The organism is Actinospineispora spinosispora DSM 44797, from assembly GCF_000429025.1.
Classification (GTDB): domain Bacteria; phylum Actinomycetota; class Actinomycetes; order Mycobacteriales; family Pseudonocardiaceae; genus Pseudonocardia; species Pseudonocardia spinosispora.
The window spans coordinates 565,750-623,420 of sequence record NZ_AUBB01000006.1; the positions used below are offsets into that span (position 1 = coordinate 565,750).

General features: G+C 70.0%; 53 protein-coding genes (2 of these 53 only partly in view). 23 read left to right on the forward strand and 30 right to left on the reverse strand.

The window, feature by feature from the left end:
• Together G406_RS0102835 and G406_RS44260 are read right to left on the reverse strand one after the other, a co-directional pair.
• A protein-coding gene (locus tag G406_RS0102835) for an AAA family ATPase (RefSeq protein ID WP_028932626.1) crosses the window boundary here: on the reverse strand, positions 1-2,590 show its 5' portion. Its footprint begins 122 nt before the window's first position; the window shows 2,590 of its 2,712 coding nt (coding positions 1-2,590); the start codon lies at positions 2,588-2,590; the stop codon falls past the left edge of the window.
• Positions 2,591-2,697: 107 nt separating this feature from the next.
• A complete protein-coding gene (locus G406_RS44260) occupies positions 2,698-3,984 on the reverse strand; it encodes an MFS transporter (RefSeq protein WP_051341368.1) in 1,287 nt (428 codons plus the stop codon).
• A 79-nt stretch (positions 3,985-4,063) separates the two neighbouring features.
• Here G406_RS44260 and G406_RS0102845 point away from each other — a divergent pair, with 79 nt between their 5' ends.
• The 4 genes from G406_RS0102845 to G406_RS0102860 all read left to right on the forward strand — a co-directional run bounded on the left by G406_RS0102845 (position 4,064) and on the right by G406_RS0102860 (position 8,820).
• Positions 4,064-6,370: a molybdopterin-dependent oxidoreductase gene (locus G406_RS0102845; protein WP_028932627.1), complete on the forward strand. Its 2,307-nt coding sequence runs from the start codon at positions 4,064-4,066 to the stop codon at positions 6,368-6,370.
• Positions 6,371-6,408: 38 nt separating this feature from the next.
• Positions 6,409-7,404 (forward strand): sigma-70 family RNA polymerase sigma factor, encoded by a 996-nt coding sequence (locus tag G406_RS0102850; protein WP_342666180.1) that lies wholly within the window; start codon positions 6,409-6,411, stop codon positions 7,402-7,404.
• A 21-nt stretch (positions 7,405-7,425) separates the two neighbouring features.
• Complete coding sequence (locus G406_RS0102855; protein WP_028932629.1) at positions 7,426-8,007, forward strand: TetR/AcrR family transcriptional regulator; 582 nt, start codon at positions 7,426-7,428, stop codon at positions 8,005-8,007.
• A 78-nt stretch (positions 8,008-8,085) separates the two neighbouring features.
• The gene (locus G406_RS0102860; protein WP_028932630.1) at positions 8,086-8,820 is read left to right on the forward strand and encodes a hypothetical protein; all 735 of its coding nucleotides are present in this window, start codon (positions 8,086-8,088) and stop codon (positions 8,818-8,820) included.
• A gap of 102 nt (positions 8,821-8,922) precedes the next feature.
• Here the strand turns inward: G406_RS0102860 and G406_RS44265 are convergent, their stop codons facing one another.
• The 15 genes from G406_RS44265 to G406_RS0102930 all read right to left on the reverse strand — a co-directional run bounded on the left by G406_RS44265 (position 8,923) and on the right by G406_RS0102930 (position 22,285).
• Positions 8,923-9,174 carry a hypothetical protein gene (locus G406_RS44265; RefSeq protein WP_037074693.1) on the reverse strand — a complete coding sequence of 84 codons (252 nt, stop codon included), beginning with the start codon at positions 9,172-9,174 and terminating at the stop codon, positions 8,923-8,925.
• Entirely contained in the window at positions 9,171-9,770 is a 600-nt protein-coding gene (locus G406_RS0102870; protein ID WP_028932631.1) for a hypothetical protein, read from the reverse strand. Before G406_RS0102870 ends, G406_RS44265 begins: the two co-directional genes overlap by 4 nt.
• On the reverse strand, positions 9,760-11,193 hold the full coding sequence (locus G406_RS0102875) for an APC family permease (protein WP_211241015.1): 1,434 nt from the start codon (positions 11,191-11,193) through the stop codon (positions 9,760-9,762). Before G406_RS0102875 ends, G406_RS0102870 begins: the two co-directional genes overlap by 11 nt.
• Positions 11,190-11,366: a hypothetical protein gene (locus G406_RS56480; protein WP_156934641.1), complete on the reverse strand. Its 177-nt coding sequence runs from the start codon at positions 11,364-11,366 to the stop codon at positions 11,190-11,192. Before G406_RS56480 ends, G406_RS0102875 begins: the two co-directional genes overlap by 4 nt.
• Positions 11,363-11,782 carry a hypothetical protein gene (locus G406_RS0102885; protein WP_028932634.1) on the reverse strand — a complete coding sequence of 140 codons (420 nt, stop codon included), beginning with the start codon at positions 11,780-11,782 and terminating at the stop codon, positions 11,363-11,365. The genes G406_RS56480 and G406_RS0102885 overlap by 4 nt, the downstream gene beginning before the upstream one ends.
• Positions 11,783-11,784: 2 nt before the next feature.
• Positions 11,785-12,078 (reverse strand): hypothetical protein, encoded by a 294-nt coding sequence (locus tag G406_RS0102890; RefSeq protein WP_156934642.1) that lies wholly within the window; start codon positions 12,076-12,078, stop codon positions 11,785-11,787.
• A 190-nt stretch (positions 12,079-12,268) separates the two neighbouring features.
• Positions 12,269-13,183, reverse strand: coding sequence for a formyltetrahydrofolate deformylase (gene purU / locus G406_RS0102895; RefSeq protein ID WP_051341372.1), 915 nt, complete (start codon positions 13,181-13,183; stop codon positions 12,269-12,271).
• Entirely contained in the window at positions 13,180-13,758 is a 579-nt protein-coding gene (locus G406_RS53575) for a sarcosine oxidase subunit gamma (RefSeq protein ID WP_028932637.1), read from the reverse strand. The genes purU and G406_RS53575 overlap by 4 nt, the downstream gene beginning before the upstream one ends.
• A 7-nt stretch (positions 13,759-13,765) precedes the next feature.
• Complete coding sequence (locus G406_RS0102905) at positions 13,766-16,621, reverse strand: 2Fe-2S iron-sulfur cluster-binding protein (RefSeq protein ID WP_037074694.1); 2,856 nt, start codon at positions 16,619-16,621, stop codon at positions 13,766-13,768.
• The gene (locus tag G406_RS59635) at positions 16,618-16,869 is read right to left on the reverse strand and encodes a sarcosine oxidase subunit delta (protein ID WP_084215715.1); all 252 of its coding nucleotides are present in this window, start codon (positions 16,867-16,869) and stop codon (positions 16,618-16,620) included. The genes G406_RS0102905 and G406_RS59635 overlap by 4 nt, the downstream gene beginning before the upstream one ends.
• 68 nt (positions 16,870-16,937) lie before the next feature.
• Entirely contained in the window at positions 16,938-18,149 is a 1,212-nt protein-coding gene (locus G406_RS0102910; protein ID WP_028932639.1) for an FAD-dependent oxidoreductase, read from the reverse strand.
• A 60-nt stretch (positions 18,150-18,209) separates the two neighbouring features.
• Positions 18,210-19,565 carry a type III glutamate--ammonia ligase gene (gene glnT, locus G406_RS0102915; protein ID WP_028932640.1) on the reverse strand — a complete coding sequence of 452 codons (1,356 nt, stop codon included), beginning with the start codon at positions 19,563-19,565 and terminating at the stop codon, positions 18,210-18,212.
• Positions 19,566-19,592: 27 nt separating this feature from the next.
• A complete protein-coding gene (locus tag G406_RS0102920) occupies positions 19,593-20,915 on the reverse strand; it encodes an FMN-binding glutamate synthase family protein (RefSeq protein ID WP_028932641.1) in 1,323 nt (440 codons plus the stop codon).
• A 9-nt stretch (positions 20,916-20,924) separates the two neighbouring features.
• Entirely contained in the window at positions 20,925-21,617 is a 693-nt protein-coding gene (locus G406_RS0102925) for a glutamate synthase (protein ID WP_028932642.1), read from the reverse strand.
• The gene (locus G406_RS0102930) at positions 21,605-22,285 is read right to left on the reverse strand and encodes a class II glutamine amidotransferase domain-containing protein (protein ID WP_028932643.1); all 681 of its coding nucleotides are present in this window, start codon (positions 22,283-22,285) and stop codon (positions 21,605-21,607) included. Before G406_RS0102930 ends, G406_RS0102925 begins: the two co-directional genes overlap by 13 nt.
• A 129-nt stretch (positions 22,286-22,414) precedes the next feature.
• Here G406_RS0102930 and G406_RS44275 point away from each other — a divergent pair, with 129 nt between their 5' ends.
• The gene (locus tag G406_RS44275) at positions 22,415-23,122 is read left to right on the forward strand and encodes a FadR/GntR family transcriptional regulator (protein ID WP_084215716.1); all 708 of its coding nucleotides are present in this window, start codon (positions 22,415-22,417) and stop codon (positions 23,120-23,122) included.
• Between the two features lie 14 nt (positions 23,123-23,136).
• Here the strand turns inward: G406_RS44275 and G406_RS44280 are convergent, their stop codons facing one another.
• From G406_RS44280 to G406_RS44285, 6 genes are all read right to left on the reverse strand, one after another.
• Complete coding sequence (locus tag G406_RS44280) at positions 23,137-24,234, reverse strand: aromatic ring-hydroxylating oxygenase subunit alpha (RefSeq protein WP_037074700.1); 1,098 nt, start codon at positions 24,232-24,234, stop codon at positions 23,137-23,139.
• Positions 24,235-24,282: 48 nt separating this feature from the next.
• The gene (locus tag G406_RS0102945) at positions 24,283-25,065 is read right to left on the reverse strand and encodes a PaaX family transcriptional regulator C-terminal domain-containing protein (RefSeq protein ID WP_028932644.1); all 783 of its coding nucleotides are present in this window, start codon (positions 25,063-25,065) and stop codon (positions 24,283-24,285) included.
• Between the two features lie 14 nt (positions 25,066-25,079).
• Positions 25,080-26,087 carry an aldo/keto reductase gene (locus tag G406_RS0102950; protein ID WP_028932645.1) on the reverse strand — a complete coding sequence of 336 codons (1,008 nt, stop codon included), beginning with the start codon at positions 26,085-26,087 and terminating at the stop codon, positions 25,080-25,082.
• 47 nt (positions 26,088-26,134) lie between these two features.
• Positions 26,135-26,581, reverse strand: coding sequence for a MerR family transcriptional regulator (locus tag G406_RS0102955; RefSeq protein ID WP_028932646.1), 447 nt, complete (start codon positions 26,579-26,581; stop codon positions 26,135-26,137).
• A gap of 101 nt (positions 26,582-26,682) precedes the next feature.
• A complete protein-coding gene (locus G406_RS0102960; RefSeq protein ID WP_037074702.1) occupies positions 26,683-27,930 on the reverse strand; it encodes a cytochrome P450 in 1,248 nt (415 codons plus the stop codon).
• A 252-nt stretch (positions 27,931-28,182) separates the two neighbouring features.
• The gene (locus G406_RS44285; RefSeq protein WP_051341378.1) at positions 28,183-29,841 is read right to left on the reverse strand and encodes a linalool dehydratase/isomerase domain-containing protein; all 1,659 of its coding nucleotides are present in this window, start codon (positions 29,839-29,841) and stop codon (positions 28,183-28,185) included.
• Positions 29,842-29,898: 57 nt separating this feature from the next.
• On the opposite strand from G406_RS44285, the gene G406_RS53580 reads away from it, so the two are divergent.
• The gene (locus tag G406_RS53580; RefSeq protein ID WP_051341380.1) at positions 29,899-30,486 is read left to right on the forward strand and encodes a winged helix-turn-helix transcriptional regulator; all 588 of its coding nucleotides are present in this window, start codon (positions 29,899-29,901) and stop codon (positions 30,484-30,486) included.
• On the opposite strand, the gene G406_RS53585 is transcribed toward G406_RS53580, so the two are convergent.
• Complete coding sequence (locus G406_RS53585) at positions 30,478-31,860, reverse strand: cytochrome P450 (protein ID WP_051341382.1); 1,383 nt, start codon at positions 31,858-31,860, stop codon at positions 30,478-30,480. The two genes, G406_RS53580 and G406_RS53585, sit on opposite strands and share 9 nt — an antisense overlap.
• 120 nt (positions 31,861-31,980) lie before the next feature.
• On the opposite strand from G406_RS53585, the gene G406_RS44300 reads away from it, so the two are divergent.
• Both G406_RS44300 and G406_RS44305 read left to right on the forward strand, forming a co-directional pair.
• On the forward strand, positions 31,981-32,511 hold the full coding sequence (locus G406_RS44300; RefSeq protein ID WP_156934643.1) for a DUF6817 domain-containing protein: 531 nt from the start codon (positions 31,981-31,983) through the stop codon (positions 32,509-32,511).
• A gap of 92 nt (positions 32,512-32,603) precedes the next feature.
• Positions 32,604-33,488 (forward strand): polysaccharide lyase, encoded by an 885-nt coding sequence (locus G406_RS44305; protein ID WP_051341384.1) that lies wholly within the window; start codon positions 32,604-32,606, stop codon positions 33,486-33,488.
• A gap of 5 nt (positions 33,489-33,493) precedes the next feature.
• Here G406_RS44305 and G406_RS0102990 read toward each other — a convergent pair whose 3' ends face one another.
• Together G406_RS0102990 and G406_RS44310 are read right to left on the reverse strand one after the other, a co-directional pair.
• Entirely contained in the window at positions 33,494-34,159 is a 666-nt protein-coding gene (locus G406_RS0102990; RefSeq protein ID WP_028932648.1) for a YoaK family protein, read from the reverse strand.
• A gap of 72 nt (positions 34,160-34,231) precedes the next feature.
• Positions 34,232-34,594 (reverse strand): hypothetical protein, encoded by a 363-nt coding sequence (locus G406_RS44310; protein ID WP_051341386.1) that lies wholly within the window; start codon positions 34,592-34,594, stop codon positions 34,232-34,234.
• Between the two features lie 315 nt (positions 34,595-34,909).
• Here G406_RS44310 and G406_RS53590 point away from each other — a divergent pair, with 315 nt between their 5' ends.
• Positions 34,910-36,511 (forward strand): HNH endonuclease signature motif containing protein, encoded by a 1,602-nt coding sequence (locus tag G406_RS53590; RefSeq protein WP_169736574.1) that lies wholly within the window; start codon positions 34,910-34,912, stop codon positions 36,509-36,511.
• 10 nt (positions 36,512-36,521) lie between these two features.
• Here G406_RS53590 and G406_RS0103005 read toward each other — a convergent pair whose 3' ends face one another.
• Positions 36,522-37,571, reverse strand: coding sequence for a zinc-dependent alcohol dehydrogenase (locus tag G406_RS0103005; protein WP_211241016.1), 1,050 nt, complete (start codon positions 37,569-37,571; stop codon positions 36,522-36,524).
• Between the two features lie 66 nt (positions 37,572-37,637).
• Between G406_RS0103005 and G406_RS0103010 the strand changes: the two genes are divergently transcribed.
• Both G406_RS0103010 and G406_RS0103015 read left to right on the forward strand, forming a co-directional pair.
• Positions 37,638-38,213, forward strand: a complete 576-nt coding sequence (locus G406_RS0103010; RefSeq protein WP_028932651.1) for a TetR/AcrR family transcriptional regulator — start codon at positions 37,638-37,640, stop codon at positions 38,211-38,213.
• A gap of 261 nt (positions 38,214-38,474) precedes the next feature.
• Positions 38,475-40,709: an ATP-binding protein gene (locus tag G406_RS0103015; protein WP_028932652.1), complete on the forward strand. Its 2,235-nt coding sequence runs from the start codon at positions 38,475-38,477 to the stop codon at positions 40,707-40,709.
• Between the two features lie 22 nt (positions 40,710-40,731).
• On the opposite strand, the gene G406_RS0103020 is transcribed toward G406_RS0103015, so the two are convergent.
• Positions 40,732-41,976 (reverse strand): cytochrome P450, encoded by a 1,245-nt coding sequence (locus G406_RS0103020; protein ID WP_028932653.1) that lies wholly within the window; start codon positions 41,974-41,976, stop codon positions 40,732-40,734.
• A 178-nt stretch (positions 41,977-42,154) separates the two neighbouring features.
• Between G406_RS0103020 and G406_RS53595 the strand changes: the two genes are divergently transcribed.
• From G406_RS53595 to G406_RS53600, 9 genes are all read left to right on the forward strand, one after another.
• Positions 42,155-42,928, forward strand: coding sequence for a GNAT family N-acetyltransferase (locus G406_RS53595; RefSeq protein WP_051341391.1), 774 nt, complete (start codon positions 42,155-42,157; stop codon positions 42,926-42,928).
• Entirely contained in the window at positions 42,925-43,590 is a 666-nt protein-coding gene (locus tag G406_RS0103030) for an SIS domain-containing protein (RefSeq protein ID WP_028932654.1), read from the forward strand. Before G406_RS53595 ends, G406_RS0103030 begins: the two co-directional genes overlap by 4 nt.
• Position 43,591: 1 nt before the next feature.
• A complete protein-coding gene (menC, locus tag G406_RS0103035; protein ID WP_028932655.1) occupies positions 43,592-44,713 on the forward strand; it encodes an o-succinylbenzoate synthase in 1,122 nt (373 codons plus the stop codon).
• 1 nt (position 44,714) lies between these two features.
• A complete protein-coding gene (locus tag G406_RS0103040; protein WP_156934646.1) occupies positions 44,715-46,115 on the forward strand; it encodes a Na+/H+ antiporter NhaC family protein in 1,401 nt (466 codons plus the stop codon).
• Positions 46,112-47,683: an N-acyl-D-amino-acid deacylase family protein gene (locus G406_RS0103045; protein ID WP_028932657.1), complete on the forward strand. Its 1,572-nt coding sequence runs from the start codon at positions 46,112-46,114 to the stop codon at positions 47,681-47,683. Before G406_RS0103040 ends, G406_RS0103045 begins: the two co-directional genes overlap by 4 nt.
• A 23-nt stretch (positions 47,684-47,706) precedes the next feature.
• Positions 47,707-49,131: a Na+/H+ antiporter NhaC family protein gene (locus tag G406_RS0103050; protein WP_169736576.1), complete on the forward strand. Its 1,425-nt coding sequence runs from the start codon at positions 47,707-47,709 to the stop codon at positions 49,129-49,131.
• A complete protein-coding gene (locus G406_RS0103055; RefSeq protein ID WP_028932659.1) occupies positions 49,128-49,925 on the forward strand; it encodes a serine hydrolase in 798 nt (265 codons plus the stop codon). The genes G406_RS0103050 and G406_RS0103055 overlap by 4 nt, the downstream gene beginning before the upstream one ends.
• A 151-nt stretch (positions 49,926-50,076) precedes the next feature.
• Positions 50,077-50,781, forward strand: a complete 705-nt coding sequence (locus G406_RS44325; protein ID WP_169736578.1) for a thioesterase II family protein — start codon at positions 50,077-50,079, stop codon at positions 50,779-50,781.
• A gap of 16 nt (positions 50,782-50,797) precedes the next feature.
• Positions 50,798-51,247 (forward strand): GNAT family N-acetyltransferase, encoded by a 450-nt coding sequence (locus G406_RS53600; RefSeq protein ID WP_051341394.1) that lies wholly within the window; start codon positions 50,798-50,800, stop codon positions 51,245-51,247.
• A gap of 884 nt (positions 51,248-52,131) precedes the next feature.
• On the opposite strand, the gene G406_RS0103075 is transcribed toward G406_RS53600, so the two are convergent.
• Positions 52,132-52,554, reverse strand: a complete 423-nt coding sequence (locus G406_RS0103075) for an OsmC family protein (RefSeq protein ID WP_028932660.1) — start codon at positions 52,552-52,554, stop codon at positions 52,132-52,134.
• Positions 52,555-52,634: 80 nt separating this feature from the next.
• Positions 52,635-54,206 carry an APC family permease gene (locus tag G406_RS0103080; protein WP_028932661.1) on the reverse strand — a complete coding sequence of 524 codons (1,572 nt, stop codon included), beginning with the start codon at positions 54,204-54,206 and terminating at the stop codon, positions 52,635-52,637.
• Positions 54,207-54,381: 175 nt separating this feature from the next.
• On the opposite strand from G406_RS0103080, the gene G406_RS0103085 reads away from it, so the two are divergent.
• The 3 genes in view from G406_RS0103085 to G406_RS0103095 are tightly spaced (at most 6 nt apart) and all read left to right on the forward strand, a layout consistent with a single transcriptional unit that may run on beyond the window.
• Entirely contained in the window at positions 54,382-55,671 is a 1,290-nt protein-coding gene (locus G406_RS0103085; RefSeq protein WP_037074704.1) for a class-III pyridoxal-phosphate-dependent aminotransferase, read from the forward strand.
• On the forward strand, positions 55,668-57,212 hold the full coding sequence (locus tag G406_RS0103090; protein ID WP_028932663.1) for an aldehyde dehydrogenase family protein: 1,545 nt from the start codon (positions 55,668-55,670) through the stop codon (positions 57,210-57,212). The genes G406_RS0103085 and G406_RS0103090 overlap by 4 nt, the downstream gene beginning before the upstream one ends.
• A gap of 6 nt (positions 57,213-57,218) precedes the next feature.
• Positions 57,219-57,671: the 5' portion of a BMC domain-containing protein gene (locus G406_RS0103095; RefSeq protein ID WP_028932664.1), read on the forward strand. 150 nt of this gene lie beyond the right edge of the window; only the first 453 of its 603 coding nucleotides appear in the window; the start codon lies at positions 57,219-57,221; its stop codon lies beyond the right edge, outside the window.

Below are 57,671 nucleotides of genomic sequence, written 5' to 3' on the forward strand. Positions count from 1 at the left end.
GGTTGGTCAGTCCGTCGGCCGCGAGCCGGGCGATGCTCAGCTCGTGCGCGGTGAGCTGGTCGCGGGCGTCCGGGTCGCGCCGAGGGCTCGTCTCGCCCGCGGCGCGCAGCTCCTGCCTCGCGCGTTCGCTCCACCCGGCGACACCGAGCGCGTCGAACGTCTCCCTGGCCGCACGCAGGTGTGGACGGGAGTCCGCCGCCCTGCGGTGACGCCGTAGCCACTCACCGAACGCCAGCTGCACGCGCCCTCGTTCCAGTGGCCATCCGGCCAGGTCCGCGTCGAGAGCGGCGCGGAACAGGGCTTCGGCACCCTCGTCACCGGCCAGCACGGCCCGCGCGTAGCGCAGCCCGATGTGCAGCGCGGGCGAGGAGGTCACCAACGCGAGCTCCTCCATCTCGTCCAGGAGCGGACGCGTCGCCTCGGCCTTGTTCGCCCGTACCGCGGCCTCCGCGAGCTCCGCGACGACGTAGCAGCGCAGCGCGAGCTGGTAGGCCGGGTCGGTGGTGTCGTGAATGCGGCGCAGCACGGCGAGTGCATCGTCGTAGCGGCCTTCCCCCAGCGCGATCAGGCCTCGCGCACGGGCGGCGGTGGCGAGTACCGGTCGGGCGCCGGCGGCGAGACCGACCCGTTCCGCCTCCTCCGCGAGAGCGCTCGCGTGCCGGTGATCGCCGCGCAGCGCGGCGATCTCGGCCTGGACCGCTCTGGCCAGCCCGTACATGAAGGGCTGGCCCGTCTCGTGCGCGAGCCGGGCCGCTTCCTCCGCCGCCGCGACCGCGGTGGTCAGGTCACCGAGGCGCACACAGCTCCATGCCTGTACCGCCAGCGTCCTGGTCAGCAGGCCTAGCCTGCCCTGGGCACGCAGCCCGGGCAGTGCGGCCGAGGAGAACCGCACCGCCGAGGCGAAGGCACCGACCTGCAGCGCGGCGCTGCCGAGGAACCTCACGACCGAAGGGTCGGCGCCGGTCAGGTCGTCCAGTTCGGCGAACCGGTCGACGACCGAGGCGCCCCGTTCGATCGGTGTGACGTAGGCGGAGATCGCCACCATGCGTGGATCGCGTTCACCGATCGGGAGTCCGCGCGCCACGCTCATGATGCGGTGCCGTGCCCCCGGCCCCGGCTCGGCCCAGAAGCACCGCATGCCGGCACCCCACAGGATGCGCATGGCCAGGTCAGGGTCGCCGTCCTCGGCGACGGACCCGGCGAGCGACGCGAGTTCTCCCGGCCCGGCGGCGTCGTCGCGCAGCCCGTCGTCGAACCCGCTGAGGATCCATGTCGCCCGTGCCCGTTGGCGTGGGGAGAGGTCCAGCTCTCCCGCCTCGGCGAGCAGCCGGTCGACGACGTCCCTGCGGCCGGTCTCGACGGCCAGGTCGGCCGCGCGCAGCAGGCGTTCGGCGCGACGATCCGTCCGCCCGCTCAACCGGGCGGCCCGCTCCCACGCGCTGATCGAGGCGGCGACGTCGCCGCGCAGCCTCGCCCGGTCCGCCGCGAGCTCAAGCTCTCCGGCGACCTCGTCGTCCGTGCCCGCGACGGACGCCGCGCGGTGCCCGAGCTGACGGTCCGGCTGCCCACCGAGCACGCTCACCAGGCCGCGCCGCGCCGCCGTCCGTGCACGCGCGTCGGCCCCGCTCGGGATGGCGGACCGCATCAGGGGATGCCGGAAGGTCAGAGTTCCGTCGGTGACGTCGACCAGCCCGGCGCGCCGCGCGGGTTCCAGGACCGACGCGTCGACCTCGGCGTTCTCGACCGAGGCCGTCGCGTCCAGGATCTCCTCGACCGAACCGCTGTCGTCGAGCGCCGCGACCAGCAGGCACGTCCTGGTGCTCGGCGGCAGCTGCGCGACCCGGGCGGCGAAGGCCCGTTCGAGGCGTTCGGTGAGCGGGAGCACCGTCCCGTCGAGCACGACGCCCTCGACCGCGCGCGGTAGCTCGATGAGAGCCAGCGGGTTGCCTGCCGCCTCGGCCAGCACGCGAGTCCGGACCGAGGGGGCGAGCCCGGGCGCGACCGCGTCGAGCAGCTCGGCGGCGGTGTCCTCGGGGAGCCGGGGCACCGTCATCGAGGGAAGCCCCGCGTCGTCGAGGCCCGAAGGCTCGTCGTCGCGCACGGTCGCGATCAGGACGACCGGTTCGGACTCCAGGCGGCGCGCGACGAAGGCCAGCACGTCCACGCTGGAACGGTCGGTCCACTGGGCGTCCTCGACGACGAGGACGAGTGGGGTGTCCGCCGCGACCTCGGTCAGCAGGTTCAGCACGGCGAGCCCCACGAGATACACCTCGGGTGCCTCGCCGCCGGCGAGACCCAGCGCAACCCTCAACGCCCCACGCTGGGGTGCCGGCAGCAGGTCGATGACCGACCGGACCGGGTACAGCAGCTGGTGCAGTCCGGCGAAGGGCAGGTGCTGTTCGGCCGGCACCCCCGCCGAGGTGAGCACCCGCGTGGTCGCGGACGCGGCGAACGCACCCGCCTCGGCGAGCAACGCCGACTTCCCGATCCCCGCCTCACCCCGGACGACCAGCGCGCCACCGCGCCGGCCCACCCCGTCGATCAGCTCGACGAGCTGCTTGAGTTCCAGCTCCCGCCCGAAAAGCGCCAACGCCCCCGCTCCCCCGCCCGTACGGTGTCCGTCGCCCCACGGTAGCCCCCATGAGCGCGAGGACACGGCGGCGACTTCGCACAGCGACGTGCGTGCGCGCTACCGGGTCAGGCCGGTTCGGGGCGGATGCCCAGCAGCCAGATCAGGGCACCGGCGAGCGCCAGGCCGGCCGCCACCACGAGGGGGACCACGAAGGAGCTGGTCCAGTAGGCCAGTGCGCCGGTGACGATCGGACCGAGCAGGCCGCCCACGTTGCCGATCGCGTTGACGAAACCGGTCGCGGAGCCGGACAGGTTCAGGTGGCGCACGACGTCCTGGGTCGCGCCCCAGGCGGCACCATTGGCGAACGTGATGCCCGAGGTGGAGATCGACAGGCAGACGATCGCGGTCGTCGCGCTCGTGGCGAACGCAGTGCCGAGCACCGCCAGCGCGGCCACCATGCCGCTGACCAGCACGATCTTGCGTGCGTTGAGCGCGGACACTCCCCTGCGCAGCGCGATGTCCGACGTGCGGCCGGCGAGCAGCCCGACGACGCAGGCGCAGGCCCACGGCACCGACGTGGCGAACCCGGACTTCAGCACGGTCATGCCGCGTTCGGCCACCAGGTAGCTGGGCACCCAGGTCATGAACGTGTAGAGGATGTACAGCAGGCAGAAGTAGCCGGCCGCGATCGCCCAGATGCTCCGGTGCCTGACCAGGACGGACCACGGCGCCCGGCCCTCCTGGCGGTAGGGCTCCTGGTCGGCCACGATCCACGCGCGCTCCGCGTCGCTCAGGCGCGTGTCCTCCGACGGGTGGCGGTACCAGACGTACCAGGCGAGGGCCACGACGAGTGAGAGCACACCGGTGGCGATGAAGCTGCTGCGCCAGCCGTATGTACTGATCAGCGGCGCCAGCAGTGGTGCTCCGAGCGCGGATCCGAGCGCGACGCCGGAGCCGTACATGGCGACGCCCATGCCGCGCTCGGACCGGGGCAGCCAGTCCGACAGCACACGGATCGCCGCAGGCACGAACGGTGCCTCGCCGACCCCCAGCAGCAGGCGCGGCCCGAACAGCGCGCCGATCGAGTTGACCAGCGCGGCCAGGAAGCTCGCCACGGCCCAGGACACCAGCGCCACGGCGTAGACCACCCGCGTGCGCACCCGGTCCACGATCATCCCGGCCGGAATGTTCAGCAGCGTGTACGGCCAGGAGAAGCTGGACAGCAGCAGCCCCATCACGGCCGCGTTGACGTGGAACTCCGAGGTCAGTACCGGTGCCGCGACCGAGAGGTTGACCCGGTCGATGAAGGCGACCGTGATGATGAGCATGACGAAGCAGGCGACCGCCCAGCGGCGGTTGCGCCGGACCGGACGTCGCTCGCCCGGCTCGACGGCGAGGACAGGTTCGGACATTGAGGGAAACTCTCATTGTTGACTGATTTAGTCAACAATTGCGTGACCAGGCATTCCGTGGCCTGACACACTGGAGGGTATGACGCTCGATCAACCGCTGCCGAACAGCACCCACTGGGGCGCCTTCACCGCCGTCGAGGACGGCGACCGGCTGCGGGTCGAGCCGCATCCGCTGGACCCCGAGCCGTCACCGCTGCTGGCGAACCTCAGCGACTCGATCCGCCACCCCGCCAGGGTCGCTCGACCGTCGATCCGCCGGGGCTGGCTGGAGCGCGGCCCCGGGCCCGACGACCGGCGCGGCGACGACGAGTTCGTCGAGGTCGACTGGGACACCGCACTCGACCTGCTGGGCGGTGAGCTGGACCGGGTGCGGACCGAACACGGCAACAGCGCCATCTACGGCGGCTCCTACGGCTGGGCGAGCGCCGGCCGGTTCCACCATGCGCAGAGCCAGCTGCGTCGGTTCCTGAACTGCATCGGCGGCTACACCCGCTCGGTCAACACCTACAGCCACGGCGCCTCGGTGGTGGTGCTCCCGCACATCCTCGGCGGCTCCGGGGCCCGCGAGGTGATGGCGGGCGGCACGTCCTGGCCGGTGATCGCGCGCAACACCGACCTGCTGGTCGCGTTCGGTGGCATCCGGACCACCAACACCTGGGTCGCGCCGGGTGGGCACACCCGGCACACGATCCTGTCGCACCTGGAGGAGGCGACCGCCCGGGGTATGCGGGTGGTCAGCGTCAGCCCGCTGCGCGACGACCTGCCCGAGCAGGTCAGCGGCGAGTGGTACCCGATCGTGCCCGGCTCGGATGTGGCCGCCATGTTGGCGCTGACCTGGACGTTGGACGACGAGAACCTCGCCGACCGGGCCTTCCTGGACCGGTACACGGCGGGAGCCGAGCAGTGGCTGCGCTACGTGCGCGGTGAGGTCGACGGGCAGCCGAAGAGTCCCGAGTGGGCCGCGCCGCTGTGCGGCATCGAGGCGGGACAGCTGCGCGCGCTGGCCCGGCGGATGGCCTCCCGGCGGACGCTGATCCATGTGAGCTGGTCACTGCAGCGCACCGAGTACGGCGAGCAACCCGTCTGGGCCGGGATCGCGTTGGCCGCGATGCTCGGGCAGCTCGGTCTGCCCGGCGGCGGGTTCGGCCACGGCTACAGCTCGATGGCCGACGTCGGCAGCGCCGTCACCCCGTACCCGCTGCCCTCGCTGCCCCAGGGCCACAACCCGGTCCCGGATTTCATCCCGGTGGCCAGGGTGTCCGACATGCTGCTGCATCCCGGCGAGGAGTTCGACTACGACGGCGGGCGGTACACCTACCCGCACACCCGGTTGGTGTACTGGTCCGGGGGCAACCCGTTCCACCACCACCAGGACCTGCGGCGACTGCGGCGCGCCTTCCGTACGCCGGACACGGTCGTGGTGCACGAGCCGTACTGGACGGGCACCGCGCGGCACGCCGACTTCGTCCTTCCGGTCACGACCACGGTCGAGCGCGATGACCTGGGTGTCGGGCGCGGCGACAGCCATCTGCTGGCGATGAAGCAGGTCACCGCCCCCGTGGGTGAGGCGCGCAGCGACTACGACATCTTCGCCGGGCTGGCGCAGCGGCTGCGGGTCGGCGAGAAGTTCACCGAGGGACGCAGCGCCGCGGACTGGATCGTGCATCTGTACTCGCGGTGGCGGGAGCGGATGGCCTCGCGCCGGCGCGAGATCCCCGACTTCGCGACGTTCTGGTCGGCGGGAACGCTGGAGCTGCCGGACCTGCGCCTGGACCGCGTGCTGCTGGCGGACTTCCGCGCCGACCCCGACGCGCACCCGCTGGACACGCCGAGCGGCCGGATCGAGCTGTACTCGGAACGGGTCGCCGGCTTCGGCTACGACGACTGCCCCGGCTACCCGCGCTGGCTCCCGCCGCGTGACCTGCCGGGCACCGGGCAGCTGCACCTGATCGCCAACCAGCCCGCCGCCCGACTGCACAGCCAGCTCGACATGGGCGCCCACAGCCAGGCGTCGAAGGTGCACGGCAGGGAGCCGCTACGGCTGCACCCGGACGACGCTCGCGCACGGGGAATCCAAGAGGGTGACATCGTCCGGGTCTTCAACGCGACCGGCAGCTGTCTCGCCGGTGTCCGGCTGTCGCGGGACGTGCGCCCGGGTGTCGCGCAGCTCTCGACCGGCGCGTGGTTCGACCCGTCCTCCGAGCTCGTGACCTGCGCACACGGCAACCCGAACGTGCTCACCACGGACCGGGGCACCTCCAGGCTCGCCCAGGGCTGCGCGGGTCAGCACGCACTGGTCGAGGTCGAGCTGCTCACCGCGCCGGTCCCTCCGCTCAGGGCGCACGAACCGCCCCGGCTGACCTCGCGCCGTCCCAGCCAGGCTTAGCCGCGATTCCTTTTGCCGGCTCGGCGGGTCTACCCATCGTGAGCATCGAACAGGGAACGACGATGGTGGACGACTTCGCCAGGGACACCGAACGGTTCCGGCGCGAGCTGCTGGCGCACTGCTACCGGATGATGGGTTCGGTCCAGGACGCCGAGGACGTCGTGCAGGAGACGTATCTGCGTGCCTGGCGCGGCTACCAGCGGTTCGAGGGCCGCTCGTCGATCCGGACCTGGCTGTACCGCATCGCCACCAACGCCTGTCTCAACGCACTGCGCGGCGCCGGCCGTCGGGCTCTGCCGTCCGGGCTCGGCGACCCCAGCGACGATCCGCTGTCCCCGCCGGAACCGGCGGCCGCCGACGTCCGCTGGGTCCAGCCGATCCCCGATGCTCTCGTCACACCGGATTCGGACGACCCGGCGGCGATCGCCACCAGCAGGGAGAGCCTCCGGCTCGCGCTCGTCGCGAGCCTGCAGCACCTGCCGCCGTCGCAGCGGGCCGTGCTCATCCTGCGTGACGTGCTGGCCTGGTCGGCCGACGAGGTCGCCGAAGCACTCGGCACGAGCACCGTGGCGGTGAAGAGCTCACTACAGCGCGCCCGCGCCCGCATGGCCCAGCTGCGTCCGGCACCGGACCAGATCGAGGAACCGTCGGAAGCTCACGGCCGGGCACTCCTGGAGGCCTACCTGGCCGCCTTCGAGAACTCCGACCCCGCCGCGCTGACCGCGATCCTGCGCGCGGACGCCTCACTGGAACTACCCGGTTCGCGGACCTGGTTCTCCGGCAACACGACCTGCATCCCGTTCCTCGCGGCTCAGGCGCTCGGCGAGCCCGGTGACTGGCGCATGCTGCCGATCGCGGCCAACGGGCAACCCGCGCTGGCCGCCTACCGACGTGACGACAGCGGCGCCCACCGGGCGTTCGGTGTCGCGGTGCTGACCGTGACGGGCACCGGGATTTCGCGGGTCGTCGCCTACGGTGACGCGGGACTGCTCGACCTGTTCGGGCTGCCGTCGGTCCACCCGGCCGACCGGTGACATCCGGTACGGTCACCTGCCGTGGCTCCCGAGACCAGCCGTAGACCGAGAGCCGACGCCGAACGCAACCGGCTCCGCATCCTCGACGTCGCGCGCGTCCTGTTCGCCGACCGCGGCGGCGACGTCGGGCTGCCCGAGATCGCCCGCGCGGCCGGTGTCGGCATGGGCACCGTCTACCGCCACTTCCCCAGCCAGCGCGACCTGGTCGAGGCCGCGGCGCAGCGCCGCTTCGCCGAGATCCTGGACTTCGCGCGCGGGAGCTGCCTGCGGGACAGCCCGCCGGGCCGGGCGATCGCCACGTACCTGCGCCACGTCGGCGAGCTGCTGGACTCCGACCGGGGGCTGTCGGCCGCGATCGAGACCGCCAGAGGATCGGCGGGCAGCGAGCCCCGGGGCGACACCCGCGCCGAGCTCGAATCGGCCGTCGCCGCGTTGATCGAGCACGATCGCGCCGCCGGGACGCTGCGGGCCGACTGCACGGTGGCCGACGTGTACCTCGTGGTCGGCGCGCTGTCCGCGACGATCCGACACGGCGACGGGGACTGGCACCGGCTGCTCGATCTCTGCCTCGCCGGGCTCGGTGCGCACACGCCGTCCGCTTGAACAAGCGCCGACGGCACCGCTCGTGAGACTGTGGAAGAGCACGATCACCTTCCGCCGATCACGAGGACACCGAGCACCGTGAGCCTTCGCCACCCGTTCTCCACCGAGAAGGGCGCGGCGGTCCCCGACGCGTCCCTGCCCGAACCCGAGGTCAAAGGGGTGACCGGGCGCGCGCTCAAGGCTGCCGTCGAGCATGCGCTGCGCATCCAGCAGCCGGCCGTGACCGCGCACATCGCCCGGATCCGTCGCAACAAGCCCACCGCGACTCCTGGCGAGGTCATCGAGGCGCTCGGCAAGCAGTACCTGTACGCCGTGGGCGGCACCGGCGCGGCGGCGGGCGGGATCGCGGTCGTGCCCGGTATCGGCACCGCGGCGTCACTGGCCACCGGCGCCGCCGAGGCGGTCGCGGCTCTGGACGCCTCGGTCCTCTACACCTTGGCCGTCGCCGAGGTGCACGGCCTGGAGATCGAGGACGTCGAACGCCGCCGCGCGCTGGTCCTGGCCGTCGTGCTCGGCGAAGGCGGCACGAAGCTCATGCAGAAGGTCACCGGCGGCTCGCCGCACTGGGCCAAGGAGGTCGTCGACGTCCTGCCGCTGAAGAAGCTCGGCCCGGTCAACCAGACGCTGGTGCGCTGGTTCATCAAGCGCTACATCACCCGCCAGGGGGCACTGGCCTTCGGCAGGGCACTGCCGCTCGGCGTGGGTGCCGTGGTCGGCGCGGTGGGCAACGTGGCGACCGCGCGAGCCGTCATCCGCTCGTCCGAACGAGCCTTCGGCCCACCACCCCTGGAGTGGCCACACCAGACCCCCTGAGCCACCCCTCGCAGAGCGTCGGGTTGCGTCGCAGAGGCTGCAGTGTCTGCGACACGACGTGATGCTCTGCGAAGTGACGCGACAGCCTCCGCACTGTGCCGGTCAGGTCTGGCCGACCCGCGCAACCGCCGCCGCGCGGTAGGCGTCCATGATGCTGATCGCGTAGATGAAGAAGCCGCCGGCGAGACGGCCGAGCACGGACTGGTCCGGGGTGCTCAGGTGGTAGGTGATCGTGCCGAGCAGGACCATGTAGAACACGAACATCAGCCCGCGCACCGGCGTGCGGTTGAGGACGTGCCCGACGCCGGGCAGCACGATCGCCACGCCCAACACGACCAGCGGATGACGGCTCATGCGGACGCCTCCTCGACAGCGGTCAGCGCCTCGCCGACGACGCGAAGACCGGTCAACAGTTCGGCCAGAACAGCGGGCGTGACCTGCGGAAACCCGAAATCGGCCCGACGCGCGGAGCGGTACGCGCTCTGGTCGGCCACCACGAGCCGGTAGGTGATCCGCGCGCCCACCGGCCCGACCAGGACCTCCTTCACCTTCACGTCGGACAGGAGCGAACCGATCGTGTCCAGCAGCGGCGGAGGCACCCGGAGCGGGCGCATCGTGGCGATGCGCGCGTGCACCGGGAAGTCGGGCGGTGTCGGCACCTGGTGGGCGAACGAGGCGTTCGGTGAGTAGAACTCGGTGCCGGTCGGGCGGGCCAACGCGTCGAGCGCCGCACCGAGCGGGAACGGCCTGCTGTGCACGACGACCAGCAGCAGCGTCGGCAACGTGCGGGTCAGCAGCGAGTCGACCACCGCTGCCACCCGCACCGGGTGGCCGAGGTGGGTACCGGTGAGGACCGGGTAGCGGGTCTCCCCCGCCGTGACCCGGCCGTCGGTCAGGTCGCCGACGACCTGGTCGAACAGCCTGGCCCGGCGGGCCGCCTCAGTAGCCACGGGGCCGGGGCAGGTCGGCGGTGAACTGGGCTCCCTTGCGCACGTACTTGTAGCGGCGCTTCACGAACCAGATCGACGCCAGCAGGTAGAACGCGAGCAGCGACAGCAGCGCCGTGCCGTAGCCGAGGAACGTGGCGAAGAAGACCAGCGCGGACAGCGCCATCAGTGCGATCGCCGGCACCGGGTGCAGCGGCAGGACGTATCCCCTGGTGATCGTGCCCATCGGCCACAGCCTGCGGAACCGGATGAAGTTCGGGCCCATGAAGCTGTACATCAGCAGCCCGGACAGGATCGAGAAGGTGATCACCGTGGCCAGCAGCGTCGGCTGGTTGAGCAGCACGGGAAGCAGCGCGAACGCGATGGCCACCGGCACCAGGAACACGATCGCCCGGAACGGCGTGTGGTAGCGCGGGTGGACCGCGCCGAACCAGCCTGGCAGGTAGCGGTCGCGGCTCATCGAGAACCACGCCCTCGACGCGTCGTTGATGCAGCCGTTCGCCGAGGCGATCGTCGCGCACAGGGTGCCGAGCAGCAACAGGATGACCAGGACACCGCTGCCGGTGACCCGCGCCGCGTCGAACAGCGGGGTGATCGACACGCCCAGGTAGTGCCAGGGCAGCAGCCCGGCGCACACGTACCAGGTGATGCTCGCCGCGATGATCAGCGTCATGATCCCGGCCATGCTGCCGATCGGAACCGAGCGCGACGCCGAACGGCACTCCTCCGCCGCCTGTGCGGTTCCCTCGATGCCCAGGTAGAACCACATGCCGAACTGGAACGCGGCGATCACCCCGAGCCAGCCGTACGGCAGGCCGTTGTCCAGCGAGCCCATGAGGCCGGCGAGGTGCAGCTGCTGCGAGGGATCCCATCCGGAGACGCCGACGAACAGCACGATGACGGTGACGAACGCGAACCCGGTGATCACGAAGTTCAGCGACAGCGCCGCGAACACACCTCGGTAGTTGAGCCAGGCCAGCGCGAGGATCGTCAGGGTCGCGAACGGGTAGGCCGACAGCTCCTCCGAGCTGCCGAGCAGCTTCGACAAGGTGGTCAGCAGGTAGCTCAGGACGTTCGCGTTGGACGCCTCCAGCATCGTGTACGCGAGGGTCAGGTACAGACCGACGTTGAACGCCATCAACGGGCCGACCGTATGTTTGGCCTGCGCGTACTGCCCGCCTGCAGCGGGGATCGCCGAGGTGATCTCCGAGTTGATCATCACGATGCAGGTGTAGAGCAGGCCGACGAACCACGCCGCGATCAGCGCGCCGTACATGCCACCCTTCTCGACCGCGAAGTTCCAGCCCATGAACTCCCCGACCAGCACGATCCCGACGCCGAGCGCCCAGATGTGCATGGGCGAGAGCACCTTGCGCAGCGCGGGCCGCTGGTCGGTGTCGCCGGTCGACACGTTCTCGATGCTCACCGAGTGCCTCCGGACTGGTCGGGAGCCTCCAACGGCAGGTCGATCTCGGCGACGGTGGTCAGCTGACGTTCGTCGTGCTGCCGGGCGACCCGCAGCATGTCGAAGATCAGCCACGCGGCGATCACCGCGCTGAGCACCCAGGCCAGCAGGTTCAGTACACCGGCGATGGTCATGATCGGTCCTCCCGGTCCGAGGGGCCGAACCGTTCCTCGATGACTTCCCGGTACTCCTTGAACGAGGTCCGGTAGACGAACCCGAGGTACACGGCGAGCAGTGCGGCGGTTCCGAGCAGTGCGAGGACGTCGATCTCGTACTTGTCCTGGTTGTTCTTGGTCGCGTCGACGGCCGCGTTGACCGTGGCCAGGTCGGTGGTGCCGGAGGCGATGAGCTGCTGGTACTGCGCGCGCTCGGTGTCGTTCACCGGCATCGCGGCGACCGGACGGTTCGCGGCGGCATCCGACGCCGCAGCCGAGGTGTCCTGGACGAAGTAGGTCGTGACGAACAACGTTGCAAAGATCAGCACGAGGACCGTCGCGGCGTCGATCAGCTGGCCTCGGGTGCTCTGCTCGGGAGGTTCGTAGCTGGTCATGGTCAGTGCCTTCCCTGCTGGCGCGCCAGGTCCGCGTTCATGATGTCCGGGCGGTAGATCTCGTCCCGGTTGAGCGCGTAGCGGCGCAGCATCGCGAGCGTCGACGCGGTGTTGAACAGGGCGAGCAGCAGCATGGACACCACCAGCGCCACGGTGATCCCGGTGCTCGGTGCGACCGAGGCGGCGGCCATGCACAGCGGGACCAGCACGAGCCACATGAGCACGGTGAAGGTGATGGCCAGGATCCGATCGCGCCTGGCCAGCGCGGCGATTCGGAATTCGAGGGAGGGCGACACGGTGCCTCCGATCTTGTCGATGAAGGCGCCCGCGTCCGAAGCAGGAGATCGAGCGCCGTTGCTCGAGTACAAGATGCGCGTCGGCTTCTGGCATCCGTTCCGACGCTTTATGGTCCGAGGTCCGGACTTAGGACCATAGGACCATTCAGTGTCCCCTGTGTCAAGGCTCACGCCCTGGTCCCACCGGCGACTAGAAAACGATCGTGGTTCTACCGTTCACCAGGACTCTGTCCTGGCTGTGCCAGGTGACCGCTCTCGCCAGGACGCTGCGTTCGATGTCCGCGCCCAGGCGCACCAGGTCGGACGAGGTGTGCCGGTGCGACACCCGGATGACGTCCTGCTCGATGATCGGGCCCTCGTCCAGGTCCTCGGTGGCGTAGTGGGCGGTCGCGCCGATCAGTTTCACGCCGCGCTCCTTCGCCCGCTCGTAGGGGCCCGCGCCGGCGAACGCCGGAAGGAACGAGTGGTGAATGTTGATCACTGGCACGCCGATGCGGTCCAGGAAGTCGCCCGTCAGGATCTGCATGTAGCGGGCCATCACCACCAGGTCGACCCGCCCGGCCAGCAGGTCGAGCTGCCGCTGCTCGGCCTCCGGTTTGGTCGCCCTGGTCACCGGGATGTGCTCGTAGGGCACGCCGAAGCCCGCCACCTCCGCCTCCAGGTCGGGATGGTTGGACACCACGGCCACGACGTCGATCGGCAGCTCACCGCGTCGCCACCGCCACAGCAGGTCCAGCAGGCAGTGGTCGTAGCGGGACACGAACAGCGCGACCCTCGGCGCCACCGAGACGTCGCGCAGCCGGAACGTCATGTCGAAGCGCGCGGCGATCTCCGACGCGAACGCGTGTTCCAGGTCGGGGAGCGCCTCGGTGAGTCCGGGCAGGTGGAAGACCAGCCGCTGGAAGAACCGGCCGCCGACGGCGTTGGTGGTCTCCTGGTCGTACTGCACGATGTTGGCGCCCCTGCCGTGCAGGAAGGCGGTCACCGCGGCGACGATCCCCGGCTGGTCCTGGCAGGACGCCGTCAGCCTGCCGAGATCTTTCGGCAGGTCCGAGGCGGCGGCCACCGTTCGCTCGGGGCGGGTCGCGGTCACGTCCACGGTCATGATCGGCTCCAGTCGGTCGGGGTGAAGGCGTCGACCTCGATGGCGAACTCGGTCCCGGCGTCCAGTAGGCACTCGGCCAGGTACTGGCCCGAGGAACGCTCGCAGTGCAGCAGGTAGGACCGCACGCCCCCGTCGTCGTCACGGACCACGTCGGTGGTGATCCTGGCGACCGAGGAACGGAACGCGGCACCGTTCGGGGTCACGGCATCGGACAGGTCGACGGCACAGAGCTTGGCCAGCAACGACGCCGAGTCGGCGCCGCGCAGCCGGACCAGCGCGCGGCCGTGGGTCAGCTCGACCACCGAGACGAACTCACCGGACCCGGCGGCGATCCGATCCAGCTCGGCGCGCGGCCCTGGACCCGAGTCGGGGGCGGCGAGCACCAGCCACTCCCCCGGTCCGGAGCCGACCACCAGGCCGAGGGACGGATGCCGCTGCGCACGACCGAACGGTGTGCTCAGCACGGTGCTGTCCATCGAGGCCCGGACCGAGAACTTCACCAGAGCGCTCGCATCGGCCAGGGTGAGTTCGGTGGTCCGGCCGCCGACGGTGAGTGCGATCGGGCTTCTGGACACGGGCGCATCAGACACGTTGACGCTTCCCTTCCGGATCGAAGTGGGCGTGCTCGGCGGTGACCTCGGCCTCGATGTCCCGCCCGTCGTGCAGCCGGACGGTGACGCGGGTGCCGGGTTCGGCGAGGTGCGGGTCGAGCTGGCCGAGGCAGATCGAGCGGTTCAGTGTCGGTGACATGCGGCTGGAGGTGATCCGGCCGACGATGTGCCCGCCGTCGCTGATGATCTGGCTGGCCTCCTCCGGCACGACGTTCGGATCGAGGGGCTGCAGCCCGACGAGCTTCGGGGAGTCGGCACGCTCGGCCTGCCAGCGCAGCTCCGGTTTCCCGACGAAGTCGTCCTTGTCCAGCTTGATCGCCCAGTCCAGCCCCGCCGTGTACGCCTGGGTGAGGCCGTCGGTGTCCTGGCCGACGATGAAGTGGCCCTTCTCCAGCCGCAGGATGCGCTGGGCCTCGACACCGAACGGCCGGACGCCCAGGTCCGACCCGACGGCCAGCAGCCGCTCCCACACGTGCAACCCGTAGTTCGCCGGCACGTGCAGCTCGTAGGACAGCTCGCCGGTGAACCCGATGCGCCACAGCACGCAGTCGGCGACGCCGGCGATCGTGCCGGTGCGCACGTTCATGTAGTCGAACGCCTCCGGGCTCAGGTCCACACCCTCGACGAGGCGTCCCAGCAGCTCCCGGGAGTGCGGACCGGCGACGTTGATGCTGGCGTACGCGGTGGTCACCGGTGTGACGTGCACCTGCCAGTCGGGATGCTCGGTCTGCAGCCAGTTCTCCACCCATTCCCACACCGACGCCGCGCCCGAGGACGTCGTGGACATCAGGTAGTGGTTCTCACCGAGCCGCCCGGTCACACCGTCGTCCATCACGACGCCGTCCTCGGCGCACATGACGCCGTAGCGCACCCGGCCGACACCGAGCTTGGACCACTTGTTGACGTAGAGCAGGTTCAGCAGCTTCGGTACGTCCGGACCGCGCAGGTCCAGCTTGCCGATCGGTGTGACGTCGATGATGCCGACGTTCTCCCGAACGCCCCGCACCTCACCGGCGGGGTCGCCGTAGTGCTCCGGCCGAATCCACTGCCCCGCGACCAACGGGACCGCGCCGTGCCCGACGTGCCAGGAGTGCATCGGCGAGTACCGCACCGGCTCGAACTTCCGCCCGGCGAGCGCTCCCAGGGTCGGCGGCGTATACATCGGCCGCCATGTAGTCACCCCGGTCTCGGCGATGCTGCGCCCCGTCGCCGCGGCGACCAGCGCGACCGTGTTGACCGTCTCCAGCTTGCCCTGCGCGGGCCCCATCGTCGCCGTCGTGTAGCGCTTGACCAGCTCGGACGAGTCGTAGCCCTCCTTCACCGCGGTGAAGATGTCCTTCGCGGAGACGTCCTCGGAGAAGTCGACGAAACCACCGCCGTCGGTGAAGAACAGCTCGGGATGCGGTAGCAACGACAACGCGGGGACCGGTGCCGGGGCGGTGGGTCGCACGGGCCCCGCCGGGGTCGCGGCCGGACGACCGGCGTTCCATCGGTCGGCGAGCGCGAGAGCCCTCCGCGCGGCTTCCCTGCCGACGGCGTCGCCGTGTTCGCGCAGCTCGGCGAGTGTCCCGTCACCCACGAGGCCACCGGTCGCCAGCACCGTGTCCGGCATGCGCGTCACGTCCGGGACGAACCGCGCCGCCTCGGGCCGGTAGACCGGAGTCACCCCGGACATGTTCAGCAGCGACGTCGGCGCGGTCCAGCCAACGGCGGTGACCAGCAGGTCGCAGTCGATCCGTCGGCCGCCGGCCAGCTCGACGCCGGTCAGGTGGTTCTTGCCGAGGGCCTTGAGGCCGCCCTGCGCCGACCGAGCGTCGATCTCGACGACGTCGAGACCGGCGGACCTCAGGTCCGCCGCCGCAGCGTCGCCCTCCGGGTTCGCGGAGAACACCACGGCACGCTCACCCGGCCGTACCGCGTACAGGTTGGCCAGGCGGCGCACCGCGGTGGACAGCATCACCCCGGGCAGGTCGTTGCCCGCGAACACGTACGGCCGTTCGATCAGACCGGCGGCCACGACCAGGGTCTTCGCCCGTGCCTTGATCAGCCGTTCCGCCACGTTCGGCAGGTTCCGCTGGACCACGGCGACCCAGTTGTCGTCGTAGCGGGCCGAGGCCACCGAGTCGGTGAGCACCTCGATGCCCGGCTCGGCGCGCACCGCCGCGACCAGCCCGGAGAGGGTGGTCAGCTCACCGGCGCCGCCCCAGCGCAGATGGCCACCCAGCTGGTGCTCCTGTTCGACCAGCATGACCGACGCGCCGGATCGCGCGGCGGCGAGCGCGGCGGCGAGACCGGACGGGCCCGCACCGACGACCAGCACGTCCGGGTGCGCATAGCGTTTGTCGAAGTACCCGGACGGGGTGTCCGGAGGCACCTCACCGGCGTGCACGAACTTGCGCAGCACCTTCTCGTAGGTCGGCCACAGCCGTTCCGGCTTGATGAACGTCTTGTAGTAGAAGCCGGTGGCGAGGAACCTGCCCGCGAGCCGGTTGACCGCCTTGACGTCGAACTTCAGCGACGGCCAGGTGTTCTGCGACCGGACGTCCAGGCCCGGAGCGGCGAGCCGGTGCGCGGCGCGCACGTTGGGTTCGTCGCCCACCTGGACCTGACAGCCGGGGTCGAAGATGTCGGCGGTCAGCAGGCCGCGCGGCCGGTGGTACTTGTAGCTGCGGGAGAACACCCGGACACCCGCCGCCGCCAGCGCCGAGGCGATCGTGTCGCCCGGATGCGCGGAGTGGGTGGCGCCGTTCCAGGTGAAGGCGAAGCTCGTGGACCGGTCGAGGACCTCGCCGGGTTGTTCCGGCAGCCGATGCGATGCCGCGCTCATGAACGCCCTCCCACTCTGCGTACCTGGTTGCTGCCGGTGTGGCGTTCCAGCGAGAAATAGCGTCGGCAGCCGCTGCCGTGGTACCAGGTCTCCCGGGTCCAGCCGAGTGGGTTCTGGTGGAAGTACAGATAGCGGCGCCATTGTTCCGGAGTGGTCTGATCCGGAACCGGACGCGATTTCGACTCACCGACGTAGCGGAATTCACTGACATTGCGATGTCCGCACGACGGGCACGGCACTAACATCATGGCTGGTCTCCGAAGATAAGCCGTGAGTGTTTTGGGTTGTTATGGCAACCCAAAACACTCACGGGTAGTTAATGCCCGACGGCGGCCGCGCCCTTTTCGCCGACCAGCCGGCCGGCCTCGAACCGGTCCAATCCGAACGCGGAGATGATCTCCGGTGGTCGGCCGCCCGCGATGCAGTCGGCCATCGCCTCGCCGGACACCGGGCCTGCCTTGAACCCGTAGGTGCCCCAGCCGACGTCGACGTGGAACCCCTCGACCGGTGTCGGCCCCATGATCGGCGAGTAGTCCGGTGTCATGTCGCACAGCCCGGCCCACTGCCGCAGCAACCGCATCTTCGACAGCGCCGGCATGAGCTCCAGCACGTGCCCGGCGAGCCCCTCGACGAACTCGAGCGAACCGCGCGTGGAGTAGGAGGCGAACGGGTCGACGCTGGCGCCGAACACGAGCTCGCCGCGGTCGGTCTGGCTGACGTAGGTGTGCAGCGTGCCGGACACCACGACGGTGTCGAGGAACGGCTTGACCGGTTCGGTGACCGCCGCCTGCAGCGGGAAGGTCTGCACCGGCATGGACACCCCGGCGAGGTCGGAGATCAGCGTCGACCAGCCCGCCGTGCAGTTCAGCACGATCGGGGTGCTGATCCGGTCACCGCCGGCGGTACGCACCCCCACGACCCGGTTTGCCTCGACATCGATGCCCACCAGCTCGGTGTTCTGGTGGATGTGCACGCCCAGCGCGTCGGCGGCGCGCGCGTAGCCCCAGACCACCGCGTCGTGGCGGATGATGCCGCCCGGCGGGTGGTACAGCGCCCCGAGGATCGGGTACCGGGTGTGCGCCGAGGTGTCCAGGTACGGCACCAGCTTGGAGATCTCGTCCGGTCCGATGACGCTCGAGTCGACGCCTTGGAGCTTGTTGACCTCGGCGCGCCACGCCATGGTGCGCAGCGAGCTGTCGTTGTGCGCGAGCGTGAGGTGGCCGCGCTGGGAGAACATCACGTTGAAGTTCAGGTCGGCGGCCAGGTGCTCGTACAGCTTCACCGAGCGGTCGTAGAACCGGATGCCTTCCGGTGTCAGGTAGTTCGACCGCAGGATCGCGGTATTGCGGCCCGACCCACCCGATCCGATGTAGGACTTCTCCAGCACCGCGACGTTCGTGATCCCGTGGTTCTTCGCCAGATAATAGGCGGCCGCCAGTCCGTGGACTCCGCCGCCGATGATGACCACGTCGTAGCTGTTCTTGACCGGATGGTGCCGGAATGCGCGGGACCAGTCACCACCGGTCAATCCGTGCCGTAAGAGACTCCATGCCGAATATCTTGATCCCATGAGCGAATCTCCGAGGTTCTAGGCAAGAGTGAGGTATCGGTCTATTTCCCACTGCGAGACGGTCGAGTGGTACGCGTCGAACTCGGCCTGTTTGACGCGGGCGAAGTAGTCGATGAAGTCGGTGCCGTCCGGCAGGCCGCCGAGCGCGGTACGCAGCACCGGGTCCTTCACCAGCTCCTCGACCGCTCGGTCGAGCGTCTTCGGCAGGTGGCTGATGCCGCGCTGTTTCACGTCGTCGAGGGACAGCGCGAACAGGTTGTCGGTGACCGGTTCACCCGGGTCGAGGCCGCGGTCGATGCCGTCCAATCCGCCCGCGAGCAGTGCGGCCGCCGCCAGGTAGGGGTTCGCGGAGCCGTCCGGTCCCCGGTGCTCGACGCGGCCGCCGTCCGGAACCCGCAGCAGCAGGCTGCGGTTGTTACCGCCGTACGCGACGTAGGCGGGTGCCCAGGTCGCTCCGGAGTCCGGCGCGCCGACCCCGATGCGTTTGTAGGAGTTGACCGTCGGGCACATGACGCCCGCCGAGGCGCGCCCGTGCTCCATGAGACCCGCGATGAACTGGTAGGCCAGCTTGGACAGACCCAGCGCGTCGTCGTTCGAGGCGAACAGCGGGTTGTCGTCGGTGTCCCACAGGCTCAGGTGGGTGTGCAGGCCGTTGCCGGTGACGTTGGTGAACGGCTTGGGCATGAACGTGGCTGTCATGCCGGCGTCGTGGGCGAGCATGTGGACCATGTAGCGGAAGAAGATCGTGCGGTCGGCGGTGGTGACGGCGTCGGAGTAGTCGAAGTTGCTCTCGAACTGCCCGTTGCCGTCCTCGTGGTCGTTGGCGTAGTTGCCCCAGCCGAGCTGGTTCATGTGCTTGGACAGGGTGGACAGGAAGTCCCACATCCGGGTCAGGCCCTTGACCTCGTAACAGGGCTTCGCCGAGGTGTCCAGCGCATCCGCCACGACCAGGCCGCCGTTCTCGGTGCGCCGCAGCAGTGAGTACTCCGCCTCGACGCCGGTCTTGAGCACCCAGCCCCGGGTGTCGGCCAGCTCGGTGAGCAACCGTTTGAGGATGACCCTCGGCGCATAGGGCCACGGGTCGTCACCGACGTGCGGATCGCAGTGCAGGACCGCGATGCCGTCCTTCCACGGCACCTTCGTGTACGACGCGGGGTCGGGCAGGACGGTGATGTCCGGGTCGGCGGGACCCTGGCCGAGGTCACCGGCGGCGAAACCGGCGAACCCGGCGCCACCGTCCATCAGCAGGTCGAGACTGGACCTCGGCACCGCCTTCGCGCACGGTTTGCCGTGCAGGTCCACGAACATGGCGAGGAAGAACTCGATACCGTCCTCGTCCGCGCGTGCGGCCAGTTCCTCGCGTCCGTCACCCATGCCAACTCCTTTGTCGTAGTGGGTTGCTCACAGCCCCTGGCCCGGGATCCAGGAGGTCCCGGCGAGCGGCACCCGGGCCATCGCGGCGGCCTCGATGGTGAGCGCGACCAGATCTTCCGGTTCGAGGTGGCGCAGGTGCGCTTTGCCGCAGGCCCGCGCCAGGGTCTGCGCTTCCAAGGTCAGGACCCGCAGGTAGTTCGCCACCCGCCGGCCGCCCTCGACCGGGTCGAGGCGCGCGGCCAGCTCCGGGTCCTGGGTGGTGATGCCTGCCGGGTCGCGGCCGTCCTGGTAGTCGTCGTAGTAGCCGGGCGCCGAGCCGAGCGCGGCGTACTCCTCGGCGTAGCGCGGGTGGTTGTCCCCCAGCGCGATCAACGCGGCCGTGCCGATCGCGACGGCGTCGGCGCCCAGTGCCATCGCCTTCGCCACGTCGGCACCGGTGCGGACGCCACCGGAGACGATCAGCTGGACCTTGCGGTGCAGCCCCAGCTCGGCCAGTGCCTGCACGGCCTGTGGGATCGCGGCGAGCGTCGGGATGCCGACGTGCTCGATGAACACGTCCTGGGTGGCGGCGGTGCCGCCCTGCATACCGTCGACCACCACGACGTCCGCGCCGGCCGCGACCGCGAGCTTCACGTCGTAGTAGGTGCGGGTGGCCCCCACTTTGACGTAGATCGGCTTGCACCAGTCGGTGATCTCGCGCAGTTCCAGGATCTTGATGGTCAGGTCGTCGGGCCCGGTCCAGTCCGGGTGCCGGCATGCGCTGCGCTGGTCGATGCCGGCGGGCAGGGTGCGCATCCCGGCGACCCGGTCGCTGATCTTCTGCCCGAGCAGCATGCCGCCACCGCCGGGCTTCGCACCCTGCCCGAGCACCACCTCGATGGCGTCGGCGGCGCGCAGGTCGTCCGGGTTCATCCCGTACCGCGACGGCAGGTACTGGTAGACCAGATGCTTGGACTGGCCGCGTTCCTCGGGCGTCATGCCACCGTCGCCGGTGGTGGTCGAGGTCCCCATGTCGCTGGCGCCGCGCCCCAGGGCTTCCTTCGCCTGGGCGGACAGCGCGCCGAAGCTCATGCCGGCGATGGTGATCGGGATGTCCAAATGCAACGGCTGCGATGCGTGCCGGTCACCGAGCACGACGTCGGTGTCGCAGCGCTCCCGGTACCCCTCGAGGGGGTAGCGCGACATGCTCGCGCCGAGGAACAGCAGATCGTCGAAGTGCGGCAACCGGCGTTTGGCGCCCCACCCCCGGATGTCGTAGACGCCGGTCTCGGCCGCCTTCTGGATTCCGGCGATCGTGGCGCGGTCGAACGTGGCGGACTCGCGCAGCCCACGCAGAGCGGGATCGGTCATTCTGGCCCCCTAGTAAGCGGCGGAGTTGTGCGCGGCGAAGTGGTAGAGCTGCCTGGCCGAACCGAAGCGCCGGAACTCGGCCGGATCGTGCCGCAGGCCGGCGTCGACCAGCAGCTGGGACAGCTCGGCGACGTGTTCGTCGCGCATCGGCTTCTCGATGCAGTCCGCGCCCAGCGAGCCGACACCGCCCCGCACGTACAGCCGGGCCTCGTAGATCGAGTCACCCAGACCGTCGCCCGCGTCGCCGCACACGACGAGCCGGCCCGCCTGCGCCATGAACGCGCTCATCGGCCCGACGTTGCCGCCGACGACGATGTCGATGCCCTTCATCGAGATGCCGCACCGCATCGACGCACTGCCCTCGATCACCAGCAGACCGCCGTGCCCGGTCGCGCCCGCCGACTGCGACGCGTTGCCCCGCACCCGCACCGACCCGGACATCATGTTCTCCGCGACCCCGGTGCCCACGCTGCCGTGCACCGTGATGTCGGCCAGCATGTTCATCCCCGCGCAGTAGTAACCGGCCGGACCGTGGACCTCCACGTCCAACGGGTGCCGAAGACCCACCGCGATCGCCTCGGCGCCGCGCGGGTTGTGCACCTCGTAGCGACGCGCGGTCGGCTTGTGCAACTCGGCGTTCAGCTCACGCACGGTGCTCGTGGTCAGGTCGACCTTCACCAACTCTTCACTCAGCGCGACCATGCGTAGACCCTTTCCGGCTCGGGCTCGACGATGCGTGCGGTGTTGATGCCCGGCAGCTCGGCCAGCGCGTGGAACTCCGAGGCCATCGCCACGTAGTCGTCGGTCTCGGCGATCACGGCGGGCTTGCAGGCGAACGAGTCACGCAGCACCGCGAACTGGGTCGCGGTCGTGACCAGCAGGGTGAAGAAACCGTCGAACTCCTTGAGCACCATCCGCATGGCATCGGCGAGATCGGCCCCGTTGCTCAGCTCCCGGCCGATGAACCGCGCCGCGACCTCGGAGTCGTTCTCGGTCGTGCACTCGATCCCGCCGAACGCGAGGTCCCGGCGGATGGTGGCGTGGTTGGAGAACGAGCCGTTGTGCACCAGCGCGAGACCGGGCAGCGGCGTGAACGGGTGCGCGCCCTCGGTGGTGACGGCCGACTCGGTCGCCATCCGGGTGTGCCCCACCGCCTGGTAGCCGCCCCGACGAGCGACGCCGTTGCGCTCGCAGATCTCCCGGGGGCGCCCGACGTCCTTGATCACCGTCATACCGGAGTCGTCGTAGAGGGCGACGCCTGCGCTGTCCGGTCCGCGCGAGGTCATCGCCTCCAGCATCGGCACCAGGAGCTCACCGAGCCGAGGTTGCAGCTCAGGATTCTTGAGATGTAGCCCGACGATCCCGCACACGCGCGCCTCCCGATTGGTCTTAGGTCCCAACTTAAGACCTTTTCTAGGTCACCACCTGACCCCGGTGTTGTCAAGGCCACAGAACACACGCGTCCCGCGCTGCTCCACGCGCCCGTATAACCTCATCTGATGGCCAACGTGACAGCGCAATCCGTGTCCCAGGCCGTCGCCGACCACCTCCGCCGCCTGATCCACCGGGGCGAGATCGGTCCCGGGGACCGGCTTCCGGCCGAGCGAGAGCTCGCCGAACAGCTCGGCGTGGCCCGGATCAGCCTGCGTGAAGCGATCAAGAGCCTGCAGAACGACGGCTACGTCGAGGTGCGGCGGGGCGCCCGTGGCGGCACCTACGTGATCGAGCTGGACGAGCCGGTGGCCCGCTGGCGGGCACGCATGCGCACCGAGTCCGGCGAGTTCGACGACATCGTCGACTACCGCATCGCACTGGAGACAGAGGCAGCTCGGCTGGCCGCGTCTCGGCGCAACGACACCCACCTCGCCGCGCTGCGTACCGCGATCAGCAGTCTGGAGCAGGCCAGCAACCGCGCCGCGTTCCGTCTGTCCGACTCGCAGTTCCACACCGGCCTCGCCCAGGCGTCCGGGAACACCCGCCTGGAGAGCGCGATCGAGGCCGCGCGTGCCGACCTGTTCGCCACGCACGACCTGATCCCGTACATCAACCCGATCGCCGAGTCGGTCCGCGACCACCAGGCGATCTACCGCGCGGTCCGCGACGGCGACCAGGACGCGTCGGCCGCCGCGGTGCGCGAGCACATCGAGAACGCCCGCACCCAGCTGTGGGAGATCGTCTTCGGCGCCCAGCCGGTCCCTGGACCCTGACCGGGCGACTTCGCTCAGGCGATGAGTGCCGCCAGTTGGCGGTGGAAGTGGATGATCGCGCCCTCGAAACGGCCGAACTCGAGGAACTCGTTCGCGCCGCTGGACAGTCCCTGCTGCACCGAGCGGGCCATGTCGCGGTCCTCCTCGTTGCCCATCTCGACGAACTTGGCGTCCCGCGTCGCGTGCGACTCGTCGGCGCCGGCCTCGTTCGTCAGCCGGTAGGTGACCACGTTCGTCCGCTCGACACCGTCCGGTTCGAGCACGACCACGGCGGTGTGGTGCGACAGCCGCGCGACCATGACGTTCGGGAACACGTGATGGACCGTGGTCACCAGCCCGTCAAGACTGCGCTGGTCCGAGGGCACGTCACGCAGGCCCTCTATCCGCCGGAACGGGAACACCACCCGGCTACCCTGCTCGAAGGACTCCACGACGTTGAGGTTGTCGTAGCCGAACGGGAAGAACGTCGAGCGATGCGTGGCCTTGATGTGATAGCCCTCGAGGAAACCCTCGACCAGGATCTTCCAGTTGGCCTCGACGACGTCCGTGCTGCTGTCGAGCAGCATCTGGTCGGACAGCACGATCTCCGGTAGGTCCGCGAGCTCGCCCGCGTCGGCACCGTCCTGGGACACGAAGACCAGACCGGACCGCTCGACCGCGGTGACCGGCACCAGGCCGTGCGTCGCACGGTCGAGACCGGGAAAGCCGTGGTCGTCCGCGACGTGGCGCAGCGCGCCGTCCAGCCGGTAGACCCAGCCGTGGTACGGGCAGACCAGTGACGTCGCGGTGCCGCAGCCGGCCACGAGCGCCGCTCCGCGATGGCGGCATGCGTTGCGGAAGGCACGCACCTGACCCTCACGGTCGCGCAGCACCACCAGCGGCGTGCCGGCCGCGGTCCGCGCGATGTACGAGCCCGCCCTGGGCAGCGCGACCGACGGGCAGTACGCGACGAACCGGCGCCGCAACACCAGTTCGGTCTCCTGCCGCAGCCGATCCGGGCAGCGGTAGTGCTCCACCGGTTCACGCCAGGTCTCGTCCGCAAGGTCGGTAGTCCCGGCTGCCACGTGGTCGAGGATTCGATGGGTCAGAGCCTCTTCGTCGAGGAGCGCCATACCGACGAAGTTACGTTATCTGTCTATCGCGATCAATACTTGTGATACTCAGGTTTCCGCGGCCGCCGCCATGAACGACATCTGCCGGGCCAGGTGGGCCTCCTCGAGGCGGTCGTAGGCAGCGCGGATCGCCGGGGCCGGCCAGCCCGGTGAGACGAGGGCCGAGGGGAGCTGCGGCTCCCGGCGCAGGAACCGTACGGCGGCGATCGACACCAGGAACGTCTCGGCCAGCACGGCGGGATCCTCCCGGTCCAGCCAGGAGAACGCCTCGTCGACCAGGCCGATCAGCTCGATGGCCTCCGCCTCGATCGACGGTAGGTCCCACAGCTGACCGGCCAGCTCGACCGGATCCCGCCCGTCGATGCCGCCGCGCACGACGAGCGTGCCGTCCATCGGCGACGGCCCGGCCACGTTCGCCGGCCGAAGCCACACCTCGGGCCGCAGCTCGGCCATCCGGTGCTCCCCCATGAGCGAGCGGAACGCCCTGCGCTCGGCGATCGGCCGCCGTTGCGCGTCGACGATGGCGAACCACCAGGTCCCGTCCCACGGCTCGGTCGGTGCCCGGCGCATCGCGTCCTGGTTGACCTGCCGACGCCTCAGCCGTTCGCCGAGGACGTAGCCGGCGTCGTCCACCCCGACCTCACCCGACTCGGCCATGCGCGACAACGCCGTACGCATGGCACCGTCCGCGATGCCGAACAGCGAACCCAGCGCGACCAGCGAACGCGCGGGCAGCCGGGGCGGGTGGCTGCCGAGCAGCGCGGACAGCGCGACCGACCGGGCGCTGAGCGGCCCGATGCCGAGCCGCTCAGCCAGACGTTCCCGATTCACTGGGACATCATGCGCTACTCGCGGGTGTCGGAGACCCAGTCGGGGTCGGAGTGGTCGGACCTCGGACCGACCACCGCCTCCGCGACCTGGTCGAGCCTGCTCACCTGCTCCGCATCCAGGGTGACGTCCAGCGAAGCGATGTTCTCGTCGACGCGGGCGGCACGCCGGGTACCCGGGATCGGCACCGCCGCGAGCCCGAGCGCCACGGCGTGCTGCCGCAGCCAGGCCAGGGCGACCTGGGCGGAGGTGACGGTCAACGCGGACGCGATCTCGGCGATCGTGGCCACGGCGGCCCGGTTGCGCTCGTAGGCGTCGCCCGTGAACCGGGCCAGCCCACCGCGCCAGTCACCACTGAACGTGGACGGGTCGCTGAGCGTCCCGGTGAGGAACCCGCGCCCGAGCGGCGAGTACGGCACGAAGCCGACACCGAGCTCGGCGGCGGTGGGTACGACGGCGCGCTCGACGTCGCGGCTCCACAGCGACCACTCGCTCTGCACCGCCGCGATCGGATGCACCCGATGGGCGCCGCGCAGCTCGTCGGCGGTCACCTCGGACAGGCCGAGGTGGCGGACCTTGCCTTCCTCGACCAGCTCGGCCATCGCGCCGACGGTCTCCTCGATCGGGACCGAGACCTGCCGCCGGTGCATGTAGTACAGGTCGATGACCTCGACGCCCAGGCGCTTCAAGCTCGCCTCGCAGGCTTCCCGGACGTAGGCGGCGTCGCCCCGGGTGCCCATCCCGGCGAGCCCGCCCTCGCCGACCGTGATGCCGAACTTGGTGGCGAGCGTGACCTCGTCGCGGCGGGTCGCCAGCAGGCGCCCGACCAGCTCCTCATTGCCACCGAAGCCGTACAGGTCGGCGGTGTCGATGAGGGTCACACCGCGGTCGACGGCGTGATGGAGCGTGGCCAGCGACTCGTCCTGGTCCGCCGGGCCGTAGGTGTCCGACAGGCCCATCGCGCCGTAACCGAGCCTGCTGACCGTCAGGGCGTCTCCGAGCAGGGTCGTACCGACGTGCGTCATCACAAAATCTCCAGGGGTGTAGCGGGTGAGGTGAAAGAGAAGTGCGCTCAGCCGAGACGGCTGCGCTGTAGCCGCGCGGTGCCGTCGTCGACGGCGGCACCCTCACAGTCGAGACCTCGGTCGATGAGGTCGCGGTAGTGCTCGATCTTCGTCTCGACGGTCCTCAGATCCTCGTGCATCTGGTCGAGGTTGGTCAGGATCGCGTCGCGTTGCTGCTCCAGCAGGGCCATCCGGCGGCCGTGCGAGCTCGCGCCCTCGTCCATCAGCGAGACGAACCGGCGCACGTCCGCGACCGGCATCCCGGTACGCCGCAAGGCCTGCACGAGCCGGACGAAGGTCACCGAGGCCGCCGTGTAGCGCCGACGCCCGTCGGCGGTGCGCTCGACGGCGGGCAGCAGACCCTGCCGCTCGTACCAGCGCAGTGTGTCGATGGTCAGGCCGGTCTCCTCGGAGACCGCCCGGATGCCCATCGCCGATTCGGTAGCAGCAACCATGAGCACAACGCTATGCGCTGGAGTCCACTCCAGCGCAAGCACAAAATTTCGGTCGTGAGTGTTGAGTGCGGCTATGGCCACACTCAACACTCACGAGGACTTCAGCCGGTGGAGCTGAACCGCACCGGGATCGAGGTCGGTGCGTTCACGAAGGTCGACGGCACGCGGGACGGCGTGCCGTCCAGCTCCAGGCCGTCCAGCCGCTTGATCGTCTCGGTCAGTGCGACCGACAGCATGCGGTTCGCCAGGCTCGCGCCCTGGCAGTGATGCGGTCCGCCACCGCCGAACGCGAAGTGCGGCGGCTCCTGGATTCCCCGGTTGAGGTCGAACGTGTCGGCACCGGCGAACGCGTCGGCGTCGCGGCTCGCGGAGGCGTACCAGAGCACCACCCGGTCGTCGGCCTTGATCGCCACGTCACCGATGGTGGTGTCCTTCGTCGCGGTGCGGGCCAGGTAGTTCACCGGCGACGTCCAGCGCAGGATCTCGTCGAGCGCGGGCGGGGCGTGGCCGGACTTCTTGCACCGCAGCTTCGTCGGTTCGGACCGCAGCAGCTTCAGCTGGTCGGGGTGTTCCAGGAGGGTCAGCAGCCCGTTCGAGATCGCGTTCCTGGTGTGTTCGGTCCCGGTGAACAACAGGACCGCGAAGTAGACGGCGATCTCGTCGTCGGTGAGGTGCTCGCCGTCGACCTCGGCGTTGGACACCGCGCTGGCGAGCGAGTCCATGCCGCGGATCAGCTCGTTGTCCACGACCTTGCGGAAATGATCCGCCATCTGTTCCATGGTCTGTTTGCCGTTGACATTGTTGGTGATGCCGTCCTGGATGGCGTCATTCCATTCGAGCAGACGCGGAATGTCCTCGTCCGGCGAGCCCAGCATTCTGCTCATCACGGTGAGCGGAATCGGAACGGCGATATCCCGCACGACGTCGCACTTTCCGGTGGCCGCGACCTTGTCCAGCGCGGAGCGGACGACCTCGGTGATGACGTCGTCGAGGATCACCAGGGTGCGCGCGAGGAAGGCCTTGGCCACGATCTCGCGGTGCTTCGTGTGCTCCGGCGGGTCCTTGAAGATCACCCAGCTCTGTCCGAGCTCCAGCGGCAGGAGCGTGTCCGGCTGCAGGAAGATGCCGCCGCGCGCCGTCGAGAACGTCGTCGGATCCTTGCTGACCTCGCTGATCTCGGCGGCCCGGGTGAGCGACCAGAAGTCGGGGCCGTCCTTCGTCCGGTTGTGGTGAACCGGTGCTTCAGCCCGCATCCGCGCGAACAACTCGTGCGGAGGGCCGTCGGTGAACAGGTTGTTGTCGGACAGATCAACCGAGTCGAGATCGACGGCAGCGGCGTCTGAAGGCATCAGCGGGGCCTCGCATGGTGGGGTTGCGGTGCGCGTTCAGGGGTGAGGCCATGGTCGTCGGCGAGTGTGACGTGGGTCAATGTGGCGGGCGAACGTGCTGCTATTGCCTACGAACAACGACCTCGTCGAAAAGTAATTGCAGAGACAAATTTCAATAGGATCAATGGGTGAATCGACGCGCGTCGACGCCCGCGTACTGGGCCATTCGGGAATCCAGGTGAGCGCACAAGCCGCGCCGGCGGCAGGGCCGGTTCAGCAGCAGGCACACGGTGGTCTGGGGACTCCGCCGAGCTGAACCTGATCGCCACCGGCGGCGCGGTCAGGTGCAGCGACCTGTTGAGGCTCTCTGCCAGGCGGGGCCAGTCCGGTGTCATGGTCCTCGTGCCTCTGTGTGGTGGTGGTCGATCCGGGATGCAGGACCTGGAGCCGGTGCTCACCGATGTCCAGGTCGATCTCGATACTGCGCGGGTCGAGGACACGCCAGCGCGGGTACGGCACCCCGTCGCGGAGCACCTCGCTCGACGCGGCGTCGGGCAGCTGGGTGACCCGGATCGTGGTCGGGGCGCCGCGTTCGGATGCGGTGGCCGCGTACGTGCCGACGGTCAGCGCGGAACCGGAGTTCCAGGCCTCGCGGACGCCGAGACGGGGGAAGTCGACGCCACACACCGTGGGCTCGTCGAACTTGTCCAGGTTCGGCTCGGTGAACACCCGCGACCAGGCGCCCGGCGCACCGATCTCCGCCATCATGAGCAGACCGTTGAGCTGGCCACGCGGGTACGGCTCGTCGAGCCCGAAGCCCCAGCCGAACTCGTCGCGCTCCAGTGAGCCCGCCGCGAATCCCGGCTCGAACCGCTCGGCCGCGTACGCGGTCAGCCGCGCGTGGGTGATCTCGTCACCGAACTCGCGGGCCAGCACGATGCCCAGCAGCAGGAACCGGGGGTCGGGCAACGAGCGGACCGGACGCGCCGGGTCGCTCCAGCCGATCTTGTCCACCGCCGTGCGGTACAGGATCTCCGCCAGCGCGGGTTCCTGCGGCAGCATGTAGATCGCCACCGACAGACCGGCGGTCGGACCCGCGCGGTGGGTGTAGTCGGCGATCGGGTCGTGGTAGAGCGCCATCCACTCGACGTGGCCACCAGGGGTCAGCCCGAGGAACCGCTCCCGGGCGATGTCCACCCACTGGTCGTAGACCCAGTGGTCCGAACCGCCGGTCAGGATGTCGTGCATGCGCAGCCCGAGACCCGCCGCGCTCAGGCAGTACGGCCAGATCTTGGTGTTCTCGCAGTGCGGCCCTTCCGGGCGGGCGGTCCACTGTCTGGTCAGCAGCGCGTTGATGCCGTCGTGGGTCCAGGAGAACGGCTGGTCGTCCAGCCCGGTCACGGCGAACGGCTCGTTCCACCGGCGGTCGCGCGAGACGTAACCGTGGAAGCCGAGCAGCAGGTTGAACCAGCCCTTGAAGAACAGGTTGCCCTCGGCCGCGACCGGATCCGGGGCGAGACCCCACGGCTCGACGCCGTTCGCCGTCCAGCCCGGCATGTCGTAGTCGCCGGCCAGGTGTTGCGGCAGCCAGAGCTTGACCAGCTCCTCCGGGTAGCGCGCACGGTCCGGGTCGTGGCCGATCTGGGTCAGCCAGTCGATCGCGGCCCAGTACGTGGTGTGCCGGGCGACCAGGCCGTCCATGATCTCGACGTAAACCTCCCGCCACGCCGGGGTCACATCCGCCATCATCGGCACCGCGTAGCTGGACTCGGACAGGTCGAACCGGGCGAAGTTCAGCACCGGCGGTGTGCTGCGGTCGTCCCACCACCGCGCCGGGCGGCCGGCTGAGCTCCAGTCGTCCGGCGTGGTCGCCTTGCGGTGCAGGAACCGCAGCCAGCCCAGTGCCCGGTCTCCGAGCACGCGCGTCGACATCGGCGGCCACCTACTTCAGATTATGAACTGGAGCACTTCGGAACATACACTGGATCGATGACGACGCGCAGCTATCGGCAGCGGTGCGGTCTCGCGGCCGCGTTGGACGTCGTCGGCGAACGATGGACGCTGCTGGTGCTGCGGGAGCTGTTCGCCGGACCACTGCGGTTCACCGAGCTGCTGCGCACACTGCCCGGGGTCAGCTCAGCACTCCTGACCGAGCGGCTGAGACAGGTCCAGGGCGCCGGACTGATCAGCCACGACGGCACCCGCTACCGGCTGACCGAGGACGGCGCCGCGCTCAGCGACGCCCTGTCCGCGCTCGCGGCCTGGGGTTCGCGGCGGCTCCCCGCCGAGGGAGCGGTCACCGAGCCGCTGTGGACCCTGCAGACCCTGGCCGCCACGGCCGGCCGAGGCGGCCGCACGCCGGGAGTCGCCAACGTCGAGGTCGACGGCACCTGGTACCACCTGGTGATCGGCCGCGCCGCGCTGTCCGCACGCAGGGGCGCCCACCCCGAGCCGACCCAGGTACTCCACACGACGCTCGCCGAGCTCGAGTCCCTCCGCGAGGGCGACCCGGCCACACCCCCGCCGCTGCGCGAGCTGTTCGGGAACCCCCGCGAGTCGGGGATTCCGTCAGGGTGAGTCGGGGATTCTGTCGGGTCTGACGAAATCCGCGACTCGCCCTGACGAATCTCCCGACTCGCGGGCTGCCGGGGTGACCACGAGGCCGTGCCTCGGCTGGTAGGTCATCGCGTAGCGGCCGGTCACCGGAGCCGTGCCGGGAGTCAGGTCGAACCGCTGCACGAGCATGACCAGTGCCAGCGTGGCGATCGTCAGTGCCATCGGCTCACCGATGCACCGGCGCTGACCGAGGCCGAACGGGAAGTAGGCCGCCCGGTGCCGAATCGCGACGGAGCCCGGCTCGAACCGGTCGGGATCGAAGCGTTCCGGATCGGGCCAGTGCTCGGGCGTGCGATGCGTGGCGTGCGGGCACAGGACCAGCTGCGCACCCGCCGGGATGGGGTGGTCCCCGAGCCGGTCGGCGCCGTCGGCGGCCCTGAAGTACATCGGGAACGCCGGATAGAGCCTCAGCCCTTCGGCGATCACCCGCGCGGTGTAGGGCAGCTCGGGAAGATCGTTGATGGTCGGGGTACGACCGGCCAACGCTCGATCCACCTCGGCGCGCAGCGTGTGCGTCACCTCCGGGGCCTCGTTCAGCAGGTGACACGTCCACGCGAGAGTGCTGGCGGTGGATTCGTAGCCGGCCATGAACATCGTGAAGATCTCGTCGCGGATCTGCCGGTCGCTCATCGGCTCGCCGGTGTCGGGATCGCGCGCGGCGAGCAGATCCTGGAGAAGCTCTCCGCCGCCGTGTTCGTCGCGGTGCATCGCGACGAGCAGTCGAATCTCCTCATCCAGCTCGCGCACGGCCCGCTGGTACGCACCGCGCCCCGGCACCGGCACCCACCTGGGCAGGAAGAAGGCAGGCAGCTGACCGGCCATCCCGGCGAAGACGCGGTCGGCCAGACGCACCAGCTTGTCGGCACGGCCCGCCGGAAGTGCGGAGGAGAACAACACCCGCAGGATCACCGCGATGTCCAGGTGGAGGAACTCCTCGAGCAGATCGACCGGTCCGGACCAGCCGTCCAGGCGACGCTGCCACACCTCGGTGACGACCTCTGAGGTCAGCCGCATTCCGCTCTGCTGGAACGAGGGCTGCATGAGCCTGCGCTGCCGGCGCCACAGCGCGCCCTCCGAAGTGAACAGTCCCTCGCCGAACGCGATCCGGATCCCGTTCATGATCCGGCCCTTGGAGTAGTTGGCCGCGTTGGTGACCAGGACCTGGCGCACGTGATCGGGGTCGGACACGACGTAGACACCGGTCGGACCGAGTGGTACGCGGACCAGGCCGCCGTTCGCCAGCGCCGCCCGGGAGCACACCCCGACCGGGTCGCGGACCAGCCACGGCAACGCACCGAGCAACGGCATCGTGCGGCAGCCCGCGACCTTGGCCATTCCCGACCTCTTTGCATCAACAACAAGATCTTGGGGAGTCAACCAACCGCTCGCTCCGGTTGTCCACCCGGCCCGGCAATGCCGTCGACCTCGTCGACTCCCGCGCTTACGGTGGGAGTCGTGGAGAACCGCCTGCGTGCGGTCGAGGAGCTGCTCCTCGACCGGCGAGCCGACACCGTCCCGCATCCGGGCGGCACGCTCCTCGACCATCTGCGCCGGGTGCGGCTACTGCTCGCCGAGTGGGGCGCCGGTCCCACTGTGCAGCTCGCCGGGCTCGGCCACGCCTTCTACGGCACCGACGGCTTCGCGGTCGGCCTGCTCGACCTCCCCGAACGCCCCCGTCTCGCCGCGATCGCCGGGGAGGACGCCGAGGCGTTGATCTACCTCTACGCCAGTTGCGACCGCGCCGCGACCTACCCGAGGCTGGCCTCGGGAGAGTCGCTCTTCACCGACCGGTTCACCGGGCTGTCGAGCACCCCGGACCCCGCTGCCCTCCGGGCTTTCATGGAGATCACGGCGGCCAACGAGATGGACGTCACGCAACACAATCAGGCGATCGCCGAGGCACACGGCCCGGCGCTGAAAGGCCTGATCAGGAACACCCGGCAGCATCTCAGCGCCCAAGCGCTGCAGGCCTGGGGGGTCGGCTGAGCGACCCCGGGCGCGCGGGGAGTTCATTTCACATGCGGTAACTTCGGAAATCCACGGCAGTGCAGCCATCTGAGATTGTGCGGAGATCGAGCGTGTATCCACACCGACGTGGTTCGGTCGGCCCGCTGCGGGTGGCCGCGGTGGCCTGCCTGGTGGCGCTGACGCTGGCCGGATGCGCACGGGCCTCGGATGTCGACCATGCCGCCGACGGCACTTCGAGTCGGACGGCGGGAGCACCGGTGCCACTGACCGCCTCGGAGATTCCCGGCTTCTTCGGCAACGGCGTCAGCTTCACACCGCGCGGTTCCTTCGGGCTCGACCACTCGGAGCTGGTCACCGACCCGAGCGCACCGGGCGGCCGTTTCCTGCAGGTGAGCTATCCGAAGGGGTCGGCGAGCCCGACCGTCGCCCGAGCCGACGGCGCCTCGACCGGAGGCGCCCAGCTCTACCTCCGTTTTCCCCGATCCGCCGACCTGTTGTTCCTGAGATACAGCGTCCGCTTTCCCGCCGGCTTCCAGTTCGTGAAGGGCGGAAAGCTCCCGGGGCTCTTCGGCGGCAGCGCCGGTTCCGGCGGAAACCACCGCGACGACGGCTTCTCCACGCGCTTCATGTGGCGGCGCGACGGAGCCGGCGAGGTGTACGCCTACTTCCCGGGCGCCACCGGCGACGGCGCCTCGCTCGGCCGGGGTTCGTGGAGCTTCTCCCCCGGCCGGTGGGCGCGGATCGAGCAGCGGGTGCAGCTCAACACCCCGGGCCGAGCCGACGGCACGATCACCGTGTGGCTCGACGGCCACCGGGTGTTCCACCAGCCCGACCTGATCTTCCGCACCGACGCCCGGCTGCACATCGACGGGCTGTTCTTCTCCACGTTCTTCGGCGGCGGCGATCCGTCCTGGGCCAGCCCGGTCGACCAGCACATCGACTTCGCCGACTTCACCGTCGCCGAGCACAGTCTCGACCGTCCAGCGAGCCGCTGAGCAGCTCAGCCCCGCTCGTCGACCACGAACATCAGCAGGCCCACGAGCAGCAACAACACCGCGCCCCACGCGGCTCGGTTGCCCCACCACCCGGTGGCCACGGCGCCCAGGGCCGCCCCGACCAGGAACGCCAGACAGATCGCGCCGAACGCCCTCGCCTGCTCGGCCGAGCCGGGCAACCGCCGGATCACCGCCCGGTACGTCGCCTGGGACGCGGTCCGCAGGTTGCCGGTCGTCATGGTCGTGTTGACCGACCAGTCCCGCAGCTTGCCGAACGTCGAGTTCTGCATCGCGGCGGCGTAGGCGACGGCAAGCACGATCACCGTGCTGTTGAGCGTTCCGGGCAGAGCGCCCACCACCGCCAACACGACGATCTCGAGAGCCAACGCGACCCGCGCGGGCCGGCGGATCCGGCGCGCGACCCACGGATGCCCCACCGTCTCGGCCGTGGCCACCCCGAGGACGAACGCCACTATGGGCAGCACGTGCCGCACCGCGCCCCGCCAGTCGGCGCGCGCGGCCGACACACCGAGCAGCACGACGTTGCCGGTCTGCGCGTTGGCGAACACCCCGCCGTGCCCGATGAACATGAACCCGTCCAGGTAGCCGCCCGCGACCGCGAGCAGCGCCGCCAAGCGCAGCGTGCCCGAGGTCGTCCGGCTACCGTCCATCGCCGGTCAGTGTGAACGACCGAGCCGGCCGGGGCTGGCTGCCCCGGCCGGACCTCGGCTCACATCACCCGGTCAGCGGTGGACCGGCGCACCGTTGAAGCGGCCGCCCCGGCAGAAGAAGTTGTGCCAGCGGTCGTGGGTCCGGTCCACATGGCCGCCGCCCCGGTTGCAGCGATCCGCGCTGACCCACCAGCGGTGGCCGTCCCAGCCACCACCGTTGCCGTCCCAGCCGCCACCGTGACCGAAGCCACCGCGACCGTCCCACTGTCCGTGGCGGCCGTCCCAGTCCGGGCCGTGCTGGTTGTCGGCGGGGACGGCCATGGCCGTCAGCGCCACGCCGGGAGCACTGGTCGCCACGGCCGGTGCCGAGACGAGAGCGGCGGCTGCCGCCGCACCTAGGACAGTCGTGAGGGCGAATCGGCGAATCATCGTCATGGCTCTCCTTGATCGAACCCGTTCAGCAGGGAGCTACTGGTGGGCGTTACCGGCTACATCCAAGCGGGTACGGAGCGTGTTACGTGTCGATCATCAGCGGATCATCAGTTTCGGGCTTTGGTTTGCCGGGGGACTTTCACTACTTGGGCTGCCGCCCCGAGCCGATGAAGTCCCTTCTGGTCTTGTTGTGTGGTTGGTCGGGGTGGGTCTGATCGCGGTGTTCTGGCTGTGACCGTTTGTCGCTGGTGGGGGTCTGTTGGCTGGTTGACCTGCAGATAGTCTGTTTTGTCGGTGTTCGAACGTATGATCGATGGCATGCAGGGTGGGGTGTCGGTCGGTTCCTGGCTCGCGGGTATGCCCGCCGGGCCACTCCTCGGTGCTGTCCTGTCCGCCCTGGACATGGACGCCGTGTCAGATGACTACGTCGTCGGTGTACTGCAAGCCTGTGGGCGTCAGCGTGCGCACGTCGAAGGGCTGTACACCGCCGCGGTCGCCACGGTGGTGCAACGCGCCGCAGCTGTCGGGTCGGAGCAGTACGCCTCCGATGAAGTACGCGCCGCGTTGACCTTGTCTCGCAGTCGGGCGCGGACCGAGTGCGATTTCGCCCAGGTTCTGTGTCTGGAGCTGCCGGCGGTGCACGCGGCGATGCTGGCCGGGCTGATCGACCGGGACCGGGCGTTGGTGTTCACCTATCACCTCGCGGGTTTGCCTGAAGATCTGATCGCCGCGGTGATCGCGCGGGTGTTGCCGGTGGCGCCGGGGTTGACGACGGGGCAGTTGCGGGCCCGAATCCTGAAGCTGATCATCACCGTGGAGCCGGACCGAGCCGAAGACCAGTACGAACAAGCCCTGGCCGATCGGATGGTGGTGGGCTACCTCGACTCGGCGGGCACCGCCACGGTCACCGCCACCGGACTACCACCCGATGAAGCCGCGGCCGCGACCGAACGGATTGCGAAGCTGGCGCTGGCCGCGAAACGTGCGGGGCATCGCGGCCGGATCGACCAGCTGCGCGCCGACATCTTCCTGCGGCTGCTGGACGGGCGGTTCCATCACCTGACCCGCACTCAGATGGTCGCCGCACTGCTGGCCGAAACCTCGCCGCCGAGTCCTGCCGGCGAACCGGCCGACACCGAGCCGGCCGAGGTTGAGCCCGTCGATATTGATTTCGGCGCTGAAGGGCCGGTGGAGGCTGTTGCTGAGGTGGTGGGTCGGGTGTCGGGGATCGAGGTGCGGGCCCGGCTCGACACACTGGCCGGGCTCAACAACCTCCCCGGTGAACTCCCGGGCTGGGGCCCGATCCTCGGGTCGGTTGCTCGACGCGCTGCTGGGCGCCAACACAGTGGTCAGTGGCGGTGGGTGGTCACCGATGTCGATGGTTACCTGATCGCCGAAGGCATCACCCGCCGCCGACCAGCTACCGGCCCGCCCGGCTACCGCGCCGAAGGCGGAATCGTCGAACTTGCGATCCCCTCCACCGCGCTCGCCCAACTGACCAAAAACCCACCCCAGGCATGGGCGAAAGTCATCACCGACATCGCCACCCAATACCAGCAAGCCCGCGAACGCGACCCCGCCGAGAAACTCGACACCCAACCCGGGCGGCGACACCCGACCAACGCACTACGGCGATACACCCAAATCCGGGACCGCACCTGCACCGCACCAGGCTGCCGACGATCGGCAGTGCAGTCCGAACTCGACCACACCCATGACGTCCAGCACGGCCCCACCACCAGGACCAACCTGGCACCGGCCTGCGCACACGACCACGCACTCAAACACCGAGGACGCTGGACAGTCACCCAACCCCACCCCGGCTACTTCCGCTGGAAAAGCCCCCTCGGCCGCACCTACCCCACCCGAGGAGAACCCATCACCGACCCAGAGGGCGACGAAGACCCGCCACCGTTCTAGGAGGCCGGTTTCAGCTGGTCCGATGGACCACGGTCTTCATCGACGGGCTGTTCAGCGCCTGTGCCGCGTCCTCCCAGCGCGCCACCGTCGTCGTCACGGGTGACGGGTCGAAACCCGACGCGAACGCCTCCAGGACGGCAGGCAGCGTGCCCCTCGCGTGCGCCCGGCCGGTGACGAAGGTGCAGCCCCGCGAGTACATCCGCAGCAGTGGCAGCTCGACATCGGTCAGGTAGATCGACGGGCTCGTGCAGGTTCCGTCGAGGGCGGTGCTGTCCAGAGCCAGCCGGAGGCCTTCCGGTGTGCCACTCGCGTCGACAGTGATCGGGAAGGACCCGACCTTGCGGCGCGGCGCGTCAGCCAGGCCGATCACCTCGGCGCCGAACGCTTCAGCGACCGAGCCCCTGGTGGGGTTCGCGCCGGCGTCCGCGTAGACGACGCGAGAAGCGCCGAGCGCGACCGCGATACCGACGGCGTAGAGCCCGATCGAACACGGGCCCGCATCGCCGCCCACCACGAGCACCTCCGCCCCGGGATCCTCTGCCAGGCCGGGTCCGACTGTGCGCCAGGCGTCGGGGATGTTGTCGCTCGCGCTGGCCACCGCCACCGGGTCCAGCGTGTCGGGCAGCGGGACGAGCATGGCGTCCGCGTGCGGGACCAGGACCAGATCCGCGAGCAGACCACCCCACTGCTGCCCACCCAGTGGACCCAGGCCGTAGCTGGACATCAGCGCGTGTGCGGCGCAGTTCCCGGTTCGGCCACGCAGGCAGGGCGCGCACTGCCCGCACGAGATCTGGAACGGCACGATCACGCGGTCACCCGGTGCGACCCGGCTCACCTCGTCGCCGACCGCCACGACCTCCGCGACGCCCTCGTGGCCGAGCGGGTACGGGCCGGGCAGCGGATAGGAGCCGCGCAGGACCGCCACGTCGAGGTCGCAGGTCGCCACCGCGATCGGCCGCACCAACGCGCCCGCCGGACCGGACAGTTCGGGTTCCTCGACCTCTTCCCATCGGGTCCGTCCCGGGCCGTCGAACATGAGCCGCCGCACGTTCCACCTCACTTCGCCTCGTTCTAGGACGACTGTCTTATTAAGACGGTCGTCTTGTCAAGGACTACCGTGGCCGGTGTGCCACGCAGAACCGACGCGCGCGAGCGCATGATCCGGACCGCGGCCGCCCTGTTCCGCACCCAGGGCTTCGCGGCGACCGGCTGGCGGCAGGTGATCGCCGACAGCGGTGCCCCGTGGGGCAGCCAGGCGCACCACTTCCCGGGCGGCAAGGAGCAGCTCGCGGTCGAGGCGGTCGCGCTGTCCGGCGCCGGCTACGGACGACTGCTGCGCAAGGTCCTGCGCGACCAGCACCCGGCGGATGCGGTCGCGCAGTGGATCGATCTCGCCGCCGCCCACCTGGCCGCGACCGAATGGGCCGACGGTTGCCCCGTCGCCACCCTCACACTGGAAACGGCGCACACCTCGACGTCGCTGGCGGCGGCCTGCGCCGGCGCCTACGCCGACTGGCGCACGGCCCTGACCGACGCGATCAGCGCACGTGGCCTCCCGGAGCCCGAGGCGACGTCGTTGGCGACACTGACGCTCGCCGCCTTCGAGGGCGGCATGCTCCTGGCCAGAGCCGAACGCAGCACGACACCCCTGGACACCGTGAGCCGCGAGCTGATGGCGACGCTCCGCGACCGCGTTCCCTGACCACGACGACACACAAAATGTGACTGATGGTGCTAATGAGGTGCTTGCGAGTGGGTGAACCTGCGCACCCGTTGGATCCCCTGCGGCAGGTCGCTCCCGAGGTCGGCTCCCCCGGCCGTAATAACGTTCGCGCCACGGGGAGGTCAGATGACGACAACGTGCGCAAGCTGCGGGGACACGGCTACGAATGGGGGAGCACGCTACTGCTCGAATGCATGCAGACAACGCGCCTACCGGCTCAGGACCCGCTCCGGATCGGCCGTGTCGGCGGGCCCCGCCGACACGGAACTACCTCATCAGCTCGACTGCTTCGTGGGCCGGGAGGACGAACTCGCCGGCATCGCGAAACTGCTGCGGAACGGACGGTTGATCACCCTGCTCGGCCCGGCGGGCGCGGGTAAGTCACGGATCGCCTCGGAGCTCGCCGCGCGGGTGCAGCGCCGGTACGAGCACGGTGTCCGGGTGGTCGACCTCGGTGGCCTGACCGGTACCGAGCTGGTCGGCCAGCGGGTCGCGGCGGCGGTCGGGATCGCCGAGCAACCCGGCACGGCGCTCGTGGAAACGGTGACCGCCGAGCTTCGCGGCAAGGAGCTGCTGCTCGTACTGGACAACTGCGAACACCTGGCCCAGGCGTGTGGCGAGCTGGTCGTGCAGCTGCTTCGTCGCTGCGGCGGGCTACGCGTGCTGGTCACCAGCCGCGAGGTGCTCCAGCTGCCGGGCGAGATGATCCATCCGATCGGTGAGCTCCCGCTCGCGGACGCCGTCCGGCTGTTCGTCGAGCGGGCCAGGGCCGTCGCGCCGGGCTTCGCCGACCCGGGTACCGGAGAGCGACACGCGGAGCTGGAGCTGATCTGCACGCGGCTGGACTGCCTGCCGTTCGCGGTCGAGCTGGCCGCCCGGCTGGTCCGGCTGCTCCCGTTGACCGACATCATCGCGGGCCTCGACGACCGGTTCGCCATGCTCGCGGCGACATCCCGGGGGTTCGACACCCGTCACCGCGACCTGCGTGCCGCGCTCGAGTGGAGCTACGAGTTACTCGAGCCGGCCGAACAGGCGCTGTTCCGCCGGTTGTCCGTGCTGCCAGGGGGGTTCGGGATCGACCTCGCCGCCGCCGTCGGTGACACGCCGGCCTCGTCGATGGTCCCGCTGATGTCGTCGCTGGAGTCCAAATCGGTCATCGCCGCGAGCACCGAGTGCCACGGACGGTTCCGGCAGCTGGAGTCCGTCCGGTACTTCGCGGGGCGCAAGCTCGACGAAGCGGGTGAGCGGGTGGCGGCGACGGACCGGCTCGTCGACTGGCTCACCGGTATCGCCGAGCCGTTGACCAGGAGCTTCACCACGAGCGGAGCCGTCCTCGACCGGCTGGGCTCGGAGCTGTCGAACCTGCGCACTGGCGTCGAGTACCTGCGCGGCGGCACCGACGACCGCCTCCTGCTGCTGGAGAGCGCACTGGCGCGCTGCCGGCAGCGGCTCGGGATCGCCGCCGACGGCCGGGAACGTCTCGCCTCCGCACTGCGCATGCCGGACGCCTCCCCCGCCTACCGCACATTGGCCTGGGAACAGGCATCGTGGCTGGCCGGCTGGCACGACGCGCACCGGGAGTCCGCTGAGTGCGCGCGGCAGGCAGTCGCCACCGGCGCCGAGCACGGCAACGCCGCACTGCTCGGCCGGGCGCTGCAGGCACTGGGTTTCGCCGAGCAGGTGCGCGGCGACTACCCGGCCGCGACCAGCAGCTTCGCGCGGTGCCTGAGCCATGTGCGGACACTCGACGAACCGATGAGCGTCGGGCTGTGCCTGAACAACCTGGCGTGGGCGCGCATCCTGGACGGCGATCTCGACGGCGCCGGGGAGGCACTCGCCGAAGCGGCCCCGATCTACCGAAGGCACGCCGAACCGGTGCGACGCGCGGCGCTGCTGCACACCAACGGGGTGCTGGCGTTGCGGCGGGACGACGTGGCCGCCGCGGCCAACCATTTCGTCGACTCGCTGCGGTCGTTGCCCGACCGAGGGTCGCTGATCTGGCCCTACGCCGTCGAAGGTCTCGCGGTCGGGGCCCTGCGCGGCGGGGACGTGGAGCGAGGACTGCGCCTGGCCGGGCTCGCAGGGGTGCACCGTTCGGGAGTGGGCGACCCGTGGTGGCGTGACCTCGTCTCGCTCGCCGTCGCCGACGCCAGGGGCCGGGTGCCCGAGCGGCGGGCGAACGCGCTGCTGGACGAGGGTCGCGCGTTGTCACCACACGACGGCGAGCGCTACGCGCTGACCGGCGAGCGTCCGACCGGGCCCACCGCCCATCCGGACCTTCCGCTCACCGGACGCCAGTTCGGCGTGGCGACGCTGCTGGTCGAGGGCCTGACCAACCGTCAGATCGCCGGTCGCCTCCGAATCTCGGAGCGCACCGTCGAGACGCACCTCGACCACATCCGCACGAAGCTGGACCTGCGGTCCCGCGCCCAGGTGGCCGCGTGGGCAGCGACCCGGCAACCGGTCAGGCGATGAACTCGCACGGGACGATCTCGGCTCAGCGCACGGTCACCGGGAGTGAGTGCAGCCCTCGGACCACGAACCCCGGTTTGTACCTCGGCTCGGTCGTCGGCGCCAGGTTCGGGACGCGGCGCAGGAGGGAGCCGACGACCGTTGTCATCTCCATCCTCGCCAGTGGCGCGCCCAGGCAGAAGTGGATGCCGGCACCGAAGGTCAGGTGCGGGTTGGGTGCGCGGCCGATGTCGAAGCTGTCCGGATCTCGAAAGACCGAGGGGTCTCGGTTCGCCGAGCCGAACAGCAGCGCGAGCTCGGCGCCGAACGGCACGGTGACCGGCTCGTCACCGGTCGCCGGCTCACCGACCGTGATGTCGCTGAGCACCCAGCGTTCGAACATCGGGGTGGCGCAGTCGTAGCGCAGCATCTCCTCGATCGCCGGGCCCAGCAGGCCATCGAGATCGGCGCGGAGTCTGACGTGTTGCTCGGGATGACGTAGCAGCGCCCAGACCCCGTTGCCGGTCGCGTTCACCGTCGCCTCGTGCCCGGCGTTGAGCAGCAGCACACACGTGCCGATCAGCTCGTCGGGCGTCAACCGGTCCCCGTCCGCGTCGACCACCGCGACCAGGTCACTGAGCAGGTCGTCGGTGGGTGACGTCCGCCTGCGTGCCGCGAGCTGCCGCAGGTAGTCGCCGAACTGCACGCAGGCCGAGGCGGCCGCCTCACCGTCCGTCCGGTCCGCGTTCAGCTCGAACATCCGGCAGATCGTCGCCGACCACGGCCGCAACAGCTCCCGGTCGGCCTCCGGTACGCCGAGCAGCTCCGCGATCACGGTCACCGGCAACGGCTCTGCGACACCCGCGACCAGGTCCACCGCCGATCCGTCCGAGCCGGCGTCGATCAGCCGGTCGAGAAGATCGTCGGTCAGCCGCTGGACGCGGGAGGCGAGCGCGGCGACCCGGCGCGGCGTGAACGCGGACGACACGAGTCTGCGCAGCCGCGTGTGATCCGGTGGTTCCCGGTCGAGCATTCCGTTGCCGATGGTCGCCCAGAACGGAGCGAGGTAGTCCGGCGGTCGCTCACGGCCGAACGACTCATGGTCCGCGACGTGGGTGTAGGTCCGGCCGAGGCGCCGGTCCCGCAGCAGCCCCGCCACCAGGGGGTACCGGGAGATCAACCACTGCCCGGTCGTCTCGTCGAACACCGAGGGTGGGCCGGCGCGGAGCTTGTCGAACGCCGGGTACGGGTCGTCCACGAAGTGCTGGGAACTCGGGTCGTAGCCGTCCATACGCCTCTCCCCTGCCGCCGGCCTCCAGTGTCTCGCGGCCGGCTCGACCGCGACACTGCGAAAAGATACGTGTCATATCTTTGTTCCAGACGGAACCAATGGAGCATTGACAGGCTGGTGGGATGCGCGTATCTATTCAGGGCACTGATACTGATACGTCTTCTATGGCTGGAGCGAGATGTCCGCGCGCACCGGAGCTCCCACCGCGGTGGCCACCATCCGACCGCTGAGCCGCACCGCTGAGCGGCTCGACGCGGTGCGGCTGTACCGGCAGGTGTTCGGCCTTGCCGACACCGATCCGGCGATCAACGCCAAGCTGCTGTGCGGGCTACAGCGCGCCGGCGGTTCGGCGATCGGGGCGTTCGACACCGACGGGAGACTCGTCGGTTTCGTCTACGGCTTCGTCGGGCTGGACGGTTCCGTCCCCTATCACCACTCGCAGACCGCGGCGGTCGATGCGGCGGTGCAGGGCCAGGGCGTCGGACGTCGGCTGAAGCTGGCCCAGGCCGAGGTGGCACGGACCAGCGGCGTGCGCACGATGCGCTGGACCTACGACCCGTTGCAGGCACGCAACGCCCATTTCAACCTCGACGTGCTCGGCGCCGTCGGCCGCTGGTTCCACCGTGACTACTACGACATGCGGGACGGCCTGGGCCGCACGGACCGGGTGGTCGTGGACTGGCCGCTCGACCGCGAGCCGGCCGTCCCGACGCCGGTCCCGCCGCCGGAGGCGCCGAGGTGGGGCCGGACGGTCCGCGCCTCCGGCGGCACCTGGCTGGCCGTCCCGGCCGATTGGGCGCAGGTCTACCGGACCGACCGGGTAGCCGCCGACCTGCTGCGCGACGAGGTCGCCACCGAGCTCGACCGGCTGTTCGGCGACGGCGCCGCGATGGTGTCCTGCCGCCGGGTCGACGACGCCACCGCGCTCTACCGCTTCGGAGCGGGCCGGTGAGCGCGGCGGACGATCAGCACAGCCGCAACCGTGAGCTGACCAGCCCCGATGACCGCTACCGGGCCCGGTTACGCAGGCCGTCCACGTCGACCGCGCTGCTCCAGCAGGTGGTCGCGCAGGAGACGGCCAACCTGTCCGCCACGCTGGAGCGCCTGCGCGCGGACGGCTCGCTGGAGCTGGCCGCGCGGCGGATCGTGGCGGCGCGGCGACGGTTCATCACCGGCGGAGCCAAGTCCTGGTCCTACGCGTCGTTGCTGGCCACCGACCTGTCCGCGAGCCTGGCGAACATCTCGCTCGTCGACCCGGGGACGGTCCGGGCCGTCGACATGCTGTGTGACGTGCGGCCGGATGACCTGCTGGTCGTGTTCTCGATGCGCCGCTACGCCCGCTCCACGTCCTCGGTCGCGGCCGAGTTCGCCTCGGCGGGCGGCACGGTGGTCGCGGTCACCGACGACTCCGACAGCGCGGTCGCACGGGCAGCCGAGGTCGCGGTGGTCGTGCACACCGACAGCGCGTCCTACGCCGACTCCCCCACCGCGGTCGCCGCCGTCGTGCACATACTGGCGACACTCAGCGCGGCCAGCGCGAAGGGGGCACGGCGTCGCCTGGCGCGCCGCGACGAGCTGACCGCGCGGCTGAACATCTACACGGACGGCTCCTGACATGCGGATCCGTCGTGTCGAGCTGACCCAGGTACGGCTGCCGCTGGTCACCGCGTTCGAGACCAGTTCGCACCGCAAGTCCTACCTGGAACACATCCTGGTCATGGTCGAGGACTCCGACGGTGCGCTCGGCTGGGGTGAGATCGCCTCACCGTCCGGCCCGTTCTACACGTCGGAGACCGTCGAGACCTGTTGGGCCGTGGCCGCCGAGCACCTGGTCCCCCGGCTGCTGCGCGCCGACTGGGACCATCCGCGACAGGTTCCGTCGGCATGGCGCGCGGTGCGCGGCAACGAGTTCGCCAAGGCAGGACTCGACGCGGCCTGCTGGGTGCTCTGGGCCCGGACCCAGGGGCGGCCGCTCGCCGAGGTGCTCGGCGGTCAACGGCGCTCGGTCGTCGCCGGGGTCAGCCTGGGCATCGAAGCGACCGTCGAAGCTCTGCTCGACCAGGTGCGCGACCAGGTCGACGCGGGCTATCCGCGGGTGAAGCTCAAGATCGCTCCCGGGTGGGACGTCCGCCCGGTGACCGAGGTGCGCGCGGCGTTCCCGGACGTGACGCTGCAGGTCGACGCGAACGGCGCCTATCGCGAGACCCCCGAGCACCTGGATGCGCTGCTGGCGCTGGACGAGACCGGGCTGCTCATGATCGAGCAGCCGTTCGCCCCCCGGAACCTGATGGCGGCCGCCCGGCTGCAGAGCCGCATCGGCACCCCTGTGTGTCTGGACGAGTCGGTCGTGACACCGGACGACCTGGAGACCGCGCTCGCGCTCGGGGCCTGCCGGGTGCTGAACATCAAGGTCTCCCGGATGGGCGGGCTCGGCGCCGCGGTGGAGGCGCACGATCTGGCCAGGGCCCACGGCATCGACGTCTGGTGCGGCGGAATGCACGAGTTCGGGATCGGTCGTGCCGCGAACGTCGCGCTGTCCAGCCTGCCGGGATTCGTGCTGCCGTCGGACGTCTCCGGTTCGGACAAGTACTACGCCCACGACGTGGTGACGCCGCCGGTCAGCGCCGACAAGGGCGTGGTGACGGTGCCGTGGCACGCCCCGGGGCTCGGCTTCGAGATCGACACCGGCCTGATCAGGGCCCACGCCGTCCGCACGACCGAGCTGCGAGGCGACTGACATGACGAGCCCGAACGCGTACGCGCTGGCCCAGACCCGGCGCCGGGGGCTCGTGACCGGCGGTATCGCCGTCATCGGCCTGGTCGGCAGCGCGGTGCTCGGCTTCCGCGCGCACCCGCCCACGCTGTGGGGCATCACGCCGATCCTGCTGTACGCGGTGCTGTGCCTGCTCGGCACGGACCTGGTGATCGCCACCGTGGTGTGCCTCGTGTGCGGTGTGCTCATCGCACACGAGTCGCCGGTCGAGTTCGCCACGCTGCTGGGCAGCTCGATGGGCGACGTGGTCACCCAGATCGGCTTGATCATCATGCTCGGTGCGGGCGTCGGCGAGGTGCTGCGCGCGACCGGCGTCGCGCGGGTGATCGTCGGCCGGGTCATGCTGATCGCGGGTGAGCGCCGCGACTGGGCCGTCCGGCTCGGCATCATGGTGTCCTGCCTGATCCTCGTGACCAGTCTCGGCACGCTGGCCGGTGCGCTGGCGATCGCGGCGCCGATCCTGCTCCCGATCGCGGCCCGGGTCGGTTTCACCAGGGCCGCGACCTCGGCGTTGATGTTCGTCGGCGGGTGCGCCGGGCTCGCGGTGGCACCGTTCGCCGGTTCGAACGTGGCGATCATGAAGGCCGCCGACGTCGGCTACCTGGAGTACCTGAGGGTCGGCGCGGGGCCGCTCGCGGTCCTGTCGATCGTGCTGGCGCTGGTGATCGTGCCGTGGATTCAGCGCCGCACCGCCGGTGACCTGTACTCCGACACCGACCTCGAGGTCGACACCGACGAGCCGCCCGCGAGTGCGGGACGGGCGACCGTCGCGTTCCTCGTCACCCTGGTCGCCACCGTCGGGTACGCCACAGCCACCAGCGCGGGCACCGCGTTCCCGCTGCTCGCGCTGCCCCTCATCGCGGTCGTCACCGGAGCGGTCGGCGGTCACTCGGCCACCGCCATCGCGGGCCATGTCTACCGGGGCGCGTCCAGGCTGATCAGCATCTTCCTATTGTTCTGGCTGCTCGCGGCGCTGTTCGGGATCATCGAGAAGCTCAAACCGTTCGACGTGATCCTCGCGCAGTACGGGCCGTCGCTGCGCGGTGTCTCGGGCCTGGGGTTCGCCGTCGCGATCGCGCTGCTGGGCTGGGTCGGGGTTCCCGGCGCGACGGCGGCGCAGGTGGTGCTGCTCGACAAGGTGTTCGGCGGGCTCGCCTCGACGCTCGGCATCGGGTCCGGCGCGTGGGTCGTCGTGCTGCTGTGGGCGTCGAAGGCCGACACCTACGGGCCGTTCCCGAACGCCAACATGATCGGCGCGATGGGGCTTGCCCGGTCGACCGACCTGCGGTCACTGATCCTGACCGGCTGGCTCGTGCTGATCCCGGCGTCCGCGATGTACGTGGCGATCCTGGCGGTGCTGACGTGAACGACCTGGTGATCAACGGCGGAACGGTCCTGGACGGCACCGGGAGCCTCGGTGTCCGGGCCGATGTCGGCCTCCGCGACGGCCGGGTCCAGGTCATCGGCGAGCCGGGAACGGTGCACGGCGATGCCCGCATCGACGCGGCCGGCCAGGTCGTGGCACCGGGGTTCATCGACCTGCACTCGCACGCCGACTTCAGCATCATGGGCCACCCGGGCGCCGACACGGTGATCCACCAGGGCGTCACCACGCTCGTCACCGGCAACTGCGGCTGGTCACCGTTCCCGATCGGGGATCTCGGCGCGCTTCGGGCGGCGTCGGCGTTCCTCGCACCGGAGCTGAGCTGGAACTGGACCGACACCGAGGGCTACGCGGAGGCGGTCGAGCGGTGCCGGCCGTCGGTCAACCTGGCGCTGCAGGTCGGGCACTCGGCGCTGCGGCTGGCGGTGCTCGGCGGCGCGGAACGGACCCCGGACGCCGACGAGCTGGAGCGCATGGGCGCATTGCTCGCGGACGCGGCCGCGCACGGCGTCTGGGGCTTCTCCACCGGCCTGATCTACGCACCGGGCGCCTACGCGACACCCGACGAGGTCACCGCCCTGGCGCGGGTCGCCGCCGAACACGGCCTGTTGTACTCGACGCACCTGCGCAACGAGGCGGACGACCTGCTCCCCGCCGTGCGCGAGGCTCTCGACACGGCTGCCGTCTCCGGTGTCCGCCTGGAGATCTCGCACCTCAAGGCGATGGGACGTAGCAACCACGGTGCGGTCGTCGAGGCGCTGCGGCTGATCGACGACGCACGGGCCCAGGGCGTGGACGTGAGCTGCGACGTCTACCCGTACACGGCGTCCTCGACCACTCTGACCTCCCGGCTTCCTGCCTGGGCACTCGACGGCGGTGTCGAGGCGCTGCTCGACCGTCTGGCCGAGCCCGCGACCCGGGCGCGCATCGCGGCGGGTCTGCGTGACCGGATGAACCGGGACGTCGACCCCGAGGGTGTGGTCGTCGCCGCGCTGCCGGGCGGCCCGTTCTCCGGGTACGCGGGCAGCAGCGTCGCGGAGATCGCCCGCCGGCTCGACACCACACCGGAGGACGCCGCGCTTCGGCTGCTCGCCGGGCACCAGGGGTCGGTCGCCGTGGTGAACCACGCAATGGCCGCCGACGACGTGCGTACCGTGCTCCGGTATCCAGGGGCCAGCGTCGCGAGCGACGGCTGGGTGCTCCGTCCGGACGGTGACGGCCAGCCGCATCCACGCAGTTTCGGCACCTTCCCCCGTGTGCTCGGCGGCTACGTGCGCGCCGGTGACCTGGGGCTGGCGGACGCGGTGCACAAGATGACCGGCCTGCCCGCCGCACGCCTGGGAATGACGGATCGCGGGATGCTCCGCCCCGGCGCGGTCGCCGACATCACGGTGTTCGACCCCGAATCCATCAGCGACCGTTCGACCTACGACGAGCCGTGGCAGCTGGCCACCGGCGTGCGTCACGTGTTCGTCGCGGGCCGGCCGGTACTGACCGACGGTGCGCTCACCGGCGCCCGCCCCGGTCGGGTCGTGAGACGTACGGCATGAACAACTCCCAGGAGGAACGGCCCATGTCGACGCAGGACCGAACAGCCGAACCCGACCGGAGCATCTACACGCTCGACATGTCCAGCCGGCAGCGCTGGATCGCGGCGACGCTGTACGTCGTTGCGCTGGCCGCGAGCATCGTCGTGGCGATCACCAGCGTCAAACCCGGGCTGTGGGGGCTGATCCCCATCGTCATCTACGCGGGCCTCGCGCTGCTCGGGGTCGACATGGTGCTCGCCACCCTGGGCGCGGTCGTCTCGGCGGCGGTGCTGACCCATTCGGCGCCCTCGGCGCTCGGACCGGTCGTGATGGAGTCGATGGGCACGCTGGTGGCGCTGCTCGGCGTGATCATCCTGCTCGGCTCGGGGCTCGGTGAGGTGCTCAAACACGCGGGCGTCGCCGACTACCTGGTGGTGAACGTCGTCCGCAAGGTCGGCATCAGTACCCAACCGCGTGCGCAACTCGGCGTCATGCTGGCCTGCCTGATCCTGTCCGGCGCGCTCGGCACGCTCGCCGGGTCCGTCGCCATCGTCGCGCCGATCGTCATCCCGCTCCTCGCCGCGGTGGGGTTTTCCTCGACCGCCACGGCCGCGATGTTCTTCTTCAGCGGCCTCGCCGGGCTGACGTTGAGCCCGTTCGCACCGATCACCGCCAGCATCTACGGCGCGGCGAAGGTCAGCTGGCTCGAGTACGTCCTCACCGCCGGTGGGCCGACCGCGGCGGTCATGTTCGGCGTCGGCTTCTTCGCCGCGCGATGGAACCAGCGCCGTACCGCGCAGACGCACGCGTACCCGCCGGACCGAGCGGTCGACTTCGCCACGGTCAGACCTCCGGCGGGCGCCGGTCGGGCCAGCGCCGTGTTCCTGACCGTGTTCGTGCTGCTCGTCGTCTACAGCGGGCTGACCAAGGCGGGCGCGAGCTTCGTGCCGATCGCGTTGATCGTGCTCATCGTGGTGACCGGGCTCGCGGCGCGCGAGTCCATGGGCGAGCTGATGGCCGGCGTGTACGCGGGGGCCAGCAGGCTGCTCGGCATCTTCTTCCTGTTCTTCCTGCTGGCCGTGCTGTTCACGCTCATGGACAAGCTCGGCGTCTACGACGGCGTGGCGGAGCTGTTCTCCCTGTCCTCCCTCGGCCCGTACCTGTTCTGCCTGGTCGTGGCCGTCATCGGGTGGGTCGGGATCGCGGGTGCGGCGGCCGCGCAGGTCGTGCTGGTGAACCAGGTGTTCGGTCCGCTAGCCGCCGCACTGGGTATCCCACCGCCCGCGTGGACTCTGGTCCTGCTGGTCACCGCGCAGACCGACGGCCTCGGACCGTTCCCCGGACCAGACATGATCGGGCAGATGGGGCTCGCCGAGTCCCGCTCGCTCAAGTGGCAGCTGCTGTCGTCCTACCTTGTCCTGATCCCGGTGCTGGCGCTGTACGCGATCCTGCTGGCGGTGTACACGTGATCGGCCCGGTGCTACGGGCACTGCCCGAGGGCGCGTCGGCGCAGGTCGCGGCCGAGACCTTCGGAACGCCCCAGTACGGCGGCCCGCCACTGCGCTCCGTCGGCATGCGCGTCGGCGCGGCTCGGCTGCGGTGCGCGTCGCTGCTCAAACCGCTGTTCGTCTGGGCAGCGGCGCACTGCGACGGCCCGTACCGGCAAGACCGGGAGCGCTGGTCGGCCGACGCCGAGCTCGCGGTCAGGGTCTCGGACAACGCCGCGACCAACCGCCTGTGGCTCGGCAGCACACCGCCTCGGGTTCTGGACTGGATCGCCGAGGCAACCGGCGTGCGCTGGCGAGTACCCGGTGCCGACCCCAGCTGGTTCGGCGCGGTCGAGGTGAGTGCCGCCGAGGTCGTCACGGCGTACGGGGCGCTCAGCCGCGCCGCTGCCGGCGACCCCGACGCGGCCTCGGTACTCGGGTGGATGCGCGGTGTGTCCCCGGAGCAGGCGTTCGGTGTGCTCGCCTCGTCGGCGGATGTCGCGGTCAAGGCCGGCTGGTTCGGGCACGTCGACGAGACGTGTCTGCGCACCCACCTGGTGGCCGTCGTGGAAGAACACGGGGAGACGCTCGTGGTCGCGGCGCTGTCGGCGCTGCCCTACCTCGACCCCGCCGACCGAGCCCGCTACCGGTCGAAGCTGGTCGCCGGACAGCCGCTGGAAGCTGAGCACGAACGCGTCGCCGGGCCTACCCTACGAGCGCTGGTCGACGCCGCTTGCGGCGAAATATCACTAGAGGTGACCGAACAGTCGTTCTGATCACCCGTAGGTACGTAACCCACATGCCGTAACGCTGCGGCAAACACCGATGTCCGTAGTCGGGATCGCCGGGATTCTCGTCCCTGAAGTTGATCCATCGCCTACCTCATCGGGACGACATCACCATGTGCTCTCGCGTCACGGACCAGCCGTGAACGTCCACCGCCTCCCCCACGACCGGCCTCCCCTCCAGCTCCTCTGCTTCCCCTGGTCCGGCGCATCCAGTTCGGCGTACGAGCCGCTCGCCGAAGCCATGCCCGCGCACGTCCGGGTGGTCGGCGTCCGGCCGCCCAAGCTCCCCGACATCGACTCGATGGCCGATGTACTGGCCGACGAGCTCGACCTCGCCGGCCGGTACGCCTTCTTCGGCCACAGCTTCGGCGCGCTGCTCGCCTACGCGGTCGCCCGCCGGCTCCCCGTCCCGCCGGAACTGATCGTCACCTCGGGAAGCCGCTCCCCCGCAACACCCCCGCCGGTCACGATGCACGAACTGCCCGACGACGAGTTCGACACGAAGCTCGGCCGCATGGGCGGCATCGCGCCCGCCTACCTCGCCGATCCGGCGTTCATGGACCGCTTCCGCCCGAAGGTCCGCGCCGACCTGTCGATCTGCGAGTCCTACCGCGCGTCCACGCTCGACACCCTCGACGTGCCGATGAGCACTTGGGCCGGCAGCGACGACTGGTACGCCTCGCCCTGGCTGACCAGGCCGTGGGGCGACTTCGCGGCCGGTCACTTCCAGCACCGCATCTTCGACGGCGGCCACTTCTTCATCAACGACACCGCCCGCAGCGTGCGGGCGCTGCTGGCCGACCTCAGGTGGGCCGCCGCCCGCCCCGCCCTCGTCTCCGCCTGAGCACGGGAGAACCACCATGTTCCTGTTCACCGACCTCACCGAGGCCGACCGCCCCGAGCTCTCGGCCATGGTCGAGCGCTGCTCCCCCGCGAGCCGCCAGGCCCGTTTCCTCAGCTGTGCCCCGCAGGCCGGCCCCGACCATGTCGCCACACTGTTCCGCGACCCGGACAGCCACACCGTCGTCGTGCGCGGACTCGGCACCGGCATCATCGGGTTCGGCTCGCTGTTTCTGGACGGCACCGCGCCCGCCGAGCTCGCCCTCCTGGTAGAGGACGCCTACCAGGGGCAAGGCATCGGGCGGCTACTGTTCGATGCGCTGCGCGACCACGCCCGGAGTGCGGGTGTGACCGAGTTGGAGATGACCGCGCTGACCGGCAACACCCGCATGATCAAGCTCTTCCGCAGCGCCCGTTTTCGCCCGACGGACTCGGGGACGGTAACGGGAGTCTTGTCCGTGGCGGCTTGACTTCTGGCCGGATTTACTGCTCACAGGGGGTGTGGTGGTTGGGTGTGTAGTCCCGGCCTGTTCCGCGCGCCATCGTTCCCGGAAGGCCCTTCGGGCCGACCGGGAACGATCCAGGCGGCTCGCCTAACGGCTCGCTGCCTGGGGTTTTTCCTCGCGGCCCTCTCTACCCTTCGGGCAGAGAGGGCCACTCGGAAAAATGTCGCCTTCGGCGACGCGCGCGCTTGTGGTCACCCTGAGAGCCGCCACTCATGCACTACCCGCCTTCGGCGGAACGGCCTTCGGCCCGCCTTGCGGGGCCCACCTGTGAAACGCGGCGTCACCCCACTCCCGGTGTGGAGTGAGGGGCTCTAGACATGACCCGCATCCCACGACGAACACCTGCACCCCACCAGGAATGCCGTGCACCTGCACCAGGACCGCCTGCGCATGTACACGCGTCTGTAAAGCCGGCTCCGCGAGTCTCCGAAGGAGTTCCGGCGAAGGCCGGGCAGTGAATGTCCGCAACAACCCGCCCAGCTGCCAGGGCGGCTCCCAGGGTGGCCACAAGCGCGCGCCCGGGCGAGTCCCCGAGCCTTTTTTTCTGGGAGTACCCCAGCGAGCGCTCGCGCGAGCCGGGGTGGTCACAGAAAAAAGTCGCGCGCGAAACAGGCCCAAGCAACACAGCCTGCACCTCCACCCAGCGCTAGAGCCCCACAGCCCGAGCTACCCAACCCAACCACCCCGCAGGCCCACAACCCCAGCTACCCAGGCCAACCACCCCCGCAGGCCCACAACCCGAGCCACTCACCCCAGCCACAGCAGCCCCAGCCACAGCCGGCCCAACCACAGCAGCCCCAGCCAGACCAACCACAGCCAGGCCAACCACAGCCAGGCCAACCAGCCCCCTAGACCAGGGTCGCGTCCAGGGTGATCTCCTCGACCGCCGCCAGAGCCTTGCTCACCGGGCAGCCTTCCTTCGCCGCCTGGGCGTGCTCGGTGAACGCCGCCTGGTCGATGCCGGGCACGCTGCCCTTGGTGACCAGGTCGATCCTGGTGATGGTCGGTGCGCCGTCGACGATGCGCAGGGTCACGGCGGCGTCGGTGTGTACGGACTCGGCCGGGTTGCCCGCCTTGGCGAGGATGTTGGACAGCGCCATCGAGAAGCAGGCGGCGTGGGCCGCGGCGATGAGCTGCTCGGGGTTCGAGCCGGGGCCGTCCTCGAAGCGCGACTTGAAGGTGAATCCGCCGCTGATCGAGTCACCGGCGTTGAACGTCCCCGACCCACTGGGCAGGTCGCCCTTCCATTCCGCGCTCGCCTTCGCTGGCATGTTTCCTCCGTGAGATGGTTGATCGTTCTCCTACGTAGGAGATCATGCCCGCAGCGCCGGGATCGGGACAGCTGAAGCGCTCAGTCGCGCTCGTGACTGTCGTCGAGCACCACTCGTCCGATGACCTCGTACCGCTCCGGTGCCAGGTACTTCGCACCCAGCGCGAAGAGAAGTCCGGCCAGCGCGGTCCCGCCGACGATCCACGGTGTGACTCGGAACACGACGTCGCTGGCCGCCGCGCCCGCCGCGACGCCCGCGCTCTGGATCAGCAGCCAGATCACGTAGAGCATGCCCAGCCCGCCGAGCAGCGGCGCGAGGAACGTGCGGAACCAGTGCGCCGTCTCGGGATGTTTCTTGGCGCCGTGGAAGTAGCCGATGACCGCGAACGCCGCCAGCGCCTGCACGATCAGGATCGCCGCGGTGCCGAGGATCGCCATCAGTGCGTACAGCTGGCCGTAGGGGTCGCGGCCGGTGGCGAAGAACCACAGGACGATCGCGGTGGCGATGAAGGTCTGGATGAAACCGGCGATGTGCGGCGAGCCGTGCACCGGGTGCGTCGCGCCCAGCGTCCTGCCGAACCCGGGGATCAGGTTCTCCCGGCCGATCGCGTAGATGTAGCGGGACGCGCAGCTGTGGAACGCCATGCCGCAGGCGTAGGAGCCGGTCATCAGCAGGAACTCGAACATCACGACGGCCGGGTGGCCGAGGTGTTGTTCGACCGGACCGAAGAACACCTGTCCGGCGGTGGCACTGTCCTGTGCGAGCGCGACCGCCTTCGCCGGGCCGGTGCCGACGATCGCCAGCCAGGACACGATGACGTAGAACAGCCCGATTCCGACGACCGCGAGCATCGTCGCCCGAGGGATGATCTTCTTGGGGTTCTTCGACTCCTCGCCGTACATCGCGGTCGACTCGAAGCCCACCCAGGACCAGAAGGCGAAGAACAGCCCGATGCCGGCCGATCCGGCCACGGCCAGTGTCGCTCCGGGGTGGTGCGGGTCGGCCACCGCACCCGTCAGGTTGTGGAACGCTGCCACGGGGTTGAGCGAACCCAGCGACCAGCCCTCGGGCCCGCCACCGGTCACCAGCACCGACAACGCCATGAGCGTCAGCATCACGATCTCGGTGACCAGGAAGACTCCCAGGACCTTGGCCGTGAGGTTGATGTCGAAGTAGGTGAGCACGGCGTTGGCGGCGAGCATCAGCAGCGCGAACCACAGCCAGGGCACGGTGAGACCCAGGTGTTCGGCCGCGAACGAGCTGGCGAAGAACGCGAAGATGCCGACGATCGAGGCCTCGAACACGACGTAGGCCAGCGTGGTCAGTGCGCCCGCCATCATGCCGACGACCCGGCCGAGACCGTGCGAGACGAAGCCGTAGAAGGCACCGGTCGCCGTGATGTGCTTGGCCATCGCCGAGTAGCCGGCGGCGAACAGCGACAGCACGATGGTTGCGACCAGGTAGCCGGCCGGTGCGCCCGCGCCGTTGCCGAATCCGATCGCGATCGGAACGTTGCCGACCATGGCGGTGATCGGCGCCGCCGTGGCCACCGCCATGAACAGCACTCCGACCAGGCCCACGGCGTTCGGCTTGAGCCGCTGGACCTGCGTCGTACCTCGATCCGGGACATCCAGCCGGGTCGTGTCATCCATATCGCCCAACGCCTTCCGCTGTGACCTGAAGCACGTGACCGGCGGGACCGTAACACCATCGTGGCAACCAAACAATACTTCCGGTCTCAGGAAATCTGACCGAAACTAACCATTGACGACCATAGGTCGGACACGGCACTATTTGGTCAACCAAATCGAAACCAAAGGGGGCCGAGTGACGCACGACTACGGGCTCTTCGCCTTCGAGTCGAAGGACGAGGTCCTCGCCAAGTCCCAGAAGTTCTGGAACCCGGGCAAGACCAGGTTCTGGATGGACGCCGAGGTTCCGCTGGTCATCGACCGCCGGGAGGAGTACTTCCTCTACGACATGTCCGGCAAGCGCCTCATCGACGTGCATCTCAACGGCGGCACCTACAACGTCGGCCACCGCAACCCCGAGGTCGTACGGGCGATCTCCGAGGGCATGAAGCATTTCGACATAGGCAACCACCACTTCCCCGCGCTCACCAGGACGGCGCTCGCCGAGGCACTGGTCGCGTCCGCTCCCGCGAACCTGACGAAGGTGATCTACGGCAGCGGGGGCGGCGAGGCGATCGACATCGCGCTCAAGACGGCGCGGCACACGACACAACGGCGCAAGATCGTGTCCGTCATCAAGGCCTACCACGGCCACACCGGTCTCGCCGTCAGTGCCGGTGACGACCGGTTCTCCCGCCTCTTCCTCTCCGACCAGCCGGAGGACTTCCCGAAGGTCCCGTTCAACGACCTCGACGCGATGGAGTCGGTGCTGCGCGCCGGTGACGTGGCCGCGGTGATCATGGAGACGATCCCGGCGACCTACGGCTTCCCGCTGCCGGCCCCCGGCTATCTCGAAGCGGTCAAGCGGCTCTGCGACCAGCACGGAACGCTCTACATCGCCGACGAGGTCCAGACCGGGCTGATGCGGACCGGTGAGATGTGGGGAATCACCAAGCACGGCATCGAGCCGGACCTCATGGTGATCGGCAAGGGAATCTCCGGTGGCATGTACCCGATCTCCGCGGTGCTGGCCAGCGAGCGCGCCGCCGGGTGGCTGAGCGAGGACGGCTTCGGCCACATCTCCACGTTCGGCGGCGCTGAGCTGGGCTGCCTCGCGGCGCTGAAGACGCTCGAAATCTGTGGCAGACCGGAGACGCGCTCGATGGTGCACTACATCGCCGACGCGGTCGGGCGCGGCCTGGACCGCATCCGGTCCGAGTATCCGGACTGGTTCGTCGGAATCCGGCAGAACGGCGTGGTCATCGGGCTGGAGTTCGGGCACCCGGAAGGCGCCAAGCTGGTGATGAAACACCTGTACGAGAACGGTGTCTGGGCGATCTTCTCGACCCTCGACCCGAGCGTGCTGCAGTTCAAGCCGGGCGTCCTGCTGCGGCCGGAGCTGTGTGACGAGCTGCTGGACCGCACCGAGATCGCGATCGGCAAGGCCTGGCGCGACGCGGCGGCGACCGGTCGGAGGGCGGCATGAGCGAGACATCGGTCGAGGCCGCCGCGGCGATGATGGGCCGGGCGTCCTGGGCGTCCCGCGCTTTCGCCGAGTACCGCAAGGACGCGGTCGACCGGATCGTCCACGCGGTCGCCTCGGCCGCCGAGTCGCACGCCGGCGAGTACGCCGAGTGGGCGGTCCGCGAGACCGGTTTCGGTGTCGCCGAGCACAAGAAGATCAAGAACATCGCGTGCTCCCGGGGTATCGCGGACGGCTACCGAGAGCACGACTACGTGACACCTCGGATCGACGCCGGCGCCAAGCTGGTCGCCGTGCCACGACCGGCGGGGGTGGTGTTCGCGCTGACCCCGTCGACGAACCCGGTGTGCACGCTGTACTTCAAGGTGCTGCTCGCGCTGATGACCCGCAACGCCATCGTGATCAGCCCGCACCCGGCCGCGCGTGAGGTGTGTGTCGCCGCGGCACGGACACTCGCGGAGGCGGCGCGGGCAGCCGGCGCGCCGGACGGTGTCATCCAGGTGATCGAGCAGCCGTCCATCCCGCTGGTCGAGGCGCTGATGGCCGACGAGCGCACGAACGTCGTCGTGGCGACCGGCGGATCCGCGATGGTGCGGGCGGCCTACCGCTCGGGCACTCCCGCGCTCGGCGTCGGCCCGGCGAACGTGCCGGTGCTGGTGGACGCGACGGCCGACCTGCCAGCGGCGGCGAAACGGATCGTCGAGAGCAAGAGCTTCGACAACTCGGTGCTGTGCACCAACGAGTCGGTGCTGATCGTCGAGGACTCGTGCGCGGATCGGCTACTGACGCTGATGACCTCCGAGGGTGCCCATCTGCTCGACGACGCCGATACCGGCCGGTTGCGGGCCGCGATGTTCCCCGGCGGGAGTTTCGACACCCGGTTCGTCGGGCGGGACGCGCGGTGGATCGCCGGTCAGGCCGGGATACGGGTGGGCGCGAACTGCCGCGTGCTGGTCGCGCCGATCGAACTGGCTATGCCGGAGGAGCCGCTGGCCCGCGAGAAGCTCTGCCCGGTCCTCGGGCTGCTCAGGGTGCCCTCGGCGCATCGCGGCATCGCCGCGGCCAAGGCGGTCCTGCGGATCACCGGTGCCGGGCATTCGGCGGCGATCCACAGCACCGATCCGGCCACGATCCTGGACTACTCGGCGGCACTTCCGGTGCTTCGGGTGAGCGTCAACGTCGGCAACAGTCTGGGCAGCTCCGGCTTCGAGACAAACCTGGCGCCCTCGATGACGATCGGCACCGGTTTCCCGGGCCGGTCGAGCGCCGGCGCGAACCTGGCGCCGGAACACCTGGTCAACTGGTCGAACATCGCCTACAACGCCGACTCGACGGTCCCGTTCGGCGACTTCACCGGGCTCGACCCGTGGCGCCGCTCGCCCGAGGGCGCCGTGCCCCCGTACCCACACGCGTCGAACGCCCTCGACTCACCGCGCCGGTCACACCCGTCGCACCGGCCGCCCGTGGCCGAGGGTGACACCGCGTTCCGCGAGCAGCTACGCAGGCTCATCGTCGAAGAACTAGCCCAGATCATGAAGGGCTGAGCCGCCGTGGCCGAACTGCGCTCGTTCATCTTCATCGACCAGCTGCAGCCGCAGACGATGTGCTACCTGGGCAGCTGGATCAAGGGCCGGCTGCCCCGTTCTGGGATGGCCGCGCAGGTCATCGAGGTGGCACCGGGACTGGACATCGAGCCGCTCACCGACGTCGCGGTCAAACATGCCGACGTCCAGGCGGGCATCCTGGTCGTCGAGCGGCAGTTCGGCTACCTCGAGCTGCACGGGGCGACCGACCAGGTGCGCGCGGCGGGCAGCGAGGCGCTCGCCGTCCTGGGCGGCACCGAGCAGGATGCCACCGAGCCCGAGATTCTCGCTTCCAAGATCATCACGAGGCTCGACGACCAGCACGCGTTCCTGATCAACCGCAACCGGCTCGGTTCGCTGGCGCTGCCCGGTGAGTCCCTGTTCGTGCTGGAGGTCCGCCCCGCCTCGTACGCCATCCTG

Excerpts from the sequence above, each read along its gene's own strand:
- G406_RS0102950 (WP_028932645.1), bottom strand. The coding sequence starts at position 26,087 with ATGACGCACGTCGGTACGACCCTGCTCGGAGACGCCCTGACGGTCAGC.
- G406_RS0103075 (WP_028932660.1), bottom strand. The coding sequence starts at position 52,554 with ATGCCAGCGAAGGCGAGCGCGGAATGGAAGGGCGACCTGCCCAGTGGG.
- purU (WP_051341372.1), bottom strand. The coding sequence starts at position 13,183 with ATGACCGTGGACGTGACCGCGACCCGCCCCGAGCGAACGGTGGCCGCC.
- G406_RS44265 (WP_037074693.1), bottom strand. The coding sequence starts at position 9,174 with ATGAGCCGTCATCCGCTGGTCGTGTTGGGCGTGGCGATCGTGCTGCCC.
- G406_RS0102960 (WP_037074702.1), bottom strand. The coding sequence starts at position 27,930 with ATGCCTTCAGACGCCGCTGCCGTCGATCTCGACTCGGTTGATCTGTCC.
- G406_RS0103080 (WP_028932661.1), bottom strand. The coding sequence starts at position 54,206 with ATGGATGACACGACCCGGCTGGATGTCCCGGATCGAGGTACGACGCAG.
- G406_RS0102955 (WP_028932646.1), bottom strand. The coding sequence starts at position 26,581 with ATGGTTGCTGCTACCGAATCGGCGATGGGCATCCGGGCGGTCTCCGAG.
- G406_RS44275 (WP_084215716.1), top strand. The coding sequence starts at position 22,415 with ATGGCCAACGTGACAGCGCAATCCGTGTCCCAGGCCGTCGCCGACCAC.
- G406_RS0103090 (WP_028932663.1), top strand. The coding sequence starts at position 55,668 with ATGAGCGAGACATCGGTCGAGGCCGCCGCGGCGATGATGGGCCGGGCG.
- G406_RS0102925 (WP_028932642.1), bottom strand. The coding sequence starts at position 21,617 with ATGGTCGCGCTGAGTGAAGAGTTGGTGAAGGTCGACCTGACCACGAGC.
- G406_RS0102920 (WP_028932641.1), bottom strand. The coding sequence starts at position 20,915 with ATGACCGATCCCGCTCTGCGTGGGCTGCGCGAGTCCGCCACGTTCGAC.
- G406_RS44285 (WP_051341378.1), bottom strand. The coding sequence starts at position 29,841 with ATGTCGACGCGCGTGCTCGGAGACCGGGCACTGGGCTGGCTGCGGTTC.
- G406_RS0102845 (WP_028932627.1), top strand. The coding sequence starts at position 4,064 with ATGACGCTCGATCAACCGCTGCCGAACAGCACCCACTGGGGCGCCTTC.
- G406_RS53580 (WP_051341380.1), top strand. The coding sequence starts at position 29,899 with ATGACGACGCGCAGCTATCGGCAGCGGTGCGGTCTCGCGGCCGCGTTG.
- G406_RS44260 (WP_051341368.1), bottom strand. The coding sequence starts at position 3,984 with ATGTCCGAACCTGTCCTCGCCGTCGAGCCGGGCGAGCGACGTCCGGTC.
- G406_RS44310 (WP_051341386.1), bottom strand. The coding sequence starts at position 34,594 with ATGACGATGATTCGCCGATTCGCCCTCACGACTGTCCTAGGTGCGGCG.
- G406_RS53595 (WP_051341391.1), top strand. The coding sequence starts at position 42,155 with ATGTCCGCGCGCACCGGAGCTCCCACCGCGGTGGCCACCATCCGACCG.
- glnT (WP_028932640.1), bottom strand. The coding sequence starts at position 19,565 with ATGGGTGACGGACGCGAGGAACTGGCCGCACGCGCGGACGAGGACGGT.
- G406_RS53590 (WP_169736574.1), top strand. The coding sequence starts at position 34,910 with ATGCAGGGTGGGGTGTCGGTCGGTTCCTGGCTCGCGGGTATGCCCGCC.
- G406_RS0103020 (WP_028932653.1), bottom strand. The coding sequence starts at position 41,976 with ATGGACGGCTACGACCCGAGTTCCCAGCACTTCGTGGACGACCCGTAC.
- G406_RS0102990 (WP_028932648.1), bottom strand. The coding sequence starts at position 34,159 with ATGGACGGTAGCCGGACGACCTCGGGCACGCTGCGCTTGGCGGCGCTG.
- G406_RS0102885 (WP_028932634.1), bottom strand. The coding sequence starts at position 11,782 with ATGACCAGCTACGAACCTCCCGAGCAGAGCACCCGAGGCCAGCTGATC.
- menC (WP_028932655.1), top strand. The coding sequence starts at position 43,592 with ATGCGGATCCGTCGTGTCGAGCTGACCCAGGTACGGCTGCCGCTGGTC.
- G406_RS44280 (WP_037074700.1), bottom strand. The coding sequence starts at position 24,234 with ATGGCGCTCCTCGACGAAGAGGCTCTGACCCATCGAATCCTCGACCAC.
- G406_RS56480 (WP_156934641.1), bottom strand. The coding sequence starts at position 11,366 with ATGACCATCGCCGGTGTACTGAACCTGCTGGCCTGGGTGCTCAGCGCG.
- G406_RS0102905 (WP_037074694.1), bottom strand. The coding sequence starts at position 16,621 with ATGAGCGCGGCATCGCATCGGCTGCCGGAACAACCCGGCGAGGTCCTC.
- G406_RS0103050 (WP_169736576.1), top strand. The coding sequence starts at position 47,707 with ATGTCGACGCAGGACCGAACAGCCGAACCCGACCGGAGCATCTACACG.
- G406_RS53600 (WP_051341394.1), top strand. The coding sequence starts at position 50,798 with ATGTTCCTGTTCACCGACCTCACCGAGGCCGACCGCCCCGAGCTCTCG.
- G406_RS53585 (WP_051341382.1), bottom strand. The coding sequence starts at position 31,860 with ATGGCCAAGGTCGCGGGCTGCCGCACGATGCCGTTGCTCGGTGCGTTG.
- G406_RS59635 (WP_084215715.1), bottom strand. The coding sequence starts at position 16,869 with ATGATGTTAGTGCCGTGCCCGTCGTGCGGACATCGCAATGTCAGTGAA.
- G406_RS0103040 (WP_156934646.1), top strand. The coding sequence starts at position 44,715 with ATGACGAGCCCGAACGCGTACGCGCTGGCCCAGACCCGGCGCCGGGGG.